The organism is Streptomyces sp. NPDC087844 (assembly GCF_044742785.1).
In the GTDB taxonomy this organism is placed as follows: domain Bacteria; phylum Actinomycetota; class Actinomycetes; order Streptomycetales; family Streptomycetaceae; genus Streptomyces.
Genome location: NZ_JBIUVD010000009.1, coordinates 1 through 57,671 on the forward strand (window position 1 = coordinate 1; position 57,671 = coordinate 57,671).

42 protein-coding genes and 1 pseudogene (1 of these 43 running past the window's edge) are annotated in these 57,671 nt (G+C 70.8%); 14 read left to right on the forward strand and 29 right to left on the reverse strand.

Annotation, left to right across the window (positions count from 1 at the left end):
* Positions 1-352: 352 nt before the first annotated feature.
* The 3 genes from ACIOKD_RS19030 to thyX all read right to left on the reverse strand — a co-directional run bounded on the left by ACIOKD_RS19030 (position 353) and on the right by thyX (position 4,036).
* A complete protein-coding gene (locus ACIOKD_RS19030; protein WP_402085068.1) occupies positions 353-2,038 on the reverse strand; it encodes a ribonuclease J in 1,686 nt (561 codons plus the stop codon).
* Positions 2,039-2,172: 134 nt separating this feature from the next.
* On the reverse strand, positions 2,173-3,072 hold the full coding sequence (dapA, locus tag ACIOKD_RS19035) for a 4-hydroxy-tetrahydrodipicolinate synthase (RefSeq protein WP_402085070.1): 900 nt from the start codon (positions 3,070-3,072) through the stop codon (positions 2,173-2,175).
* 223 nt (positions 3,073-3,295) lie between these two features.
* Positions 3,296-4,036: an FAD-dependent thymidylate synthase gene (gene thyX, locus ACIOKD_RS19040; protein WP_402085072.1), complete on the reverse strand. Its 741-nt coding sequence runs from the start codon at positions 4,034-4,036 to the stop codon at positions 3,296-3,298.
* Positions 4,037-4,236: 200 nt separating this feature from the next.
* On the opposite strand from thyX, the gene ACIOKD_RS19045 reads away from it, so the two are divergent.
* Together ACIOKD_RS19045 and ACIOKD_RS19050 are read left to right on the forward strand one after the other, a co-directional pair.
* Entirely contained in the window at positions 4,237-4,476 is a 240-nt protein-coding gene (locus ACIOKD_RS19045; protein WP_402085075.1) for a hypothetical protein, read from the forward strand.
* Positions 4,477-4,598: 122 nt separating this feature from the next.
* Positions 4,599-5,159: a hypothetical protein gene (locus ACIOKD_RS19050; protein ID WP_402085078.1), complete on the forward strand. Its 561-nt coding sequence runs from the start codon at positions 4,599-4,601 to the stop codon at positions 5,157-5,159.
* 77 nt (positions 5,160-5,236) lie between these two features.
* Here ACIOKD_RS19050 and ACIOKD_RS19055 read toward each other — a convergent pair whose 3' ends face one another.
* The 6 genes and pseudogenes from ACIOKD_RS19055 to ACIOKD_RS19080 form a co-directional block, all read right to left on the reverse strand.
* Positions 5,237-5,692, reverse strand: a complete 456-nt coding sequence (locus ACIOKD_RS19055; RefSeq protein WP_402085081.1) for a hypothetical protein — start codon at positions 5,690-5,692, stop codon at positions 5,237-5,239.
* A gap of 5 nt (positions 5,693-5,697) precedes the next feature.
* Positions 5,698-6,450, reverse strand: a complete 753-nt coding sequence (gene dapB, locus ACIOKD_RS19060; protein ID WP_402085084.1) for a 4-hydroxy-tetrahydrodipicolinate reductase — start codon at positions 6,448-6,450, stop codon at positions 5,698-5,700.
* 51 nt (positions 6,451-6,501) lie between these two features.
* Positions 6,502-7,881 carry a M16 family metallopeptidase gene (locus ACIOKD_RS19065; RefSeq protein WP_402085087.1) on the reverse strand — a complete coding sequence of 460 codons (1,380 nt, stop codon included), beginning with the start codon at positions 7,879-7,881 and terminating at the stop codon, positions 6,502-6,504.
* Positions 7,878-10,124 carry a polyribonucleotide nucleotidyltransferase gene (locus ACIOKD_RS19070; RefSeq protein ID WP_402085089.1) on the reverse strand — a complete coding sequence of 749 codons (2,247 nt, stop codon included), beginning with the start codon at positions 10,122-10,124 and terminating at the stop codon, positions 7,878-7,880. The genes ACIOKD_RS19065 and ACIOKD_RS19070 overlap by 4 nt, the downstream gene beginning before the upstream one ends.
* A gap of 379 nt (positions 10,125-10,503) precedes the next feature.
* A complete protein-coding gene (rpsO, locus tag ACIOKD_RS19075; protein ID WP_107021727.1) occupies positions 10,504-10,794 on the reverse strand; it encodes a 30S ribosomal protein S15 in 291 nt (96 codons plus the stop codon).
* Between the two features lie 286 nt (positions 10,795-11,080).
* Positions 11,081-11,164 (reverse strand): annotated as a pseudogene (locus ACIOKD_RS19080) (PT domain-containing protein); the annotation flags it as partial.
* On the opposite strand from ACIOKD_RS19080, the gene ACIOKD_RS19085 reads away from it, so the two are divergent.
* From ACIOKD_RS19085 to ACIOKD_RS19115, 7 genes are all read left to right on the forward strand, one after another.
* On the forward strand, positions 11,163-11,459 hold the full coding sequence (locus ACIOKD_RS19085; protein ID WP_210889345.1) for a DUF397 domain-containing protein: 297 nt from the start codon (positions 11,163-11,165) through the stop codon (positions 11,457-11,459). The pseudogene ACIOKD_RS19080 and the gene ACIOKD_RS19085 sit on opposite strands and share 2 nt — an antisense overlap.
* 397 nt (positions 11,460-11,856) lie before the next feature.
* A complete protein-coding gene (locus ACIOKD_RS19090) occupies positions 11,857-15,642 on the forward strand; it encodes an SCO5717 family growth-regulating ATPase (RefSeq protein WP_402085092.1) in 3,786 nt (1,261 codons plus the stop codon).
* A gap of 328 nt (positions 15,643-15,970) precedes the next feature.
* Positions 15,971-17,920 carry an ABC transporter substrate-binding protein gene (locus ACIOKD_RS19095; protein WP_402085094.1) on the forward strand — a complete coding sequence of 650 codons (1,950 nt, stop codon included), beginning with the start codon at positions 15,971-15,973 and terminating at the stop codon, positions 17,918-17,920.
* A gap of 50 nt (positions 17,921-17,970) precedes the next feature.
* Positions 17,971-19,038, forward strand: a complete 1,068-nt coding sequence (locus ACIOKD_RS19100) for an ABC transporter permease (protein ID WP_402085096.1) — start codon at positions 17,971-17,973, stop codon at positions 19,036-19,038.
* A 23-nt stretch (positions 19,039-19,061) separates the two neighbouring features.
* Complete coding sequence (locus ACIOKD_RS19105; RefSeq protein WP_402085693.1) at positions 19,062-20,000, forward strand: ABC transporter permease; 939 nt, start codon at positions 19,062-19,064, stop codon at positions 19,998-20,000.
* Complete coding sequence (locus ACIOKD_RS19110; RefSeq protein ID WP_402085099.1) at positions 19,997-21,031, forward strand: ABC transporter ATP-binding protein; 1,035 nt, start codon at positions 19,997-19,999, stop codon at positions 21,029-21,031. The genes ACIOKD_RS19105 and ACIOKD_RS19110 overlap by 4 nt, the downstream gene beginning before the upstream one ends.
* Positions 21,028-22,053, forward strand: a complete 1,026-nt coding sequence (locus tag ACIOKD_RS19115; protein ID WP_402085102.1) for an oligopeptide/dipeptide ABC transporter ATP-binding protein — start codon at positions 21,028-21,030, stop codon at positions 22,051-22,053. Before ACIOKD_RS19110 ends, ACIOKD_RS19115 begins: the two co-directional genes overlap by 4 nt.
* Positions 22,054-22,134: 81 nt before the next feature.
* Here ACIOKD_RS19115 and ACIOKD_RS19120 read toward each other — a convergent pair whose 3' ends face one another.
* From ACIOKD_RS19120 to rimP, 9 genes are all read right to left on the reverse strand, one after another.
* Positions 22,135-23,088, reverse strand: coding sequence for a bifunctional riboflavin kinase/FAD synthetase (locus ACIOKD_RS19120; RefSeq protein WP_402085105.1), 954 nt, complete (start codon positions 23,086-23,088; stop codon positions 22,135-22,137).
* Positions 23,089-23,227: 139 nt separating this feature from the next.
* The gene (locus ACIOKD_RS19125) at positions 23,228-26,827 is read right to left on the reverse strand and encodes a trypsin-like peptidase domain-containing protein (RefSeq protein ID WP_402085108.1); all 3,600 of its coding nucleotides are present in this window, start codon (positions 26,825-26,827) and stop codon (positions 23,228-23,230) included.
* Between the two features lie 272 nt (positions 26,828-27,099).
* Complete coding sequence (truB, locus tag ACIOKD_RS19130; protein ID WP_402085110.1) at positions 27,100-28,005, reverse strand: tRNA pseudouridine(55) synthase TruB; 906 nt, start codon at positions 28,003-28,005, stop codon at positions 27,100-27,102.
* Positions 28,002-28,499, reverse strand: coding sequence for a 30S ribosome-binding factor RbfA (rbfA, locus tag ACIOKD_RS19135; RefSeq protein WP_402085112.1), 498 nt, complete (start codon positions 28,497-28,499; stop codon positions 28,002-28,004). The genes truB and rbfA overlap by 4 nt, the downstream gene beginning before the upstream one ends.
* Positions 28,500-28,557: 58 nt before the next feature.
* Entirely contained in the window at positions 28,558-28,854 is a 297-nt protein-coding gene (locus ACIOKD_RS19140) for a DUF503 domain-containing protein (protein ID WP_388926804.1), read from the reverse strand.
* 305 nt (positions 28,855-29,159) lie between these two features.
* Positions 29,160-32,363 carry a translation initiation factor IF-2 gene (gene infB, locus ACIOKD_RS19145; RefSeq protein WP_402085116.1) on the reverse strand — a complete coding sequence of 1,068 codons (3,204 nt, stop codon included), beginning with the start codon at positions 32,361-32,363 and terminating at the stop codon, positions 29,160-29,162.
* Between the two features lie 147 nt (positions 32,364-32,510).
* Complete coding sequence (locus tag ACIOKD_RS19150) at positions 32,511-32,807, reverse strand: YlxR family protein (RefSeq protein WP_402085119.1); 297 nt, start codon at positions 32,805-32,807, stop codon at positions 32,511-32,513.
* Positions 32,808-32,931: 124 nt separating this feature from the next.
* Positions 32,932-34,026, reverse strand: a complete 1,095-nt coding sequence (nusA, locus tag ACIOKD_RS19155; protein ID WP_402085122.1) for a transcription termination factor NusA — start codon at positions 34,024-34,026, stop codon at positions 32,932-32,934.
* Between the two features lie 2 nt (positions 34,027-34,028).
* Complete coding sequence (gene rimP / locus ACIOKD_RS19160) at positions 34,029-34,553, reverse strand: ribosome maturation factor RimP (protein WP_402085124.1); 525 nt, start codon at positions 34,551-34,553, stop codon at positions 34,029-34,031.
* 207 nt (positions 34,554-34,760) lie between these two features.
* On the opposite strand from rimP, the gene ACIOKD_RS19165 reads away from it, so the two are divergent.
* Genes ACIOKD_RS19165 through ACIOKD_RS19175 form a run of 3 tightly spaced genes read left to right on the forward strand, consistent with a single transcriptional unit; the run spans position 34,761 to position 36,762 of the window.
* Positions 34,761-35,309, forward strand: a complete 549-nt coding sequence (locus tag ACIOKD_RS19165; protein WP_402085125.1) for a hypothetical protein — start codon at positions 34,761-34,763, stop codon at positions 35,307-35,309.
* Complete coding sequence (locus tag ACIOKD_RS19170; protein ID WP_402085128.1) at positions 35,306-35,812, forward strand: ferritin-like domain-containing protein; 507 nt, start codon at positions 35,306-35,308, stop codon at positions 35,810-35,812. The genes ACIOKD_RS19165 and ACIOKD_RS19170 overlap by 4 nt, the downstream gene beginning before the upstream one ends.
* 56 nt (positions 35,813-35,868) lie before the next feature.
* Positions 35,869-36,762, forward strand: coding sequence for an aminoglycoside phosphotransferase family protein (locus ACIOKD_RS19175; protein ID WP_402085130.1), 894 nt, complete (start codon positions 35,869-35,871; stop codon positions 36,760-36,762).
* A 43-nt stretch (positions 36,763-36,805) separates the two neighbouring features.
* Here ACIOKD_RS19175 and ACIOKD_RS19180 read toward each other — a convergent pair whose 3' ends face one another.
* The 8 genes from ACIOKD_RS19180 to ACIOKD_RS19215 all read right to left on the reverse strand — a co-directional run bounded on the left by ACIOKD_RS19180 (position 36,806) and on the right by ACIOKD_RS19215 (position 49,398).
* Complete coding sequence (locus ACIOKD_RS19180; protein WP_402085132.1) at positions 36,806-38,503, reverse strand: proline--tRNA ligase; 1,698 nt, start codon at positions 38,501-38,503, stop codon at positions 36,806-36,808.
* Between the two features lie 115 nt (positions 38,504-38,618).
* Entirely contained in the window at positions 38,619-39,197 is a 579-nt protein-coding gene (locus ACIOKD_RS19185) for a GNAT family N-acetyltransferase (protein ID WP_402085135.1), read from the reverse strand.
* Positions 39,198-39,275: 78 nt separating this feature from the next.
* Complete coding sequence (locus tag ACIOKD_RS19190; RefSeq protein WP_402085137.1) at positions 39,276-40,124, reverse strand: GNAT family N-acetyltransferase; 849 nt, start codon at positions 40,122-40,124, stop codon at positions 39,276-39,278.
* Positions 40,125-40,411: 287 nt separating this feature from the next.
* Positions 40,412-41,569, reverse strand: coding sequence for a flavodoxin-dependent (E)-4-hydroxy-3-methylbut-2-enyl-diphosphate synthase (ispG, locus tag ACIOKD_RS19195; RefSeq protein ID WP_402085140.1), 1,158 nt, complete (start codon positions 41,567-41,569; stop codon positions 40,412-40,414).
* Between the two features lie 167 nt (positions 41,570-41,736).
* The gene (locus ACIOKD_RS19200) at positions 41,737-43,041 is read right to left on the reverse strand and encodes a M50 family metallopeptidase (protein WP_402085142.1); all 1,305 of its coding nucleotides are present in this window, start codon (positions 43,039-43,041) and stop codon (positions 41,737-41,739) included.
* Positions 43,038-44,315, reverse strand: a complete 1,278-nt coding sequence (gene dxr / locus ACIOKD_RS19205) for a 1-deoxy-D-xylulose-5-phosphate reductoisomerase (RefSeq protein WP_402085145.1) — start codon at positions 44,313-44,315, stop codon at positions 43,038-43,040. The genes ACIOKD_RS19200 and dxr overlap by 4 nt, the downstream gene beginning before the upstream one ends.
* Before the next feature lie 116 nt (positions 44,316-44,431).
* Entirely contained in the window at positions 44,432-47,179 is a 2,748-nt protein-coding gene (secA, locus tag ACIOKD_RS19210; RefSeq protein WP_402085696.1) for a preprotein translocase subunit SecA, read from the reverse strand.
* 272 nt (positions 47,180-47,451) lie between these two features.
* The gene (locus ACIOKD_RS19215) at positions 47,452-49,398 is read right to left on the reverse strand and encodes an acyl-CoA dehydrogenase family protein (protein ID WP_402085148.1); all 1,947 of its coding nucleotides are present in this window, start codon (positions 49,396-49,398) and stop codon (positions 47,452-47,454) included.
* Positions 49,399-49,736: 338 nt separating this feature from the next.
* Here ACIOKD_RS19215 and ACIOKD_RS19220 point away from each other — a divergent pair, with 338 nt between their 5' ends.
* Together ACIOKD_RS19220 and ACIOKD_RS19225 are read left to right on the forward strand one after the other, a co-directional pair.
* Complete coding sequence (locus ACIOKD_RS19220) at positions 49,737-50,750, forward strand: LacI family DNA-binding transcriptional regulator (protein WP_402085150.1); 1,014 nt, start codon at positions 49,737-49,739, stop codon at positions 50,748-50,750.
* 87 nt (positions 50,751-50,837) lie between these two features.
* Positions 50,838-52,916, forward strand: a complete 2,079-nt coding sequence (locus ACIOKD_RS19225; protein ID WP_402085152.1) for a TIM-barrel domain-containing protein — start codon at positions 50,838-50,840, stop codon at positions 52,914-52,916.
* Between the two features lie 20 nt (positions 52,917-52,936).
* On the opposite strand, the gene ACIOKD_RS19230 is transcribed toward ACIOKD_RS19225, so the two are convergent.
* The 3 genes in view from ACIOKD_RS19230 to ACIOKD_RS19240 are tightly spaced (each overlapping or abutting the next) and all read right to left on the reverse strand, a layout consistent with a single transcriptional unit that may run on beyond the window.
* Positions 52,937-53,686, reverse strand: coding sequence for a hypothetical protein (locus tag ACIOKD_RS19230; RefSeq protein WP_402085155.1), 750 nt, complete (start codon positions 53,684-53,686; stop codon positions 52,937-52,939).
* Entirely contained in the window at positions 53,662-55,959 is a 2,298-nt protein-coding gene (locus ACIOKD_RS19235; RefSeq protein WP_402085158.1) for a glycosyl hydrolase family 95 catalytic domain-containing protein, read from the reverse strand. Before ACIOKD_RS19235 ends, ACIOKD_RS19230 begins: the two co-directional genes overlap by 25 nt.
* On the reverse strand, positions 55,956-57,671 hold the 3' portion of the coding sequence (locus tag ACIOKD_RS19240; protein WP_402085161.1) for a beta-galactosidase. Its footprint extends 291 nt past the window's final position; the window shows 1,716 of its 2,007 coding nt (coding positions 292-2,007); the start codon falls outside the window, past its right edge — the gene reads right to left on this strand; it ends in the stop codon at positions 55,956-55,958. The genes ACIOKD_RS19235 and ACIOKD_RS19240 overlap by 4 nt, the downstream gene beginning before the upstream one ends.

Consider the following 57,671-nt stretch of genomic DNA (forward strand, 5'->3'; position numbering starts at 1 on the left):
CTGGCGTTGATTTTTGGCACGCTGTTGAGTTCTCAAGGAACGGACGCTTCCTTTGTACTCACCCTCTCGGGCTTTCCTCCGGGCGCTTCCCTTCGATCTTGCGTTTCCGACTCTATCAGACCGTTTCCGGTTCCGATTTCCTCGGTGCTTTCCAGGTTTTCGCTTTCGCGTTTCCCTTTCCGGCGATTCCGACTTTATCAGAAGTTCTGAGTCGGAATTCCCGCTCTCCGGGAGGTCCCTGACACCAAGTTGTGTCGGGTTCCCCTTCAGGCGGAGCCGTAAACGTACTGGAGCGGAGCGCCCCGATGCAAATCGAGGTGCCCCGCTCCGGGTGTACGTGCTACGAGGTGGCTCAGACCTCGACCACGACCGGCAGGATCATCGGCCGGCGGCGGTAGGTGTCCGAGACCCATTTGCCCAGCGTGCGGCGGATGAGCTGCTGCATCTGGTGGGGTTCGACGACGCCGTCCTGGGCCGACCTCTCCAGGACTTCGACGACCTTCGGGAGGACGGCGCTGAAGGCAGAGTCCTCGATCCCCGAGCCGCGGGCCTGGATGTGCGGCCCTCCGGTGATCTTGCCCGTGCTGGTGTCCAGCACCACGAAGACCGAGATGATCCCCTCGTCACCGAGGATCTTGCGGTCCTTGAGGGTGGGCTCACCGACATCGCCGACCGAGAGGCCGTCGACGTACACGTAACCCGCCTGGACCTTGCCGGAGATTCTGGCCTTGCCCTCGATGAGGTCGACGACCACGCCGTCCTCGGCGATCACGATCCGGTCGTGCGGGACGCCGGTGAGGGCGCCCAGCTCGGCGTTGGCGCGCAGGTGGCGCCATTCGCCGTGGACCGGCATCAGGTTGCGTGGCTTGCAGATGTTGTAGAAGTACAGGAGCTCGCCGGCGGAGGCGTGGCCGGAGACGTGCACCTTGGCGTTGCCCTTGTGGATGACGTTGGCGCCCCAGCGGGTCAGGCCGTTGATGACGCGGTAGACCGCGTTCTCGTTGCCGGGGATGAGGGACGACGCCAGGATCACGGTGTCACCCTGGACGATCCGGATCTGGTGGTCCCTGTTGGCCATCCGTGACAGGGCCGCCATCGGCTCGCCCTGGGAGCCGGTGCAGACGAGGACGATCTGGTGGTCCGGGAGGTCGTCCAGTGTCTTGACGTCCACCACCAGGCCGGGCGGAACCTTCAGATAGCCGAGGTCTCGCGCGATACCCATGTTGCGGACCATCGAGCGGCCTACGAAGGCGACCCGGCGGCCGTACTCGTGGGCGGCGTCGAGGATCTGCTGGATGCGGTGTACATGGCTCGCGAAGCTGGCCACGATGATGCGCTTGCTGGCGTTCGCGAAGACCTGCCGCAGCACGTTCGAGATGTCGCGCTCGGGCGGGACGAAGCCCGGGACCTCGGCGTTCGTGGAGTCAGAGAGGAGGAGGTCGATACCTTCCTCGCTCAGCCGCGCGAAGGCGTGCAGGTCCGTGAGGCGGCCGTCCAGCGGGAGCTGGTCCATCTTGAAGTCGCCGGTGTGCACGACCATGCCCGCAGGGGTGCGGATGGCCACCGCAAGGGCGTCCGGGATGGAGTGGTTGACCGCCACGAACTCGCACTCGAAGGGGCCGATGCGCTCCCGGTGGCCCTCCGCGACCTCAAGCGTGTATGGGCGGATGCGGTGCTCCTGGAGCTTCGCCTCGATGAGAGCGAGGGTCAGCTTGGAGCCGATGAGCGGGATGTCCGGCTTCTCGCGGAGGAGAAAGGGGACACCGCCGATGTGGTCCTCGTGTCCGTGCGTGAGGACGATGCCCTCGATGTCGTCGAGGCGATCCCTGATCGAACTGAAGTCCGGAAGGATCAGGTCGATCCCGGGCTGCTCCTCCTCGGGGAAGAGCACGCCACAGTCGACGATCAGAAGGCGGCCGTCGTACTCGAAGACCGTCATGTTTCGGCCGATTTCACCGAGGCCACCGAGCGGGGTGACCCGGAGGCCTCCTTGGGGAAGCTTCGGCGGCAGGCGGAGTTCCGGATGCGGATGACTCAAAAGACTCTCCTCACCACACGCGCCACGTACCTGGCAGGGCACGTGGCGCGCATGACGTTCGTGCATTAGCAGTTGTCTGGTGGAGCAGGCGCTCGGCCTGCGTGGTCGTACGTATTCAGTTGTGAAGTCTGTGGTTAGAGCTGTACCCCGCCGGCGGCAAGATCGATCTTGAGTTGCGCGGTCTCCTCGGGCGACAGGCCGACCATGGGCAGTCGCAGCGGTCCGGCGGGCAGGCCCCGCAGGGCGAGTGCGGCCTTGCTGGTCATGACGCCCTGGGTCCGGAACATCCCGGTGAACACGGGGAGCAGCTTCTGGTGGATCTCGGTGGCCTTCTGGACGTCGCCGCTCGTGTACGCGTCGATCATGGCCCGCAGCTCGGGAGTGACCATGTGGCCGACCACGGAGACGAAGCCGACCGCGCCCACGGAGAGCAGCGGCAGGTTCAGCATGTCGTCGCCCGAGTACCAGGCGAGGTCGCAGCTGGCGATGGCCCAGCTGGCGCGGCCGAGGTCGCCCTTGGCGTCCTTGTTGGCGACGATACGCGGGTGCTCGGCGAGGCGCACCAGGGTCTCGGTGTTGATCGGGACACCGCTGCGGCCGGGGATGTCGTAGAGCATCACCGGCAGGCCGGTGGCGTCGGCGATCGTGGTGAAGTGCTGGTACAGGCCCTCCTGCGGGGGCTTGTTGTAGTACGGCGTCACGGTGAGCAGGCCGTGTGCGCCGGCCTTCTCGGCGTCTCGGGCCAGCTCGATGCTGTGGCGGGTGTCGTTCGTGCCGACGCCCGCGACGACGTGGGCGCGGTCGCCGACGGCCTCCACTACGGCTCGTACGAGATCCGCTTTCTCCGCGTTGCTGGTGGTCGGGGACTCGCCCGTGGTGCCGTTGACGATCAGGCCGTCGTTGCCTGCGTCCACCAGGTGGGTGGCGAGCCGCTGCGCGCCGTCGAGATCGAGTGCGCCGTCCGCCGCGAAGGGCGTGACCATGGCAGTGAGGACCCGCCCGAAGGGGGTCTGCGGAGTGGAGGTCGGAGCCATGGGTAACACGCTACTCGCTGCTCAACGTGTGGTCTGCCCTCGGGGGAGGCGACAAGTCAGGACAAAAGTAGAACCCGGCACTGCCTGCTCGGGGGTTCAAGCAGTGCCGGGTCCGTTTGATCAGGCTAGATGAACTTCTCGAAATGCCGCAATACGGACGGTTCGCCTGGCCGACCCGTACAGATGTGCCCGACCGAGGGCCCGACGGGGTGGTCGAGGTGCGTTACGGCGCGACGCGCCCGTTCGTGTTGAAGGCGGCGTACGTGAGGGGCATGAGCCGGGCCCACTCCGCCTCCATCTTCTCGCCGACCATCTCGATCTCCCGCTGCGGGAAGGACGGGACCCTGGCCAGCTCGTGCTGGGTGCGCAGGCCGAGGAAGTGCATCAGGGAGCGCGCGTTGCACGTCGCGTACATCGAGGAGAACAGGCCCACCGGGAGGACCGCACGGGCGACCTCGCGGGCCACACCGGCGGCGAGCATCTCCTGGTACGCCCCGTACGCCTGGCGGTACGAGTCCTCCATGACGCGGCCCGTCAGCTCCTGCTGGGCCTCGGTGCCGTCCACGAAGACGTACTTGCCGGGGCGGCCTTCCTGGACCAGCTTGCGGGACTCGCCCGGGACGTAGAAGACCGGCTCCAGCTCCCTGTACCGGCCCGATTCCTCGTTGTACGACCAGCCCACGCGGTGCCGCATGAACTCGCGGAAGACGAAGATCGGGGCGCTGATGAGGAACGTCATCGAGTTGTGCTCGAAGGGGCTGCCGTGCCGGTCCCGCATCAGGTAGTTGATCAGGCCCTTCGAACGCTCCGGGTCCTTCTGCAGCTCACCCAGGGACTGCTCCCCGAGGGTCGAGACCCGGGCGGCGAACAGCACGTCGGAGTCGGAAGCGGTGTGCTTGACCAGCTCGACGGTGACATCGCTGCGGAAGCTGGGCTTGAGATCGTCGGCGGGAGTGTCGGTCACGGTGGGGAGGGTCCTTCCATCACTGGCTCGGGCGGCGACCACTCTACGGCCCGGCACCGACAGCGGACGTTCGGCGCCGTGCCGCGGCACAGGTCGGCGAACTTCTGCGAATCCGGTGAAAGATGGCACCTTTTGGGGCACTCGCTCGTCTGTATCGATGACAACGATTCGTTCGAGTCTTCTGAGGAGAAGCGCACCCCATGTTCCGTCGGCGCGAGCCAGTACCGTTCGCCTTCATCGCCGAAGCCGACCAGTTCCGCAGCAATGTCACTCCCCCGCCGCGTCAGCGTGCCTCCGCCGGTGAGCTGGTCGGCCGATGGCTCATAGGTTTGACCGTGGTCGCGGGCCTCGTGGGCTCCCTGCTGATCGGGCTGCCCGCCCTTTCGGCCGACGTCTCGCCCGAGCACACGCAGCAGTCCGACGCGTCCTCGCGCCGCTGACCCTCCTCCACGGGCCCCGTGGCCGGGCAGCACCCTCATGGACCCCCGCGGGTGGTGGGCGGAGATCGGGCTAGGTAGCCTCACCGGGCATAGTCCATGCGTGGATTGAGTGAGGATCAGTCGTGCCCCTGCCCTTTCTGACCGCCGATCGCGCTTTCGACGAGGCCGGCGAGGATCTCGCGCTGCCGTTCGACGACCGCGACCAGTGGCGGCGTCCCTACCGGCCCGGCCCGTGGCGGGTCGGCGCGGCCGCGCTCGTGCTGCTGCTCGCCTCGTACGTGCTGTTCGCGGCGGTCATCATCGCCGCGGCCGGTAACGCGTCCGGGGGCGCGGTGTGCCTGGGCCTCGCCGCGGTGGTCATCGCGGGTGCCCTGCGTCTGCTGCGGATGGGCGCGTGGGTGAGCGCCGCCGGACTGCGCCGGGTGCGTTTCCTGCATACGAGTACGACACCGTGGGCGCATGTCATGGTCGTACGGACCGTGCAGCAGCCGGTGCGCTGGCTCGGACTCCCGCGGACCGTACAGGGGCAGGCGCTCGTCCTCGTCCGTGGCGGCCACTCAGGCAACGAGACGACCCCCCTGCTGACCTCGCACAACGCGGACTTCCTGGGGCGCCCCGAAGCCTTCGACCGCGCCGCGGACGGTGTCGAGGTCTGGGCGGACGAGTACCGGCAGCACGCCTGAGCGTCACGATCACTACGACCGTGACGACGAAGGGGCCGGCCCGCTGATGCGGGCCGGCCCCTTCGTCGTCACGCCGTTCAGGCCGTCCGTACGGGCTTGCCGTCGTGCAGGGCGATCGCGTGCTGCATCGCCTTGCGGGCCCGCGGGGTGTCGCGGGCGTCGTGGTAGGCGATCGCCAGGCGGAACCAGCTGCGCCAGTCGTCGGGGGCGTCCTCCGTCTCGGCCTTGCGCCGGGCGAAGACCTCGTCTGCGGAGTCGCGGTCGATACGGCCGGCCGGCGTGCGCACCAGCTCGTCGACGGGCAGCCCGCCCTCGGCGTCGAGCTCGGTGGCGAGCCGGTTGGCGCGCTTCACGAACTGGGTGTTCTTCCAGAGGAACCAGACGCCGATCACCGGCAGGATCAGGACGGCGACGCCGAAGGTGACGGTGAGCAGCGTGCCGTGCTGCAGGAGCATCACCCCGCGGCTGCCGACCAGGACGAAGTAGACGACCAGGACGGCGGCCGTGACGGCGTACGTGATTTTCGCGGCCATGGCGGTTACTTCAGATCCAGGAAGTGTTCCAGGCCGAAGGTGAGGCCCGGGGTGTCCACGACGCGGCGTACGCCGAGCAGGATGCCCGGCATGAAGCTGCTGTGGTGGAGGGAGTCGTGGCGGATCGTGAGGGTCTCGCCCTCGCCGCCGAGCAGCACCTCCTGGTGGGCCAGCAGGCCGCGCAGCCGGACCGCGTGCACGGGGACGCCGTCGACGTCCGCGCCGCGGGCGCCGTCCAGGCCCGTCGCCGTGGCGTCGGGCTGCGGGGCGCTGCCCGCCTTCCGCCGGGCGGCGGCGATGAGCTGGGCGGTGCGGGTGGCGGTGCCGCTGGGGGCGTCCACCTTGTTCGGGTGGTGCAGTTCGATGACCTCGACGGACTCGAAGTACGGCGCGGCCACCTCCGCGAACTTCATGGTGAGAACCGCGCCGATGGAGAAGTTCGGGGCGATGAGCACGCCCGTCCCCGGTGCGGCGGCCAGCGAGGTGGTCAGCTGTGCGAGGCGCTCGTCGGTCCAGCCCGTCGTACCGACCACGGCGTGGATGCCGTGGCGGACGCAGAAGTCGAGGTTGTCCATGACCGAGTCGGGCGTGGTCAGTTCGACGACGACCTGGGCACCCGTGTCGGTCAGGGTCTCCAGTGTGTCCCCGCGCCCGAGGGCGGCCACCAGCTCCAGGTCCCCGGCGGCCTCGACGGCCCGGACCGCCTCTGATCCGATACGCCCCTTGGCCCCGAGGACCGCCACGCGCAGCTTGCTCATCTTCTTGTTTCCTTAGTCGGGGACTTATCCCGGTCGAGGACTTGTGCCGCTCTACGCGACGGCTTCGTGCAGACGGGACGCCTGCTTGTCCTTCAGCGGGCCGATGACCGACAGCGAGGGCCGCTGTCCCAGGATCTCGGCGGCGACCTCCCGGACGTCGTCCGGGGTGACCGACGCGATCCGGGTCAGCATGTCGTCGACGGACATCTGCTCGCCCCAGCACAGCTCGCTCTTGCCGATACGGTTCATCAGCGCGCCCGTGTCCTCCAGGCCGAGGACCGTGGAGCCGCGGAGCTGGCCGATGGCCCGGCCGATCTCGTCGTCGGACAGGCCGTGCTCGGCGACCTGGTCGAGTTCGTCGCGGCAGAGCTTCAGCACGTCGTGGACCTGGCTCGGACGGCAGCCCGCGTACACGCCGAAGAGGCCGCAGTCGGCGAAGCCCGAGGTGTACGAGTACACGCTGTAGGCGAGGCCCCTCTTCTCCCTGACTTCCTGGAAAAGGCGGGAGGACATGCCGCCGCCCAGTGCGGTGTTCAGGACGCCGAGCGCCCAGCGGCGCTCGTCGGTGCGGGCCAGGCCCGGCATGCCGAGGACGATGTGGGCCTGCTCGGTCTTGCGGCCGAGGAGCTCGACGCGTCCGGCGGTACGGATGGTGCGGGAGCCGTCGCGCGGGGCGATCGGAGTGGCGGCCTGCTGCCCCAGTGCGCCCGCCTTCTCGAAGGCGGCACGGACCTGGCGTACGACCTTGTTGTGGTCGACGTTGCCGGCGGCGGCGACCACGAGGTGGGTCGGGTCGTAGTGCTTCTTGTAGAAGCGCCGGATGCGGTCCGCGGTGAGGGCGTTGACCGTGTCGACCGTGCCGAGGACCGGACGGCCGAGCGGGGTGTCGCCGAGCATGGTGTGCGCGAACAGGTCGTGCACGCAGTCGCCCGGGTCGTCCTCGGTCATCGCGATCTCTTCGAGGATCGCGCCGCGCTCGACGTTCACGTCGTCCTCGCGGATCAGCGAGCCGGTGAGCATGTCGCAGATCACGTCGATGGCGAGCGGCAGGTCGGTGTCGAGCACGCGTGCGTAGTAGCACGTGTACTCCTTCGCCGTGAAGGCGTTCATCTCGCCGCCGACCGCGTCGATCGCGGAGGAGATGTCCAGGGCGCTGCGCTTGTCCGTGCCCTTGAAGAGGAGGTGTTCGAGGTAGTGCGTGGCGCCGTTCAGAGCCGGCGTCTCGTCGCGCGAGCCGACGTGCGCCCAGATGCCGAAGGTGGCGGAGCGCACGGAGGGCAGGGTCTCGGTGACGACGCGCAGGCCCCCGGGAAGGGTGGTCTTGCGGACCGTACCGATGCCGTTCTCGCCCTTGATCAGGGTTTGGGTACGGGCGACGGCCCGCGCCTCCGAGGAGGTGCGGGCCGTCGCCGTGGAGCTACTCGACGTCACTTGTCGGTGTCGTCCTTCTTCTCGCCCGCGGCGGAGCCGCTGTCAGATGCAGTGCCGTCGCTCTCGCCCTCGATCACGGGGATGAGGGAGAGCTTGCCGCGGGAGTCGATCTCGGCGATCTCGACCTGGACCTTGGAGCCCACGCCGACGACGTCCTCGACGTTCTCCACGCGCTTGCCGCCGGCGAGCTTGCGGATCTGCGAGATGTGCAGCAGTCCGTCCTTGCCCGGCATCAGCGACACGAACGCACCGAAGGTCGTCGTCTTCACGACGGTGCCCAGGTAGCGCTCGCCGACCTCCGGCATGGTCGGGTTGGCGATCGCGTTGATCGTGGCGCGGGCGGCCTCGGCCTGCGAGCCCTGCTGGGCACCGATGTAGATGGTGCCGTCGTCCTCGATCGTGATGTCGGCGCCGGTGTCCTCCTGGATCTGGTTGATCATCTTGCCCTTCGGGCCGATGACCTCACCGATCTTGTCCACGGGGATCTTGACCGTGATGATCCGCGGGGCGTTCGGGGACATCTCGTCCGGCGTGTCGATCGCTTCCATCATCACGTCGAGGATGTGGAGGCGGGCGTCACGGGCCTGCTTGAGGGCCGCGGCCAGGACGGAGGCCGGGATGCCGTCCAGCTTGGTGTCCAGCTGGAGGGCGGTCACGAACTCCTTGGTGCCGGCGACCTTGAAGTCCATGTCGCCGAAGGCGTCCTCCGCACCGAGGATGTCGGTGAGGGCGACGTAGTGCGTCTCGCCGTTGATCTCCTGGGAGATCAGGCCCATGGCGATACCGGCGACGGGGGCCTTGAGGGGCACACCGGCGTTCAGCAGCGACATGGTGGAGGCGCAGACCGAGCCCATGGACGTCGAGCCGTTGGAGCCGAGGGCCTCGGACACCTGACGGATCGCGTAGGGGAACTCCTCGCGCGTCGGCAGGACCGGCACGATCGCGCGCTCGGCGAGCGCGCCGTGGCCGATCTCGCGGCGCTTGGGGGAGCCGACGCGGCCGGTCTCGTTCACCGAGTACGGCGGGAAGTTGTAGTTGTGCATGTACCGCTTGCGGGTCACCGGGGAAAGGGTGTCCAGCTGCTGCTCCATCCGGAGCATGTTGAGGGTGGTGACGCCCAGGATCTGGGTCTCGCCACGCTCGAACAGGGCGGAGCCGTGCACGCGCGGGATGGCCTCGACCTCGGCGGCGAGCGTACGGATGTCCGTGACGCCGCGGCCGTCGATGCGGACCTTGTCCTTGATGACGCGCTCACGGACCAGGGCCTTGGTGAGCGAGCGGTACGCGGCGGAGATCTCCTTCTCGCGGCCCTCGAACTGCGGGAGCAGCTTCTCGGCGGCGATCTCCTTGACGCGGTCCAGCTCGGCCTCGCGCTCCTGCTTGCCCGCGATGGTGAGCGCCTGGGAGAGCTCGCTCTTCACCGCGGCCGTCAGGGCCTCCAGGACGTCGTCCTGGTGGTCGAGGAAGACCGGGAACTCGCCGGTCGGCTTGGCGGCCTTCGCGGCGAGGTCCGACTGGGCCCTGCAGAGCACCTTGATGAAGGGCTTCGCGGCGTCCAGACCGGCGGCGACGACCTCCTCGGTGGGCGCCTCGGCGCCGCCCGCGATCAGCGTGATCGTCTTGTCGGTGGCCTCGGCCTCGACCATCATGATCGCGACGTCGCCGTCCTCCAGGACGCGACCGGCGACGACCATGTCGAAGACGGCGTCCTCAAGCTCGGTGTGCGTCGGGAACGCGACCCACTGGCCGTTGATCAGCGCGACGCGGACGCCGCCGATCGGGCCGGAGAAGGGCAGACCGGCCAGCTGCGTGGACGCGGAGGCGGCGTTGATCGCCACGACGTCGTACAGGTGGTCGGGGTTGAGCGCCATGATCGTGGCGACGACCTGGATCTCGTTGCGCAGGCCCTTCTTGAAGGACGGGCGCAGCGGGCGGTCGATGAGGCGGCAGGTGAGGATCGCGTCCTCGGAGGGCCGGCCCTCGCGGCGGAAGAAGCTGCCGGGGATCTTGCCGGCCGCGTACATCCGCTCCTCGACGTCCACCGTGAGGGGGAAGAAGTCGAGGTTGTCCTTGGGCTTCTTGGAAGCGGTGGTGGCCGACAGCACCATGGTGTCGTCGTCCAGGTACGCCACGGCGGAGCCGGCGGCCTGCTTGGCCAGGCGGCCCGTCTCGAAGCGGATGGTGCGGGTGCCGAAGGTTCCGTTGTCGATAACGGCCTCGGCGTAGTGGGTCTCGTTCTCCACTAGCGTTTTCTCCGATACTTTTCGTCTTTCGTCCCGGCCTGCCCGTGTGGCAGGGGGACGCTTCTGCGGAGAAGCGCGCCTTCTTGTGCGGGCCGGTCTTCGATCGAAGCTCCCGGGGCTCACATTCCCCCGGGGGCCACTACCGAGGACCGGCGGCGGCGAGGTGCGCTTCTCCTCGTGTGGTGCGTGTGGTGCTTCTCGTACGTGTGGTGCTTCTCGTGCGGCGTGGCGGCGGCTCATCGCTGTGCGCTGTCGCGGTGCCGCACTGTGTCCTGCGTATCGCGTTGTGCTACCACACTACAAAGGCGTGGTGACACTCCGCACGTACAGCAAAGGGAGCGGCCCCCTCTTGCGTGGGAACCGCCCCCTTCACGATGTCCTACTTGGCGCCGCCGGCCGCACCGCGGCGGATGCCCAGGCGGTCGACCAGCGCACGGAAGCGCTGGATGTCCTTCTTCGCCAGGTACTGCAGCAGGCGACGGCGCTGACCGACCAGGATCAGCAGACCACGACGGGAGTGGTGGTCGTGCTTGTGGGTCTTGAGGTGCTCGGTCAGGTCCGAGATACGGCGCGAGAGCATCGCGACCTGAACCTCGGGAGAGCCGGTGTCGCCCTCCTTCTGACCGAACTCCGTGATGAGCTGCTTCTTCGTAGCGGCATCGAGCGGCACGCGTACTCCTCGTAGTGTTCTGGTGGCCACCGAGTGCCCCTGGTCCACTTCTCAGGGGAGCTTCCGTAACTCGGGAGGCGGGGATCCGCTGAGCGCGTCCTCCAGGGCCCCTAGGGGGCGGTCCGGGGGTGCGTACACATACGGCCGTAACACAGCGTACCAGGGGGTGAGGGCCCTTCCGACCGGGGTTCCCGGAGTCCGGGGAGGCCAGGGCCGGTCCCAGTAGGGTGACGCGAAGTCGTTCGCAGGTCGGATTCGTTTGTCGGGTTCGTTTGTCGGGTTCGTCGAGCGGTTCGTTTGTCGGTTCGTTTGTCGGTTCGTTTGTCGGTTCGTTTGTCGGTTCGTTTGTCGGAAGGGGTCGCTTCGCCATGGCCGAGGCAGAGGACAAGGACGTCAAGGCGCGCAAGGAGCGGGAGAAGGACGAGCTCTACGCCCTCGACATCTCGGGGGTCGAATGGCAGAGCGCGCCCGGTACCGAGGAGCATGAGGAGCGGGTCGAGATCGCGTATCTCCCCGAGGGCGCGGTGGCCATGCGGTCGTCGCTCGATCCGGACACGGTCCTGCGGTACACGGAGGCCGAGTGGCGGGCCTTCGTGCTCGGTGCGCGTGACGGTGAGTTCGACCTGGAGCCGGCGCCTCAGGACGGCGGGGCCGCGGCCGAGTAGCACGGCGGCGGAGCCGCACAGCGGCGCACAGCCGCACAGCGGCGGAACGTCAGCAGCGGAGCGTCAGCGGCGGAGCGTCAGCAGCAGAAAAGAAGGGCCGGTGGCACGGATGCCGCCGGCCCTTCTCGCTTTAATGCCCTTTGTCCACTTTGCCTTCCGTACAAGGCCGTTCGTACGCCACTTCTGGGCAGGCTGTGACGTAGTGGGCGGGACCGGAGGGGTGGACGGGCCTGCCCTGGGGGTGGTTGTGGTGATTAGGCTGGGGTGGGCGCGGCAGTAGTACCCGTGGACGGGACCGCCGCTTCACAGGGGGATCCGGGGCGCATCGAAAGGCCCCTGACGACGAGAACGGTCGCCCCAGCTCGCATGAGGGTGCTCGACCACACCAGGAGGAATTGTGAACAGCGATCGGGACGGGATCCGCGGGGGCTGGGCCACACCCGGCGATGACCAGTCCGACGCGGAGTCCGCCGTCGAGACGACGGGCGAGTTCACCATCGACTACGCCCCTCCTGCCTGGTACACGCAGAACGCGTCAGGCAGTTCGGACGGAGCTTCTCCGGCCGCGCCGGCCGCGGACACGACGGACGAGCCGGACGCACCTGGTGAGTCGAACGTGTCGAAGCAGGCCGACGAAGAGAAGGCGGAGCGGGACGCGGGCGGCACGACCGGCACGGCGCCGGTGGCCCGGCAGGCTCCGGTCGCGCCTGCGTTCGGCCCTCGGCTCCCGGGCGTGCCTGCCTTCGCTTCCGGGACTCCCTACAGTCAGCCGGTCGCGCCTCCCATTGCTCCTGTTACTCCTGTTACTCCTGCCAGGGGTCCTGCCGGCGTTCCGAACCTGCCGAACTTCCAGGCGCCAGGGCAAGGAACAGGGCATGGACAAGGCCAGGGCCAGGGCCAGGGCCGGCAGTCTTGGTCTTCGTCGGGTGCGGCGGTTCCTCCGGTTGGCGCTCCTCAGGCCGCGCAGGCTCCCGACGACGCCGAGGGCGACGGTGGTGACATCGAGAGCGGCGCCACTCTGCGGATCTCCCCCGGCGCCGTGAAGCGGGAGGCCGCGGAGCGGGCCGCAGCCGGTTCCCAGGCCGAGGCCGGGCGCGTACCCGACGCCGAGACAGTTGCCGAGCCCGAGGCCGAGCCCGAATCCGCCGGCCCGGACGATGTGGACGTCCCGAAGAGTGCCGAAGGGGAGGTCGTTCAGGTCGCGTTCGGGAATCAGTCCGAGGACGACGACCTGGTGGACGAAGGGGCCGAGGAGGCACCTCCTACGGACGAGGACGAGGACGAGGTGCGGCAGGACGAGGCCTCAACTCCGGCCCCGGCCGCACAGACGTCCGCGGACGACGACGAGCCGCGACCGGTTGACGCCATCGCACAGAACTCCGGCGATTTCGATGATCCCGCGCCCGTGACGGACGCCGAGCAGGAGGACGCGCCGCCGACGGGTGGGGCCGAGCCCCTCGACGCCGAGCCCTTCGACGCCGAGCCTCAGGACGCCGTCGCGGAGCCGGCCCCGAACGCGGCCGACGTCGTCAAGGACACGCCTCCCTCGTGGACTCCGCCGCCGCTGCCGCAGGGCGGACTGCCTCCGCTGCCGCCGTCGTACCAGCCTGCCGCGCCCGCTCCCGCCGGGCAGTGGCCCACCTCGACGGAGAGTGAGGGTGGGCAGCCGCGGGCGGACGCTCCGGCCCAGCCGTCCGTTCCGCCCCAGGGACAGCCGTTCCAGCCGCAGGCGCCGCAGCCCTCCCCGTCGGCCTGGCCTGTCGCACCCGGTATGCCGGCTGCCCCCGGTACGCCCGCTGCCGCCAGTACGCCTGCCGCCAGTGGCCCGGCGTCCGCGGGTCAGCCCAGTGGGTACGGGTTCCCGCAGTTCAGCGCTCCGGGTACGACTCCGGGGGCGCAGGACAGCGTTCCCGGAGCGCCCCCGGCGGCCCAGGCAGCCCCTGACTTCCCGCAGCCGCAGCAACCTCAGCAGCCGCAGCCCGGGGTGTCGCCCGCGCCTCCGGCTCAGGCTCCTGTTCCGGGTCCCGCACCGGTCGCGGGTCCGGGACCGCAGGGCGGTTACGGCTTCCCCCAGCCCGGACCCGCCGCCGCGCAGTCCCCCGCAGCCCCCGCGCCTCAGGACGGCTACGGTCTCCAGCAGCCGGCGCAGCCCGCGCAGCCCGCGGACGACCTGCGCAGCGCCTTGGAGGAAGCACGCCGCGCGCGCCGGGTGGCCGCTCAGGCCCAGCCCGTCCAACCTGCTCAGCCCGTCCAGCCCGTCCAGCCCGATCCGGCTGTTTCGAACTCGCCCGCGCCGGCCCCCGGTTACGGCTTCCCGCAGCCGGGCGTCCCTCACTCGCCTGCCCAGCCGGGGGGTTACGGCTTCCCGCAGCCGCAGGCACCGCAAGCCCCACAGGCTCCGGCTCCCCAGCAGCCCATCGCGCAGCCGTTCCCTCAGCAGGGCCAGCCCTACCAGCAGCCCCAGCCACAGGCCCAGCCCCAACAGCCCGTACCGCCGCAGCCGAACGCCGATGCCGACAGGCAGAGCGCCCCCCAGCCTCAGCCCCAGACCCAGCCGCCCCAGGCCCAGGGCCAGCCCGAGCAGCAGCCCCCCATCGATCCCCGTACCGGTACCGCCTGGCCGCAGCCCGTGCAGCACGATCAGCGGCAGCGCACCAATCCGGGGGCGCCGCTCGGCTACACGGCGGCCGTGGAGCTGTCGTCCGACCGGCTGCTCAACAACAAGAAGCAGAAGGCGAAGAGCGGGCGGCCGACGGCCGGGCCCTCCCGTTTCAAGCTCGGCGGGAAGAAGGAGGAGGCCGAGCGTCAGCGCAAGCTCGACCTGATCCGTACGCCGGTCCTGTCGTGCTACCGCATCGCCGTCATCAGCCTCAAGGGCGGCGTGGGCAAGACGACCACGACGACCGCCCTCGGCGCCACACTCGCCACCGAGCGGCAGGACAAGATCCTCGCCATCGACGCCAACCCGGACGCCGGTACGCTCGGCCGCCGGGTGCGCCGGGAGACCGGGGCCACCATCCGTGACCTCGTCCAGGCGATCCCGTACCTCAACTCGTACATGGACATCAGGCGGTTCACCTCGCAGGCCCCGTCGGGTCTTGAGATCATCGCCAACGACGTCGACCCGGCCGTCTCCACGACGTTCAACGACGAGGACTACCGGCGCGCGATCGACGTGCTCGGCAGGCAGTACCCGATCATCCTCACGGACTCCGGTACGGGCCTGCTGTACAGCGCCATGCGTGGCGTGCTCGACCTCGCCGACCAGCTCATCATCATCTCCACGCCGTCCGTCGACGGTGCCAGCAGCGCCAGTACGACGCTGGACTGGCTCTCGGCACACGGGTACGCGGATCTGGTGTCTCGGTCCCTCACCGTCATCTCCGGGGTGCGCGAGACCGGCAAGATGATCAAGGTGGACGACATCGTCAGCCACTTCGAGACGCGCTGCCGGGGCGTGATCACCGTTCCGTTCGACGAGCACCTGGCGGCCGGCGCCGAGGTCAATCTCGACATGATGCGGCCGAAGGTGCGCGAGGCGTACTTCAACCTCTCGGCGCTGGTCGCGGAGGACATCGCGCGGCACCAGCAGTCACAGGGCCTGTGGACGTCGGACGGCAACCCGCCGCCGGTCGCCGCTCCGCCGTTCCCCGGCCAGCCCATGCCCGGCCAGCCCATGCCTGGGCAACCCGTACCCGGGCAGCCCGTACCCGGGCAGCAGTATCCGGGCCAGCCGGGGCCGGGCCAATATCCCGGGCAGTTCCCTCAGCAGGGCCAGCCCGCACAGCCGGCCCAGCCGTACCAGCAACCGCAGCCGCAGCCCCAGCCGGGGCAGCCGCACCCCGGCCAGCCCTACCCGCCGCACGGAGCCCCGCCGCAGCAGCCCGGTCAGCCGGGTTACCCCGCTCCGCAGAGCTGGCAACCCCAGCCCGGGCAGCAGCCGGGTCAGCCGGGCGCGCCCTTCCAGCAGCCTCCGGCCGCGCCGGCACCCGGCCAGCCCTTCAACCCGAACGCGCCCGCTCCCGCCCCGGGGCAGGAGTTCCAGCCGGGTGCGCCCTATCAGCCCCAGCCCCAGTCTCCGCCCCAACCCCAACCCCCGCAGGCAGCGCAAGGCGATCAGGACGCTCAGGGCCAGGGCCAGGGCCAACCCCAGACCCCGCCGCCCCCGCCGCCCCACCAGTAACCGCTCGCACAGCCCACCCGTACGGTCCAATACTCGGCCGTCGATCCAAGCTCAGGGCCCGCCCCGTAGACCCACGGCGCGGGCCCTCGGCGTGCCCGGGACGCCCCTCGCGCGGCGGTGCCACATCACCGCCGTACCAGCCCCGTTTCGCACCGCCAGCCTCCCACCAGGCACCCTTCACCGGTCTGGACCAATGACCGTGACATCCGGGTCAACTCGTTATTTCCGCAGGCCACACGGGGTTCACGGGCCGTTGACGCATGCCGACCAGCGCTGATAGACACTCACATCGACCCGGCCGCGAGTGACGACGTGAGGTCAGCGAGCCATGGACACACATGACCAGTTCGGCACGGAGTTCTCCGCCGTCTCCGCCGTCAGGCCGGTGCAGCAGCCGCAGGTGCGTCGTGGCTGGTCGCGCGCACGCGGCGGAGCCTCGAACGGCACAGCCCCGCGCCCCCTACGGGGCGCTGTCCTCCGGCTCTTCGCGGTCGCCGGGGCCGGCGCCCTCACTCTCACCGTCGGTCAGGTGACGCCGCTCGGACCGGTGACCCAGCAGGCCGAGGCGAAGGACGACAAACAGGTCCTCACGGTCGCGGTGGCGCAGAGCGTCGACTCGCTGAGCCCGTTCCTGGCGGCGCGGCTGGTCAGTACGAGCGTCCACCGGCTCATGTACGAGTACCTGACCAACTACGACCCGAAGGACAACCACGCCGTCCCGGGGCTCGCCACCAAGTGGGAGCCCTCGGCCGACAAGCTCACCTGGACCTACACGATCCGCGACAACTCCTCGTGGTCGGACGGGAAGCAGGCGACCGCCGAGGACGCGGCGTGGACGTTCAACACGATGATGACCGACGAGGGTGCGGCCACCGCGAACGGCAGTTTCGTCGCGAACTTCAGGAAGGTCACCGCGCCGAGCCCCACCGAACTGGTCATCGAACTGAAGAAGCCGCAGGCCACGATGGCCGCGCTGGACGTGCCGATCGTGCCGAAGCACGTGTGGGAGAAGGTCGACGACTTCTCCGAGTTCAACAACGACAAGAAGTTCCCCGTCGTCGGCAACGGCCCGTTCGTCCTCACGGCCTACAAGGCCGACAGCTACGTACGGCTGAAGCCCAACAAGTCGTACTGGCGCGGGGCTCCGAAGTTCGACGAGCTGGTCTTCAAGTACTACAAGGACGGGGACGCGGCGGTCGCGGCGCTGCAGAAGGGCGAGGTGTCCTTCGTCTCCGGGCTGACGCCCGCGCAGGCCGCGGCCCTGAAGAGCCAGCAGGACGTCACCGTCAACGACGCCCCGGGCCGCCGTTTCTACGCGCTCGCCACCAACCCGGGCGCACGTGCCAGGGACGGCAAGAAGTTCGGCGACGGCCATGAGTCACTGAAGAACCCGCGGGTCCGCCGGGCGCTGTTCACGGCGGTGGACCGCAAGACCGTCATCGACAAGGTCTTCCAGGGCCACGCGGTGGAGGGCGAGGGCTACATCCCGCCGCGCTTCTCCACGTACTTCTGGAAACCGGCGGACGGCCAGCAGATCTCGTACGACCCTGCCGAGGCCGCGCGGCTGCTCGACGAGGCGGGCTACGAGAAGAACGGTGACGGCAAGCGCGTCGGCAAGAACGGCGAGCCGATCACCTACCGCGTCCTCTGCCACGCCACGGATCCGCAGGACAAGGCGGTCGGGAAGTATCTGCAGGAGTGGTGGGGCAAGCTCGGCATCGGCGTCTCGCTCGACTGCCGGGACAACGTGAGCGATCCCTGGCTCGCGGGCGAGTACGACCTCGCCTTCGACGGCTGGTCCGTCAACCCCGACCCCGACTTCGTCCTCTCCATCCACACCTGTGCGGCGCTCCCGGCGACGCCCAAGGACATCGGCGCGACCGACAACTTCATCTGCGACAAGAAGTACGACGAGCTGTACGACCAGCAGCTCGCCGAGTACGACGCCACCAAGAGGGCGGAAATCGTCAAGCGGATGGAGTCGCGGCTGTACGACACCGGGTACATGAACGTCATGGCGTACCCGAACGCGGTCGAGGCCTATCGCACGGACCAGATCGCGTCGATCACCAAGATGCCCGAGGCCGCGGGCAACATCTACGGCCAGGACGGCTACTGGAGCTGGTGGTCGGCCACTCCGGCCGCCGCCAGCGAGTCCTCCGACGACTCCGACCAGACAGGCGTCATCATCGGCATCGTCGCGGGCGTCATGATCCTCGCGGGTCTCGGGGCGTTCTTCGCGATGCGCCGCCGCGCCACCGCCGAGGACCGCGAATAGCCCCCGTCGAGCCGGGACAACCGGGAGTGGCCCAACAGTGAAGGCCGTCCATGACCGCTGAAGCGACACCCTCGCCGGCCTGGAAGACCGGCGGTCCGGCCGAGGCCGGTCCGCCGGCGGCCCGCGGACCACGGGTACGCGGCACCGCCTATCCGCGGTACGTGGCCGGCAAGCTGGGCGGCGCGGCCGTCTCCCTGCTCGCCGTCCTCGTCACCAGCTTCTTCCTCTTCCGGCTGATCCCCGGCGACCCGGTGAAGTTCATGACGGGCGGGCGCCAGGTGTCGGCCGAGCAACTGGGCGCGTATCGACGGGAGTTCGGGCTCGATCTGCCGTTGTGGCAGCAGTTCACCGACTACTGCGGCAAGGCGCTGACCGGCGATCTCGGCACCTCGTACCAGTTCCGGGCGCCGGTCATGGACAAGATCAGCGAGGCCCTGCCGAACACGCTGCTGCTCACGGGAACGTCGTTCGTCCTCTACACGGCGATCGGCGTCCTCCTCGGCACCCGGGCCGCGTGGCGCAACGGCGGCCTCGGCGACCGCCTCAACACCGGGCTCGCGCTGATCCTCTACTCGATCCCGTCGTTCTGGCTGGGGCTGCTGCTGATCATCGTCTTCTCGGTCGGGATCGGGCCGATTCCGGGCCTCTTCCCGACGGGCGGCATGGAGTCCGGCCAGGAGGAGGGCTTCGGTTACGTCCTCGACGTCGCCCATCACCTCGTTCTCCCCGTGGTGACGCTGGTGGCGGTCGAGTACGGGCAGACGCTGCTGGTCACCCGCTCGGCGCTGCTCGACGAGATGGGCAGCGACTATCTGACGACCGCGCGGGCCAAGGGCCTGCGGGACGATTCCGTGCGCCGCCGCCACGCGGTGCCGAACGCGCTGCTGCCGACGATGACGCTGGTCTTCATCAACCTCGGCCGGACCGTCGCGGGTGTGATCCTCGTCGAGACGGTCTTCTCCTGGCCCGGCCTCGGCGGGCTCTTCTACCAGGCGCTGAGCGTGCCCGATCTGCCCCTGGTGCAGGGGCTGTTCTTCGTCTTCGCCGCCGCGGTGATCGTGATGAACACGCTCGCCGATCTGATCTATCCGCTGCTCGATCCCAGGGTGGGCCGATGACGACGACGGACCCGGACGAGCCGATGGCGGACCCGGGTGAACCGCTGGTCTCCCGGCCGGTCCCCGCGAAGGCCGGTCCCCGCGCCCTCGCCCGGCAGCGGCGGCGCGCTTCCGCCGTCCGCTTCTGGCAGCGGTACCGCACCCACCGCTCCGGTCTCCTCGGCCTGGCCGCGCTCGCGCTCTTCGCTCTGGTCGCGCTGACCGCACCGCTGACCGTCGGCTCCGACGTGCAGAGTGTGACGGGCGCGCCCGGGCGGCCCATGGAGAGCCCGAGCCTCGAATTCCCGCTCGGCACCGACCAGTTCGGGCGCAGCCTGCTCGGCCTGGTGGTGTGGGGCTCGCGGGTGTCACTGCTCGTGGGTCTGCTCGCGGCCGTCCTCTCGGTCGCCATCGGCGCGCTCATCGGTATCACCGCCGGTCACTTCCGCGGCTGGTTCGCGACGGTGGTGATGCGGATCACGGACTGGTTCCTGGTCATGCCGACGCTGGTGCTCGCGATCGCGCTCGCGACCGTGATGTCCCGCTCGCTCGGCACGATCATCCTGGCGATCGGTGTCACGACGTGGCCGACGACGGCCCGGCTGGTGCGTGCGCAGACCCTCGCCGTCGAGTCCAGGCCGTACATCGAACGCGCGAAGGCCCTGGGCGGCGGCCACTGGCACGTCATGTCCCGTCACGTACTGCCCAATGTCATGCCGCTGGTGCTGGCGCAGACGACCCTGATCATCTCCTCCGCGATCCTCGCCGAGGCGACGCTGGCCTTCCTCGGTCTCGGCGACCCGACGGTCGTCTCCTGGGGCGGTCTGCTCCAGGACGCGCGCGAGGCGGGTGCGGTGAGCGCCGGGAAGTGGTGGTACCTCGTACCGCCGGGCATCGCGATCGCCGTCGTGGCCCTCGCCTTCACCCTGTGCGGGCGCGCCGTGGAGTCCGTCCTCAATCCCAAGCTGGGGGTGGCCCGTTGAGCACGTCGACCACGCAACCCTTGTTGGACGTACGGAACCTGGAGGTGACGTACGCCGGCGGGGTGGCCGCCGTGCGCGGTGTGAACCTCACCGTGGACGCCGGGCAGAAGGTCGGCGTCGCGGGCGAGTCCGGCTGCGGCAAGTCCACGCTGGCGCTCGCGCTGCTGCGGCTGCTGCCGGCCGGGGCCCGGGTGAGCGGCGAGATCCTCCTCGACGGCGAGGACGTACTGACCATGAAGTGGGGTCGGGTACGGGCGGTCCGCTGGGCCGGGGCCTCGATCGTCTTCCAGGGCGCGATGCACTCGCTCAACGCCGTGCACCGCGTGGGGGACCAGATCGCCGAGCCGATCCTGCTGCACCGGAAGGCCGGCGCGGCGGGCGCGCGGAAGCGGACCGGCGAGCTGCTGGAGCAGGTGGGTCTCCCGGCGGCGCGGGCGTCCGCGTACCCGCACGAACTGTCCGGCGGTCAGCGGCAGCGCGTGATGATCGCCATGGCCCTGGCCTGCGATCCCCGGTTGGTCGTCGCCGACGAACCGACCACCGCGCTCGACGTGATGATCCAGGCGCAGATCCTGCGCCTCATCCAGCAACTCGTCTCCGAGCAGGAGCTGGGCCTCCTCATGATCAGCCACGACCTCGCGGTCCTGTCCGACACCTGCGACCGGCTCGCGGTGATGTACGCGGGCCGGGTGGTCGAGGAAGGGCCCGCCCGGCAGGTGTACGAGGACGCCCGGCACCCGTACGGGCAGGCGCTCTCGGCCGCCTTCCCGCGCATCGGGGACGCCGGGTCGCGGTTCGCGCCGCGCGGCCTGCCCGGGGACCCGCCCGATCCGTCCGCGCTGCCACCCGGCTGCGCGTTCCACCCCCGATGCGCGGTGGCACTGGACTCGTGCGCCGCGCAGGACCAGCTCCTGCGCCCTGCCGCGTCGGACCGCTGGGCGGCTTGCGTGCACGTGGGCACGGCGGGTCCTGCGGGGCCTGCGGGTTCCGCGGGGGCTGCCGTAGCGGAAGAGGCGAGGCACACCCCATGACGACGACGCCCCGGTCGGTCCCCGCCGCGGCCCCGGTCCCCTCCGCTTCCCTCCTGAGCGCCGAGGGGCTGCGGGTCAGCTTTCCGGCGCGGCGGGGCGACGCCGCTCGGGCCCATGCCGTCGACGGGGTGGATCTCGACATCCGTCCCGGTGAGATCGTCGCGCTGGTCGGCGAGTCGGGCTGCGGCAAGACGACGCTGGCTCGTTCGCTCCTCGGACTGGTCCCGCCGACAGCGGGCCGGGTCACCTTCGCGGGCCGGCCGCTCGACTACTCCTCGCGGGCCCTCAAGGCGTACCGCAAGCGGGTCCAACTGGTCCTCCAGGACCCGAGCGGCTCGCTCAACCCCCGGCACACGGTGTATGACGCGGTCGCGGAGGGGCTGCGCATCCACGCGTACCCGGGCGACGAGCGCGAGGCGGTCGCAAGAGCTCTCTCCCGGGCCGGACTTCGACCGCCCGACCGATTCTTCCTCCGCTACCCGCACGAGCTGTCGGGCGGCCAGCGCCAGCGTGTCGTCATCGCGGGCGCGCTCGTCCTGGAGCCCGAACTCATCGTCGCGGACGAGCCGGTGGCCTCCCTGGACGCGTCGGTACGCGGTGAGATCCTGGCCCTGCTGCTGCGACTGCGCGCCGAACTCGGCCTGTCCGCACTGGTGGTGACCCACGACCTCGGTCTCGCGTGGAACATCGCGGACCGGGTCGCGGTGATGTACCTGGGCCGGATCATCGAGACCGGAGCGGTGGAGGATGTGCTGAGGGCACCTCAGCACCCGTACACGCAGGCCTTGTTGTCCGTGCTGCCCGAGGCCCCCGGCGACCCGATCGTGCTGACCGGCGAGCCCCCGGACCCGTCCCGCATCCCCACCGGCTGCCGCTTCCACGCCCGCTGCCAGATCCTGGCGAACGGCGAGGCGGAGCGCGCGGGGGTGGCGACCGCATGCCGCACAAAGGACCTACCGCTGCTCAACGGCACCGCCACCTCCCAGGTGGCCTGCCACTGGGCGCGTGCCGCGTCCCCCTAGGGACGCGGGGCTGTGACATGTGCGGCCCCGCCGCGTGCGCGCGACCGGCCGCAGCGGACCGTCAGCCGGCCGGCGGACCGATCAAGCCCCGTCGTAGGCCTCGACAAGTACCCGAGACCGCTTCACGTCATCCGCGATCGCTTCCAGCAACCCCTCGATGGAATCGAACTTCGCCATCCCCCGCACGAAGGCCAGGAAGTCGACGGCGACATGCAGACCGTACAGATCGAGCCCCACGCGATCGATGGCGTACGCCTCGACCGTGCGCTCGGTCCCGTCGAACTGCGGATTCGTCCCGACGGAGATCGCCGCCGGCATCGCTTCGCCCTGCGCGTGCAGCCACCCCGCGTACACCCCGTCCGCGGGGATCGCGGTGTGCGGGAGCGTCTCCACGTTGGCGGTGGGGAAGCCCAGTTCACGGCCGCGCTGGGCGCCACGGACCACAACGCCCTCGACGCGGTGCGGGCGGCCCAGGATCTCGCGGGCCCCCTCGACCTCGCCCTCGGCGACCAGCCGCCGGGTGAGCGTCGAGGAGAACGGCTCACCACCGCCCGCTTCGCCGGTCACGTACAGATCCACCACGTCGACCTCGAAGTCGTACGTCTTGCCCTGCTCGGCGAGGAAGGCGACATTGCCGGCGGCTTTGTGGCCGAAGCGGAAGTTGGGGCCCTCGACAACGGCCTTCGCCTGCAGCTTGTCGACGAGGACCTTCACCACGAACTCGGCGGGCGACAGCTTCGAGAACTCGGTCGTGAAGGGCAGGATGAGCAACGCGTCCACACCCAGTTCTGCCATCAGCTCGGCGCGGCGGTGGTGCGGCGCGAGCAGGGGCGGGTGGCTGCCGGGACGGACGACCTCGCTCGGGTGCGGGTCGAACGTGACCACGACGGACGGAACGCCCAGTTCACGCGCCCGCTCGACGGTATGGCTGATGATCAGCTGGTGTCCGCGGTGGACCCCGTCGTACGAGCCGATGGTGACGATGCTGCGCCCCCAGTCCTGGGGGATGTCCTCCAAGCCACGCCAGCGCTGCACTGTGACCGCTCCTCGTCGAACCTGTGTCCGTGTCTGCCTCATACGCAGCTCTAAGGGTGCCATGCCGCGTCCTGTGGACCCGCATCGGCATGGGCCCTGTGACCGGTGGCACGTGACAGCGGCGGGGACGACCTGGGGGTCATACCGGGACCCGCACCCCCGCCAGGTCCTCGATCACGCGGCCCGTGCTCGGTCCCACCACGGTGGACCACTCCTCGGGCGCGGCGGCCAGCCAGCGGGTCATGAGCACGGCGAAGCCGGGGATCCGGCGGCCGAGATCGACGAGGGCGCGGTCGAAACGGGTGGCGCCGTCCGGGGTGCGTACGAGCAGGACGCCCACGGTGTGGACCAGGGCGCGGATGTGCTCCTCGTCGCTCCGGGCCGCTCCCTCCGCGGCGGCCCGTACCAGCGCGTCCAGCACCATCGGGTCGTCTTCGCGCGTCAACAGGAGGTCCAGGAACTCGCGCCGCAACGGGCGGGACGCGGGCGTGCCGGGCGCCGCGAACACCTCGGCGAGCGCCGCCCGCAGCAGTGGCCCGCCACCGTCGAGCAGGCCGGCGGCGAGGGGGTACAGCACCGCGCCGGGGTCGGGGCCCTGCTCCAGGCGCCGGTCGACGTACACGGCCACCTGCGCGGCCGTCTCCGGACGCCGCTCCACGACCTCGCGTACGAGGGCGGCGACGCGGCGGGCCAGCGACGGCGTCGTGACCTCGGCGAGCGTGCGCAGCGCCGTGCCGTCGTCCGGTTCGCGCAGGCGGTCATGGAACGCGGCGAGCACCGGATCGGGGTGCGTCGCCAGCGCGGCGACCAGCACGCTCGCGGGCAGCCGCGGGTCGCGGGCCCGGAAGCGGGCGAGGGCCTGCGGCAGATGGCGGGCCCTGGTGTGCGGATCGCGGACCAGCAGGGCCAGGGCGTCACCGTGCAGCGTGCAGTCGCCGGGGCGGGCCAGCAGCGCGAGAGCGGTCCGGCGCAGCAGCTCCCGGTCGGCCTCGGCGCGTACGTGCGCGGCGGTCCGCAGCGCGTAGGCCGCCGCCGCTGCCCGCCGGGCCGGGCGCGCATCGTGCACCCAGCGGTCGACCGCGCGGCAGAGCGCGGACGGCTCCTCCTCGGCGAGCACGTCCAGCAGTTCCTCCGCGCGCGCGTGCCCGCTGTCGACCAGGGCCTCGGTCAGGTCGTCCGGAGCGCGACGACGGTGGGTGTGCAGCAGGACCTGCGCGGCGGTCGCCACGGTGGCGTCGGGGGTCGCGGGCAGCGGACGGTCGTCGTCGAACCAGTGGGTGAGGTGCGGTTGCACCCCGGCCGGGTCGGCCACGAGGAGTTCGGACACGGCGTCCAGGTAACGCGGTTCGGTGGCGGGCGGCGCCCCGTCCGCCACGACGAGCCGCCTCAGCAGATCGAAGCGGTGCGCCCGCGGCAGGGGCAGCCTTCGCCAGAAGCCGGGGCCGAACTCCGCCGGCACGGACCGCCCTTCGGCCCGCCACCTGACCACGTGCTCGGCGAGGTGCCGCAGCACTCCGAGGTACGGGGTCGCGTCGGGCACCCGGAGCAGTACGCCACGGAGCAGCCGGGTGGGCCGCCAGGCATCGGCGTCCGCGTCGTCCACCGCGCCGTCGAGGGCACGGAGCAGTTCGCGCAGGCGGAGGGTGAGGTGATCGTCTCCCTGTTGACGCGGCACGAGAAGGAGGGCCTGGAGCACGGGGGCGAGGCGGTGGCGAGGGAGGTCGAGGGCCTCGGGCCCGCTCGGACCGCGCGCGGAGCCGCGGCGGGGCGCCAAAGCCCCGAACACGGCGTCCAGGTCGAGGTGCGTGCCCTGGATCCAGTCGGCGAACTCCTCGTGCGCGAAGCGGTAGCCGTCCCCGGCCGGCACGAGCAGGCCCTCGGTGAGCACGGCGGAGGCCCACCCGGTGCAGCCGCCGAGCCGCCGGTCGGGCACGGGACCCCACGGGAACAGGGTCTCGAACGCCGCCCGGTCCAGCTCCCCCTCCCCCGGGCCCAGACACCGCCGTGCCGCCACGTGCACCTGCCCGGAGACGCGGGCCGCGAGGCGCCGCACCGCTGTCCCGCGCAGCCCGTTGGCCGCCGCGAGCCGCACGGCCACCCGCAGACACATCAGATCGAGGTACGCGGCGAAGACCTCGTCCCGCTTCGCCTTCCCGGGCGGGCCTCCGGACAGCGCGGCCCGCACCTCCGACAGCAGCCGCAGCGTCAGCGGATGCCGTGCGTCTGCCCCGTCCAGTGCCCCCTCCGGGATCCCGTACCGCGCCCGGGCCTCGCGTGCCTCGTCCTCCTCCAGATCTCCGAGGCGTACGCAGGCGGGCAGTTCCGCGGATGCCTCGCCTCCGCTCCACCGGGCCCCGTACAGCAGCTCGGGCGGGAACCGGGTCCCCGCCCACTCCCAGTACTCGTCCCGGCAGGCCACCACGAGACGCACTCCGTGTTCCCGCAGCCAGTCAGCGGTACCGGTTGCCCACCGCGGCAACCGGTGGGCGAGGCCCGGGGGCATCTCCTCGGGGCTGTCGAGAAGGAGCAGAAGGGGCCGCCCGGCATCTGCGGCGAGGCGGGCCAGCCGCTCGGGCCGGATGTCTCCGAGCCCGCCTCGGCCGCCTGGCGCTCCGTCTCCCTTGTCGTCCCTGTCCGTGGGCTCCGGCCGGGGGCCGAGGGGCGAGGTCACGATCCGCCCCGCCCGCTCCAGCGTCCGCCGGGCCGCGTCGGCCACCGACACGTCGGTGTCCCGCAGATCGGCTCCGCGCAGCCACAGGGTCGGAGCCGGTTCCGCGCCCTGGTTGCGCCGGGCGGCCAGGCCCGCCAGCTCCGTCGTGCGACCGCTCCCCGGAGCACCGACCAGCGCGAGAACACCGTACGAGCCGGCGGACGGCTGCCAGGCGCCTTCGCTGAACGCCGTGAACTCCCGCACCACCGCCGCCCGTTCGACGGACAGGCCTCCGCCGGAGCCCGCCGGGGACTCGACGGTGGCCGTCAGTTCCAGGACGCCCGCCACGTTGAGGTCGTCCCCATGGGCGGGCACCGTCGCGGCGTTACGGGCCAGCAGGTCGGCGAGCGGGCCGCCCGAAGGCGTGCGGCCCGCGGACAGTGGTACCGCGAAGCCGCCGACCCGTCGGTCGGAGTGGAGCGCCGTGCCCAGGACGGCGACCACCGCACCGGTGGCCGCGTCGACCACCGGCCCTCCGGCCGCCCCGCCGCCGAGCCGCAGCGCGTCGCTGCCTGCCGTACCGATCGCCAGCTCCAGTGCGGAATCGAGGAGATGGGAGCGGTCGGTCGCCGTGTACGTCACGGCGGAAGAGCCCAGTACGCGGGCTTCCCGCCAGCCGCCCGCGGCGATACGGACGTACGTGCCGGTCTCCACGGAGCTGCGGACGGTGATCGGGAGGGGGGCGAGGCCGCCCAGTCCGTCGCAGTGGACGAGGGCGAGGCCGAGGGCCGGGAGCGCGGTGACCGAAGCGGCCGGGACCTGGCAGGTGCGGTCTCCGGCGGGCGCGTACAGGACGAGGCGGGGGAGGCCGTCCACCGCCTCGTGACTGGTGACGACCGTGCCGTGGTGGTCCGCGACGAAGCCGGTACCGCGCGGCCGGCCGGCCTGATCCAGGATTCGCACCAGGGACGGGTCCGCAGCTTCACCGGACCGGACAGCGGGCTGCCCTGTCCTGTCGGGCGCTGTGAGGGCGACGTCCCGGTGGATTCCGCCATCCGCCTCAGCCGTCACCGAGGTCTCCCGGGTCATGCTCGAACCTCCCCGCCGCGCGCGCCGTACCGTGCTTTCGACGCTTCGATTTCCGACGGTAGGCGCGCGATGATCGGCCGCGACAGATCCCGGGCCGAACAAGCCCCCTTCCGCTCCCCCGGTTCACTCCGAGCGCCTGGCCGGACGGGTGAATGGGCGGGGCTGGATGGATACACCCTGGGATGGGGGAACCGAGGGGGACAGTGGAGCGGCGCCCACAGGACACCCCGTGAACGCCGCTCCACGACGAAGACCGGTCAGACGAAGACCGGTCAGACGAAGACCGCGAGGCTCTTGGCCTTGCCCTTCTGCTCCTCCACCAGCGCCAGGAACCGTCCCTCGGGGTCGAACACCCCGACGGCCCCGGCCCCGGTGTACTCCTCGGGCATCTCCAGCCGCACACCGTTCGTCAACAGCTGCGCGCGCTTGGTGTCCACGTCCCAGCGGGGGAACGCGGTCGCGGCGGCCTCCGCCACCGGCATCACGGACAGCTCCTCCTGGAGCTGGTCGAGAGTCCGCGCCGTGTCGAGCTTGTACGGGCCCACGCGCGTGCGCCGCAGCGCCGTCAGATGACCGCCGACACCCAGGTCCGCGCCCAGGTCACGGGCGAGCGCACGGATGTACGTACCGGACGAGCACACCACCGAGACGATCAGGTCGAGGACAGGCGTGCCGTCCTCGGCCACGGAGCCCCGGACGTCGTACACGGCGAAGGACGAGATCCGCACCGGGCGGGCCGGGATCTCGAAGTCCTCGCCCTCGCGCGCCCGCTTGTACGAGCGCACGCCGTTGATCTTGATGGCGCTGACCTTGGACGGCACCTGCATGATGTCGCCGCTGAGCTTGGCGATCCCGGCGTCGATGGCGTCCCGGGTCACCTGGGATGTGTCGGCCGACGAGGTGAGGTCGCCCTCGGCGTCGTCGGTCAGCGTGTTCTGCCCGAGCCGAATGGTGCCGAGGTACTCCTTCTCGGTCAGCGCGAGGTGCCCGAGGAGCTTGGTCGCCTTCTCGACGCCGAGGACGAGCACACCCGTCGCCATGGGGTCGAGGGTGCCCGCGTGTCCGACGCGGCGGGTCCTGGCGATCCCGCGCATCTTGGCGACCACGTCGTGCGAAGTGAAGCCCGACGGCTTGTCCACGATGACAAGGCCGTCGGGCGTCTTCTGCTGCTGCGTCATTTGGCGGCGTCGCCGCCCGTCTCGTCGCCGTCGGACGCGTCGTCGGACGCGTCCTCGTCCTCGTCCTCGTCCTCGTCCGGCTTCTTGTACGGGTCGGCGTCACCGGCGAAGGTGGCGCCGGCCGAGACCTCGCGCACCTCCGCGTCCTTGGCCCGTGCCTTGTCGAGGAGGTCCTCGATGGTCTTGGCGGTGTCCGGCAGGGCGTCCGCGACGAAGGTGAGCGTCGGCGTGAACTTCACACCCGCCGCCGCGCCGACCGCCGAGCGGAGCACGCCCTTGGCGCTCTCCAGGCCCGCGGCGGCTTCCGCGCGCTGCTGGTCGTCCCCGTACACCGTGTAGAAGACGGTCGCCTCGCGGAGGTCCCCGGTGACCCTGGTGTCCGTGATGGTCACATGCGTACCGAGCCGCGGGTCCTTGATCCCACGCTGGAGCTTCTTGGCAACCACCTCTCGGATGAGGTCCGCCAGCCTCTTCGCCCGCGCGTTGTCGGCCACTGGTACGTCTCCCTCTTATCTGCTGATCCGTGTACGGGCGATCCTTGTCGCCGCACGCTCATTCGTCGTCTTCGCCGTGCAGCCGCCGTCGCACCGACAGCAGCTCCACCTCGGGGCGCCCGGCGACCAGGCGCTCGCACCGGTCGAGTACGTCGGTCAGGTGACCGGTGTCCCCGGAGACCACCGCGAGTCCGATGACGGCCCTGCGGTGGAGGTCCATGTGCTCCACCTCCGCCGCGCTCACCGCGTACTTGCGGATGAGTTCGGCCACGATCGGGCGGACGACGGAGCGTTTCTCCTTCAGCGACCGTACGTCGCCGAGGAGGAGATCGAAGGACAGAGTCCCCACGTACATGTGTGTCCGGATGTCCCGCCGGGTCGGGGTAGGTGGCCCGGCCAAGCTTCTTGCCGGGGCACTTGAACGGTACCCCGAACCTCCGGTGCCGCTCGACGGGGTTTTCGCCCCCTCATCGCGCTGCGCGCTCGTCCTCAAACGCCGGACGGGCTGGAGATCCAGCCCGTCCGGCGTTTGAGGACCGGGGGTTCGGATGCCGCGCCCCCGAGTACGTGACGGGACGGGGCGGAAAACCCCGTGGGGGTCAGCCCACAGGAACGAGTTCCCGTGAACCGACCCCACACGGTCAAGCCAAGCCGCAGACGCTACGCGCGCGGCTTCTCCCGCATCTCGTACGTCGCGATGACGTCGTCGATCTTGATGTCGTTGAAGTTGCCGAGGTTGATACCGCCCTCGAACCCTTCGCGGATCTCGGTGACATCGTCCTTGAAGCGACGCAGACCGGAGATGTTGAGGCTCTCCGCGATGACCTTGCCATCGCGCAGCAACCGCGCCTTGGTGTTGCGCTTGACCTCGCCGGAGCGAACAAGCACACCGGCGATGTTGCCCAGCTTGGACGAGCGGAAGACCTCGCGGATCTCCGCCGTACCGAGCTCGACCTCTTCGTACTCCGGCTTGAGCATGCCCTTGAGGGCCGCTTCGATCTCCTCGATGGCCTGGTAGATCACCGAGTAGTAGCGGACGTCGACGCCCTCGCGCTCCGCCATCTGTGCCGCGCGGCCCGCGGCGCGGACGTTGAAGCCGATGACGATGGCGTCGGATCCGGTCGCCAGGTCGATGTCCGACTCGGTGACCGCACCCACACCGCGGTGCAGGACACGGATGTCGACCTCTTCACCGACGTCGAGCTGGAGCAGCGAGGACTCAAGAGCCTCCACCGAACCGGACGCGTCGCCCTTGATGATGAGGTTGAGTTCCTGCACCAGACCGGCCTTGAGCGCCTCGTCCAGGTTCTCCAGGGAGAACCGGACTCCGCGCCGGGCGAAGTTGGCGTTGCGCTCACGCGCCGCGCGCTTCTCGGCGATCTGGCGGGCCGTGCGGTCCTCGTCGACGACGAGGAAGTTGTCGCCGGCGCCCGGGACGTTGGTGAGACCGAGGACGAGGACCGGAGTCGAGGGACCCGCCTCTTCCAGGTTCTCGCCCTTGTCGTCGAGCATCGCGCGGACACGGCCGTACGCGTCGCCGACCACCATGGTGTCGCCGACCCGCAGGGTGCCTCGCTGGACCAGGACGGTCGCGACGGCGCCGCGGCCCTTGTCCAGGTGGGACTCGATCGCAATACCCTGCGCGTCCTGCTCCGGGTTGGCCCGCAGGTCGAGCGAGGCGTCCGCGGTGAGGACCACGGCCTCCAGCAGGCTCTCGATGTTGAGGCCCTGCTTGGCGGAGATGTCGACGAACATCGTGTCGCCGCCGTACTCCTCGGCCACCAGCCCGAACTCGGTGAGCTGACCGCGCACCTTGGTCGGGTCCGCGCCCTCGACGTCGATCTTGTTGACCGCGACCACGATCGGCACACCGGCCGCCTTGGCGTGGTTCAGCGCCTCGATCGTCTGGGGCATCACACCGTCGTTGGCCGCCACCACGAGGATCGCGATGTCGGTCGACTTCGCACCACGCGCACGCATGGCGGTGAACGCCTCGTGACCCGGGGTGTCGATGAAGGTGATGCGACGCTCTTCTTCGTTGACGACGGTCGCGACCTGGTAGGCACCGATGTGCTGGGTGATGCCACCGGCCTCGCCCGCGACGACGTTCGTCTTGCGGATGGTGTCGAGAAGGCGGGTCTTACCGTGGTCGACGTGACCCATGACGGTCACGACCGGCGGACGCGCGACGAGGAACTCCTCGCCACCCTCGTCCTCACCGAACTCGATGTCGAAGGACTCAAGAAGCTCCCGGTCCTCCTCCTCGGGGCTGACGATCTCAAGGACGAAGTTCATCTCGTCCGCGAGGAGCTTCAGCGTCTCGTCGGAGACGGACTGCGTGGCAGTGACCATCTCGCCGAGGTTCATCATCACGCCGACGAGCGACGCCGGGTTGGCGCCGATCTTCTCGGCGAAGTCGGTGAGCGAGGCACCGCGCGACAGGCGGACGGACTGTCCGTTGCCGCGAGGCAGCATGACGCCGCCGACCGACGGGGCCTGCATGGCCTCGTACTCCTGGCGCCTCTGCCGCTTCGACTTGCGACCGCGACGCGCGGGACCACCGGGACGACCGAAGGCGCCCTGTGTGCCACCACGGGCACCCGGACCACCGGGACGACCGCCGAAGCCGGGACGGCCACCGCCGCCACCACCGGGACCACCCGGGCGGCCGGCGAAACCGCCGCCACCGCCACCGGGACCACCGGGACGGCCGGCGAAACCGCCACCGCCGCCACCGGGACCGGCCGGACGGCCGGCGAAGCCGCCGCCACCGGGACGACCGCCGCCGCCACCGCCACCGGGACGGCCACCGCCGGCGCCGGGACCGCGGCCACCGGGGCCACCGCCGCCGGGACGCGGGCCGGCAGCCGGACGCTGCGGCATCATGCCGGGGTTGGGACGGTTTCCGCCGGGACCGCCACCGGGACGCGGAGCGCCACCGGGACCGCCCTGCGGACGAGGCATGCCGCCCGGGGTCGGACGGGCACCGCCGGGACCGCCACCGGGACGCGGAGCGCCGCCGGGACCGCCCTGCGGACGGGGACCACGGTCCTGGCCCGCGCCCTGGGGACGCGGAGCGCCGCCCGGAGCACCGGAACCACCGGGTCCGCCGGGGCCGGGACGTGCGCCGCCCGGACGGGGCGTCTGCGGACGTGCCATGCCGGTGGAGCCACCGGAGGTGAACGGGTTGTTGCCGGGACGCGGGCCGGCGGGACGGCCGCCGGGACGCGTGCCCTGGCCGCCGGGACGCGGGGCGCCCTGACGGTCACCGCGGTCACCGCGGTCGGAACGGTCGGAACGCTCGCCACGGCCCTGACCGGGACCACTCTGGCCGCCCTGGCCGCCCTGTGCGGGGCCTGCCGGACGGACACCGGGCTTCGGGGCGCCGGGACGTGCACCGCTCGGACGCGGGTTCGCGGCCGGAGCGGAGGCGGGGGCGGGAGTCACCGGAGCCGCGGGCGGCGCCGTGAACTCGGGGGCGGCCGGAGCCGGGGACACCGGGACGGCCTTCGGCGCGGGCTTGGGGCCCGGCGTCGGACGCGTACCGGAGGCCGGGGCGGCGGGAGCCGCCGGGGCCGTGGTGTCCGCGGGCTTCTCCGCGGCGGCCGGCTTCGGGGCCGGCGGACGCGGGGCGGCCGGCCCCGGACGGGCGGCCTGCGCCGGTGAGGGCGCGGCCTTGCGCGGGGCGGGCTTGCCGCCGCCGTTGCCCTGCTGGAGGGCGTCGGTCAGTTTGCGTACTACGGGCGCCTCGATCGTCGAGGACGCCGAACGGACGAATTCACCGAGTTCTTGGAGCTTGGCCATGACGACCTTGCTCTCCACCCCGAACTCCTTGGCGAGTTCGTATACCCGGACCTTAGCCACTTCGCTCCTTTTAGGTCCGGGTTGCGTCCGGACCGTCGCTACTTCATGGGCGTACTCATCGCGTGCTCATCGAGTGCTCATCGCAATCTCGACCTACTTCCAACTCGCGGGGTACCAGGGCCGCACGGGGATCCGTACGGCTCTTCCTTACGGTGTTGCCTGCTCAGCAACTGTCTGCCGCTCGACGTGCAGGCGCAACGCCTTTGTGTCGAGCTGACCCGGGGCACGCAGCGCCCGTGGGAACGCCCGGCGGCGGACCGCCAGGTCCAGACAGACCAGGGCGGGGTGTACATACGCACCCCGGCCGGGCAGCGTACCGCGAGGATCGGGGACGCATTCGCCCTCGGCCGCCACAGCACGCAGCAGATCGGTCTTGGCCGCTCGCTCCCGGCACCCCACACAGGTGCGTTCAGGGCATGCTCGGGCTTGCGTCCGGCCAGACATTGTCAAGTCTACCTCCCTGCACCGACCTCACCCCTTTGGGGCAAGTATCGAACAGTTGCCGCGCGTAAATCTGTCGTGAAACCGCTGTGATCCAAACCACCCGCGGCTTGGACCTATTCCCGGGTCATTCCCCGGACCGGCCGTCCCGCCGGTCGTCACGCCGGTCGTCGCGGCGATCGTCGCGGCGATCGTCACGCCGGTATTCGCGCCGGTCGTCGGGCCGGTCACCGCCTTCTTCACCGGTCTGCTCGGTGTCCGGGCGGATGTCGATGCGCCAGCCGGTCAGCCGGGCGGCGAGGCGGGCGTTCTGGCCCTCCTTGCCGATCGCCAGCGACAGCTGGTAGTCGGGCACGGTCACCCGCGCGGACCGGGCCGCGAGGTCGACGACCTCGACCTTGGAGACCCGGGCCGGGGAGAGCGCGTTGCCCACCATGTCCGCGGGGTCGTCCGACCAGTCGACGATGTCGATCTTCTCGCCGTTCAGCTCGGCCATCACGTTGCGCACCCGGCCGCCCATGGGGCCGATACAGGCGCCCTTGGCATTCAGCCCCGACCGGGTGGACCGGACGGCGATCTTCGTGCGGTGGCCAGCCTCGCGGGCGATGGCGGCGATCTCGACGGACCCGTCGGCGATCTCCGGCACCTCAAGCGCGAAGAGCTTCTTGACCAGGTTCGGGTGCGTGCGGGAGAGCGTCACGGACGGGCCGCGGACACCCTTCGCCACCCGTACGACGTACGACCGCAGCCGCATGCCGTGCTGGTACGCCTCACCGGGGACCTGCTCCTGCACCGGCAGGATGGCCTCCAGCTTGCCGATGTCGACGAGCACGTTCTTCGGGTCGCGGCCCTGCTGGACGACACCGGTGACGATGTCGCCCTCGCGGCCCGCGTACTCGCCGAGCGTCGCGTCGTCCTCCGCGTCCCGCAGACGCTGCAGGATGACCTGCTTGGCGGTGGTGGCGGCGATCCGGCCGAAGTCCGACGGGGTGTCGTCGAACTCGCGGGCCTCCTGCCCCTCCTCCAGGTCGTCCGGGTCCTCTTTCGCCCACACGGTCACATGGCCGGTCTCCCGGTCGAGCTTCACGCGCGCGTGACGGCGGCTTCCCTCGGTGCGGTGGTAGGCGATGAGGAGGGCCGACTCGATCGCTTCGACCAGCAGGTCGAAGGAGATCTCCTTCTCCCGCACCAGGCCCCGCAGGGCACTCATGTCGATGTCCACGGCTACGCCTCCTCCTCTTCCATATCCTGCTCGTCCTTCTCGTCCTTCTTGTCCTTGCGGTTGAACTCGACCTGGACGCGCGCCTTGGCGATGTCCTCGAAGGCGAGCCTCCTGGCGGTGGGCTTGCGCCCCTTCACGCCGGGCACCTCCGCGTCCACGCCCTCCTCGTCGACCGTGATGATCCGGGCGACCAGCTCGTCGCCGTCCTTCAACTGGAACTTCGCGAGTCGGCCGGTGGCACGTACGTAGTGACGGTGTTCCCTCAGCTCGCGCTCGGCGCCGGGGGTTCCCACCTCAAGGGTGTACTCGCCCTGGCCCATGGCGTCGGTCTCGTCGAGCTTCGCCGAGAGCACGCGGCTCACATCGGCGATCGCGTCGAGGTCGGCTCCTTCGTCCGAGTCGACGACGACACGCAATACACGCTTACGGCCCACCGAGTCCACTTCGATCTCTTCGAGGTCGAGTCCCTGGGAGCTGACGAGCGGTTCCAGGAGCTCTCGCAGCCTCTCGCTCTGGGTGGTGCTCATCCGGGTGACTCCTCGGCCGCGTGTGCTGTTGTGGGTAGGTCGCGTGTCAGGTCAAAGGGTATCCGGTCCCAAGGGGTGTTGCCGTCCACCGTGTCCCGCCCGGCGGGAGGGCGGCGCCGCTGGTGGGCCCGGGGGCGGTACGCGGGTACCGTGATCAAGGGCCTGCCGCCCATTTCGTTCGTACGAGCCCTGACGAGGACGTCTGCCGTGCCGTTCACCCTGCCGTCGCGCACCTCCCCGGGGCCGCGCCGAAGGAGCCTGCTCGCCGGGGCCGCCGGAGCGGGCGCCGTGCTGCTCGCCGGCTGCTCCGACTCCGACTCCGCTACCGGGACCACCAGCGGGAGCTCGTCCGCCGCCGCGCGGGCACGCGCGCGTGCGGCCCGCGACAGCGAACAACTCGCGCGGCGGTACGAGGCCGTGCTCGCCGCGCATCCCACGCTGAGCGCCCGGCTGTCACCGCTGCTGGCGGAGGTCGTACGGCACGCCGAGGCGTTCGAGGGCGGCAAGCGGGCGAAACCTTCCGCCGACGCTTCCGTGAGCGCTTCACCCACCCCTTCCAGCGCCGCCTCCCCCTCCCCCGCGGTGCCGGCGACCGAGAAGGGCGCCCGCGGCGAACTCGCCGCGGCCGAGCGCGCGTTGGCGGACCGGCGGATGAAGGCCCTGGCGGAGGTGCCGGGAGAGCTGGCCCGGCTGCTCGCCTCGGTGGCGGCGGCCGGTGCGGGGCACGCGTTCTTGCTGACGGAGGACAAGAAGTGAGCGGTTCCGGCAGGACTGGAGCTACCGGAGCACGGGCGAAGGCAGCCGCGAAGGCGTCGGAGCTGACGGCCGCGCAGGCCGCGCTCGCCGCCGAGCACGCCGCCGTGTACGGCTACGGAGTCGTGGGCGCCCGCCTCGGTGAGGAACGGCGGACCGAGGCGCGGGCCGCCTACGACGCGCACCGGGCTCGCCGGGACGAGCTGGCCCGCGCGGTGCGCGACCTGGGCGGCAAGCCCGGACCGGCGGCAGCGGCCTACGCGCTGCCCTTCGCGGTCGCGGACGCGGAGTCCGCTCTGCGGCTCGCCGCCGAACTGGAGGACCGGGTGGCCGGGGTGTACTCCGACCTCGTCCGGGCCGCCGAGGGCGACCGCCGGCAGGCCGCGGCGCAGGCCCTGCGGGACGCAGCGGTGCGGGCGGTGCGCTGGCGCGGCGAGAGCGTAGCCTTCCCTGGTCTCGCCGAGCGGTCGGCCACCGCCACCGCGTCGGCGACACCGACCTCGTAACGCACAGCGGGACAGCCTCAGAAGGACCCCCGTACCGGGAAGGGAACTACTCGCGCATGGCTTTCGAACCGCCGGGGCGTCTGGTCAAGGCGCTCGGCGAGGCGGCACCGGGTGGTGACGGCTGGCTGGCGAAGCTGCCCGAGGCGGCCGAGCGGGCGGTCGCGCTACGCGGGGCGACCGTGGAGCGTGTACAGGTTCCCGGCGGGCGCGGCAGTCTGGTGATCCTGGTGCGGCTTGAGGACGGCACCCCCGCTGTCCTCAAACTGGCGCCGGACCGGGCCCGCCCGGAGAGCGAGCGGGCCGCGCTGGCGCACTGGGACGGCCTGGGCGCGGTACGCCTCCTGGAGCCGGCCGGCACCGAGGGCGTACTGCTCCTCGAACGGCTGCATCCCGATGTGTCGGTGCGGTCGCTGCCGGAGGCCAGGTCGATGCTGGAGGCGGCCGGGACGCTGCGCCGGCTGTGGGTCGAGCCGCCCTCGGACCATGTCTTCGAGACGGTGGCCGAGCGGACGGGACGGCAGGCCGTGGCGATGCGGGCGGGCGCCGGCCCGGAGGCGGCGGAGCTGGTCGACGCGGCCCTCGCGGCCCGTGAGGAACTGCTGGCGTCGCCGCCGCGGGCGCACCTGCTGCACGGCACCTTCCGCCAGAGCAAGGTCCTGGCCGGCGAACGCAGTCCCTGGCTGGCCGTCGGCCCCGATCCCGTGGTCGGCGAGTGCGCCTTCGACCTGGCCCGGCTGGTCCGTGACCGGGTCGAGGACCTGATCGCCTCGCCGTCCGGCGGCTCCACCACCCGTCGGCGGATCAAGCGGCTCGCGGAGTCCCTGGACGTGGACCAGGAACGGCTGCGCGGCTGGACCCTGTTCCGCGCCGTGGAGTCGGGCGTACGGGCCCGGCGGGTGGGCCGGCCGCGGGACGCCGAGCTGCTGCTGGAGTTCGCGGCCTGGTTGTAGGCCCAGGGGGGCCGCCCGTTCGGGGACGGCCCCGCCGTGCGGACTACTTCGCCGTGAGGCGGGCGATCGCCTCGTCCACGGTCAGCTCCTCGCGCTCGCCGGTGCGGCGGTCCTTCAGCTCCAGGACGCCCTCGGCCGAACGCCGGCCGGCCACCAGGATCTTCGGTACGCCGATGAGTTCGGCGTCCGTGAACTTCACACCGGGCGACACGCCCGCGCGGTCGTCCACGAGCACCCGTACGCCCGCCGCGCCCAGCTTCTCGGAGACGTCGAGCGCCAGCTCGGTCTGGAGGGCCTTGCCCGCCGCGACGACATGGACGTCGGCCGGGGCGATCTCGGCGGGCCAGACCAGGCCCTGCTCGTCGGCGTGCTGCTCGGCAAGTGCCGCGACGGCGCGCGAGACACCGATGCCGTACGAGCCCATGGTCACGCGGACCGGCTTGCCCTGCTTGCCGAGCACGTCGAGCTGGAGGGCGTCGGCGTACTTGCGGCCGAGCTGGAAGATGTGGCCGATCTCGATGGCGCGGTCCAGCGTGAGGCCGGTGCCGCAGGCGGGGCAGGGGTCGCCCTCGCGCACGACCACCACGTCCACGTACTCGTCGACCTCGAAGTCACGGCCCGCGACGACGTTCTTCGCGTGCACGCCGTCCTGGTTGGCGCCGGTGATCCAGGCGGTGCCGGGGGCGACGCGCGGGTCGGCGAGGTAGCGGACCTTCTCCAGGCCCTGCGGGCCGACGTACCCGCGTACGAGGTCGTCGCGGCCCGTGAAGTCCTCGGCCGTGACCAGTTCGACGGGGGCGGGGGCGAAGTGCGCCTCCACCTTGTCCAGGTCGACCTCGCGGTCGCCGGGCACGCCGAAGGCCACGATCTCGCCGGCCACCTTGACCAGCAGGTTCTTCAGCGTGGCGGAGGCGGGGACCTCCAGGTACGCGGCGAGCGTCTCGATGGTCGGGGTGTCGGGGGTGGGGATCTCCTCCAGGGCGGGGACCCCGGCGGCGTCGACGGGCCGCAGCGCGTAGGTGACCGCCTCGGTGTTGGCGGCGTAGTCGCAGTTCGGGCAGTCGGCGAAGGTGTCCTCGCCGGCCGCGGCCGGGGCGAGGAACTCCTCGGACTTGGAACCGCCCATGGCGCCCGCGGTGGCCGCGCAGATGCGGTAGTCCAGACCGAGGCGCGCGAAGATCTTCTGGTACGCCGCGCGGTGCAGGGCGTACGACTCGGCGAGGCCCTCGTCCTCCGTGTCGAAGGAGTACGAGTCCTTCATCAGGAACTCGCGGCCGCGCAGGATGCCGGCGCGGGGGCGGGCCTCGTCGCGGTACTTGTTCTGGATCTGGTAGAGGATCACGGGCAGGTCCTTGTAGGACGAGCACTGGTCCTTGACCAGGAGGGTGAAGATCTCCTCGTGGGTCGGGCCGAGGAGGTATTCGCCGCCCCTGCGGTCCTTCAGGCGGAACAGCTCGGGGCCGTACTCCTCCCAGCGGCCGGTCGCCTCGTAGGGCTCCTTCGGCAGCAGGGCGGGCAGGGTGACCTCCTGGGCGCCGATGGCGTCCATCTCCTCGCGGACGACCCGCTCCACGTTGGCCAGCACCTTCTTGCCCAGCGGCAGCCAGGACCACAGGCCGGCGGCGGTCCGGCGTACGTAGCCGGCGCGCACCAGGAGCTTGTGGCTGAGCACCTCGGCGTCCGCCGGGTCGTCACGCAGTGTCTTGACCATCAAACGGGACATGCGCTGGACCTGGGCCATGGTTCTCGACTCCTGCTGCGTAAGGGTGGTGCTTGGAGGTTAGCCGGGTGCCCGCCGTCGCCGGAAATCCGTTTCGGCTGCAGCGGGGGCGGGGACGCGACGGGCGCGGGGTCCGTCAGCGGCGTCTGAGGGGCAGCGGGGCGCCCATCACCACGTACGGCTTGGGCGCGCTGGGGAACAGGACCCGTACGACCAGGTCCTCGTAGCCGAGCGAGCGGTACAGCCCGCGGGCCGGGCTCTCCGTGTCGATGGCGGAGAGGATCGAGCGCGGTTCGGCGGCGCTGTCCGTGATCGTGGTGATCAGGGCGCGGCCGACCCCGCGGTTCTGGAAGTCCGGGTGGACGTGCAGTTCGGTGATCACGAAGGAGTCGTCCAGCCAGCCGTCGTGTCCCCGCCCGCGCAGATAGGGCTCGACGACGGTGGACCACCAGTGCGCGCGGTCGTTGGGCATGCCGTAGACGAAGCCGGCGAGCCGTCCGTCGGCGGTGGTCGCGCCGAGTGCGCGGGCGCCGGGGAAGGTGAGGTGCCGGAGCACGATCTGGCGTCGTACGGCGATCTCGTCCGCGCCGAGCCCGAAGGCCACGGCCTGGACGTTCAGCGCCTCGTCGATGCGGGTTGCCAGGTCCAGGGGGCCGATGACGATGTCGTCGGGTGTGAGGGGGCCCTGACCGGGCTGACCGGGGAAGCGCAGCATGTGCGGAGACTACCTGGGGCGTCTCCACCGCGTGGGCCGGGCGGGGGCTGCCTGTCGGGTGGCGGCCGGACGGCCGTCTCAGAACAGGACGCTCATGAACGCGCCTATCTCCTGGAAACCGGTTCTGCGGTAGGTGGCTCGGGCCGCTGTGTTGTAGTCGTTGACGTAGAGGCTGACCAGGGGGGCCACGTCCGCGAGGGCGTAGCGCAGAACCGCCGCCATGCCGGGGGCCGCGTAGCCCTGGCCGCGGTACTCGGGGGCGACCCAGACACCCTGGATCTGGCAGGCCCGGGTGGTCGCCGCGCCGATCTCCGCCTTGAAGACGACCCGGCCGTCGCGGTCGACGCGGGCGAACGAGCGCCCGGAGCCGACGAGTTCGGCGACCCGCGCCTGGTAGAGCAGGCCTCCGTCGCCCGCGAGCGGGGAGACGCCGACCTCCTCCGTGAACATCGCCACGCACGCCGGCATGATCGTCTCCATCTCGTCCTTGCGGATGCGACGGACGTACGGGTCCGGGGGGATGTCGGCGGGGAGCCGGTCGGCGACCATCAGGGGCTGGTGCGGCCTGACCTCGCGGGCGGGACCCCAGTTCGGTTCGAGGAGGCGCCAGAGCTGGCCCGTGGCCTCGGAGGGGCCGACGATGGAGGAGCAACGGCGGCCCGCTCTGCGGGCGCGGTCCGCGAAGGCGCGTACGGCGCGGGGGGTGGCGCAGATCGGGACGAGGTTGGCGCCCGCGTAGCAGAGGGACGTGAGCATGCCGTCCTCGTACCAGCCCCACATCTCGCCGCCCAGGCGCCAGGGGTCGAGGCCGGCGACCTGTACGCGGGAGGTCACGAAGGCGTTCGCCACCGGCTCGCGGTCGAGGACGGCGAGCGCGGCGTCCAGGTCACTCGGTTCGAGGACCCTGGTGGTCGTCTGCGTCAACACGTGCGGGGCCTTCACCATCAGGTCTGCTGGTCTCCGCACTGTACCTGGCGAATATGTGGCGTGCCGCCCGGTGGGGGTGGGTGGGGTTCTCTTCGCCCCCGCCGCCCTTACCCTCCCCGTCCCTGAGGGCTCCGCCCCCGGACCCCCCGCGATCGCGCTCCGCGCTCGTCCTCAGACGCCGGACGGGCTGAAAAGACTGCGCAGTTCCCCGCGCCCCTTGCAGGGGCGCGGGGAACTGCGCAACGGGGGTCCGGGGGCGGAGCCCTCAGGGACGGGACAGGACGACGTCAGCCCGCCACCGACACCGACGGCTCCCCGGAGGGGATCCCGTCGGCCTCCATCTGCTCGGCGATCTTCATCGCCTCTTCGATGAGCGTCTCCACGATCTTCGACTCCGGGACCGTCTTGATGACCTCGCCCTTGACGAAGATCTGCCCCTTGCCGTTGCCGGAGGCGACGCCGAGGTCCGCTTCGCGGGCCTCGCCGGGGCCGTTCACGACGCAGCCCATGACGGCGACACGGAGCGGGACCTCCATGCCCTCAAGGCCCGCCGTGACCTCCTCCGCCAGCTTGTAGACGTCGACCTGCGCGCGCCCGCAGGACGGGCAGGAGACGATCTCCAGGCGGCGCTGCTTGAGGTTCAGCGACTCCAGGATCTGCATCCCGACCTTGATCTCCTCGACCGGCGGGGCCGAGAGGGAGACCCGGATGGTGTCACCGATGCCCTCGCTGAGCAGCGCCCCGAAGGCGACCGCCGACTTGATCGTGCCCTGGAAGGCGGGGCCCGCCTCGGTCACACCGAGGTGCAGCGGGTAGTCGCAGGCGGCGGCGAGCTGGCGGTAGGCGTTGACCATGACCACCGGGTCGTTGTGCTTGACCGAGATCTTGATGTCCCGGAAGTCGTGCTCCTCGAAGAGCGACGCCTCCCAGAGCGCGGACTCGACCAGCGCCTCGGGCGTCGCCTTGCCGTACTTCTTGAGCAGGCGGCTGTCGAGGGAGCCGGCGTTGACGCCGATGCGGATCGGGGTGCCGCGGTCCTTCGCGGCCCGCGCGATCTCCTTGACCTGGTCGTCGAACTGCTTGATGTTCCCGGGGTTCACCCGCACCGCCGCGCAGCCGGCGTCGATCGCCGCGAAGACGTACTTCGGCTGGAAGTGGATGTCGGCGATGACCGGGATCTGCGACTTGCTCGCGATGGTGGCGAGCGCGTCGGCGTCGTCCTGGGTGGGGCACGCCACCCGCACGATCTGGCAGCCGGACGCGGTCAGTTCGGCGATCTGCTGAAGCGTGGCGCCGATGTCCGACGTGCGCGTGGTCGTCATCGACTGGACCGAGACGGGTGCGTCTCCACCCACCGCCACGGTTCCGACCTGGATCTTCCGGCTCTTGCGGCGCTCGGCGAGCCTGGTCGGAACGTCCGGCATGCCGAGTGAAATCGCGGTCATCTGCTGTGCAACCCCAAGGTAAGGATTCGGTCGGTCCCGAAAGCTGACGGGCTCCAGTCATCGAGATTACGGCACCCCCGAAGGCGGAAGCACATTCCCTGAGCGGGACCACCCGATGGAGGGCGGCCGGACACACAGCGTGTCCGGCCGCCGCGAACTCCGGGTGGCTAGGAGATTCTGACCGGGTTGACCACGTCCGCGATCAGTACCAGGAGCGTGAAGCAGATGAAGATGCCGGCCACCACGTACGCGACGGGCATCAGCTTCGCCACGTCGAAGGGGCCGGGGTCCGGGCGGCGCAGCACCTTCGCCGCGTTGCGCCGCAGCGACTCCCACAGGGCGCCCGCGATGTGCCCGCCGTCGAGCGGCAGCAGCGGGAGCATGTTGAAGAGGAACAGGGAGAGGTTGAAGCCCGCGACGAGGAACAGCATCATCGCGATCTGGTTCTCCGCCGGGATGTCCAGCGTGAAGACCTCGCCGCCGACGCGGGCCGCGCCGATCACGCCCATCGGTGAGTCCGCCTCGCGCGGGCCGTCGCCGAAGGCCGCGTCCCACAGGGCGGGCACCTTGGACGGCAGGTTGATCAGCGACTCGACGCCGTTCTGCATCATGTCGCCCATGCGGTGCACGGACTGTCCGAAGGACTGCTGGACGATGCCGGAGGCGGGCGTGAAACCGAGGAAGCCTGCGTACACGTACTTGCCCTCGACGTAGCCGCCCTGGCCGTCGCTCTTGCTGACCTGGTTGCGGATGAGGTGGGCGGAGAGGTCGAGCTGCTTGCCGTCCCGCTCGACGGTCAGGGTGACGTCCTTGCCGGGGTTGGCGCGGATGTTGGACTCAAGGGCGGACCAGTCGGTGATCTTCTCGCCGTCGAACGCGAGGATCTTGTCACCGCCCTTGAGCCCGGCGGCCCTGGCGGGCGCGGCCGTGTCGCTCTTCTGGCACTCGGAGCGGGACTCGCTCTGCTCGATGACGCAGTCGGAGACCTTGCCGACCGTGGTGGTCTGGGTCTGGATGCCGAAGGTCATCATCACGCCGAGGAAGATCGCGACGGCCAGGATCAGGTTCATGAAGGGGCCGGCGAACATCACGATCACGCGCTTCCACGGCTTGCGCGTGTAGAAGAGGCGGTTCTCGTCGCCCGGCTGGAGTTCCTCGAAGGACTGCGCCCTGGCGTCCTCGATCATGCCGCGCCACGGGGAGGTCGAGCGGGCCTCGATACGGCCGTCGGGGCCGGGCGGGAACATCCCGATCATGCGGATGTAGCCGCCGAGCGGGATCGCCTTGATCCCGTACTCCGTGTCGCCCTTCTTGCGCGAGAAGATCGTCGGGCCGAAGCCGACCATGTACTGCGGCACGCGGATGCCGAACAGCTTGGCCGTGGAGAGATGCCCCAGCTCGTGCCAGGCGATCGAGAAGAGCAGGCCGACCGCGAAGACGACTATGCCGAGGATCATCATCAGGGTCGTCATGCACGAGCCTCCGCCGTTGTCTTGGCTGTCGTCCGAGCTGCTGTCTTTGCTGTCAGTTCGCGGGCCCGGGCGCGGGCCCAGGTCTCCGCTTCGAGGACGTCCGCGACGGTGAGCGAGGTTCCCGTACGGGGGGTGCCGTGCTCGGCGACGACCTCCGTGACGGTCTCCATGATGCCGTTGAACGGCAGTGTGCCGTTCAGGAACGCGTCCACGCATTCTTCGTTGGCCGCATTGAACACCGCGGGGGCCGTGCCCGCGAGCTCCCCGACGTGCCGGGCGAGCCCCACCGACGGAAACGCGTCGTTGTCGAGCGGGAAGAACTCCCAGCTCGACGCCTTCGACCAGTCGAAGGCGGGCGCGGCGTCGGGGACGCGCTGCGGCCAGCCCAGACCGATGGCGATCGGCCCGCGCATGTCGGGGGGCGTCGCCTGCGCCATCGTCGAACCGTCCGTGAACTCCACCATCGAGTGGACATACGACTGCGGGTGCACGACGACCTCAATGCGGTCGAAGGGAATGTCGTAGAGGAGGTGCGCCTCGATGACTTCGAGGCCCTTGTTGACGAGGGTCGCGGAGTTGACGGTGATGACCGGGCCCATGGCCCAGGTGGGGTGCGCGAGGGCGTCCTCGGGCCCCACGTCGGCCAGCTCGGCCTTCGTACGTCCTCTGAAGGGGCCGCCCGAGGCGGTGACGACGAGCTTGCGTACGTCGGCCCTGGTTCCTGAGGCGAGCGCCTGGAACAGGGCGGCGTGCTCGGAGTCGACGGGGATGATCTGGCCCGGCGCGGCCAGCGCCTTCACCAGGGGGCCGCCGACGATGAGCGACTCCTTGTTGGCGAGCGCGAGGGTGCGACCCGCCTCCAGGGCGGCGAGGGTGGGGGCGAGGCCGATCGAGCCGGTGATGCCGTTCAGGACGGTGTGGCCCGCGGAGGCGGCGAGGTGGGTGGCGGCGTCCGCTCCGGCGAGCAGTTCGGGAAGGGGCTCCCCGGGCCCGTACCGTGCGGAAAGGGCCTCACGCAGGGCCGGTACGGCGTCCTCGCGGGCCACGGCGACGGCCTTGACGCGGAGCCGGTGCGCCTGCTCCGCCAGCAGCTCCACCCTCCCGCCCGCCGCGGAGAGCCCGGTCACCCGGAACCGGTCGGGGTTGCGCAGCACCAGGTCGATGGCCTGGGTGCCGATCGATCCGGTGGAGCCGAGGATGACGACGTCGCGGCTCCCGTCCACGGGATCGAAGACGACATGCGGGTCGGCGAGGGGGGCTGGACTGTCGCTCATCCCTCCATTGTTGCCGCAACGCCGGGGGGCGGGGACAGCGGAGCCCCGATAGGGGCGCGCGGAACCGCGCGACAAGCCACCACCGGGCCGCACCCGCCGACGATCCCGCAGATCCCCTACCTCTTGCGCTTCCGCCGCGGACGCGACTTCGCAGCCCGCTGGGCACGCGGCTTCGCGTCGGCCACGCCCCCCGCCGGAGGGACCGGCACTGCGTCAACGGGGACGAAGTCCCCTTCGACAACCCCCTCCGCCGTATCCAGCGTGGGCGCGCTGAAGTGCAGCCCGTCAGTACGCCGCCCGGCATCCAGTGCCTCCTGGCCCGCGGACCTGCCGGACGCGTCCAGATTGAAGACGTACCCGACGGACTCCTCCTTGATGGCGTCGTTCATCGCGACGAACATGTCGTAGCCCTCGCGCTCGTACTCGATGATCGGCTCCCGGCCGAGGGTCCAGCGCAGTCCTATCCCGTCCCGCAGGTAGTCCATCTCGTACAGGTGCTCGCGCCATTTCCGGTCCAGGACCGACAGCACCACGAGGCGTTCCAGGTCGCGCAGGGCGTCCGCGCCCAGTTCGGCCTCGCGCTCCTCGTAGCGGGCGTGGATGTCCTCGATGACGGCGTCGGCGATCGAGTCCGCGGTGAGGTCGGAGCGGTCGCCCGCGGCCTCCTCCAGGCCGTCGACGGTGACCCCGACCGGGTACAGCTGTTCGAAGGCGACCCAGAGCCGGTCCAGGTCCCACTCCTCGGGGAAGCCGTCGGCGGTCTCGACGGCGACGTACGCGCGGATGGTGTCGTCCATGAAGTGGAGGATCTGTTCCCGCAGGTCCTCACCGGCCAGCACCCGGCGGCGTTCCGCGTAGATGAGGGTCCGCTGGCGGTTGAGGACCTCGTCGAACTTGAGCACGTCCTTGCGGGACTCGAAGTGCTGCTGCTCCAGCTGGGACTGGGCGGAGGCGATGGCGCGCGTGACCATCTTGTTCTCGATGGGGACGTCGTCGGGGACGTTCGCCATGGACATCACGCGCTCGACGACCTGGGCCCGGAACAGCCGCATCAGGTCGTCCTCCAGGGAGAGGTAGAAGCGGGAGGCGCCGGGGTCGCCCTGGCGGCCGGAGCGTCCGCGCAGCTGGTTGTCGATGCGGCGCGACTCGTGGCGCTCGGTGCCCAGCACGTACAGCCCGCCGAGGTCCTTCACCTCGTCGTGCTCGGCGGCGACCGACTCCCTGATCCGCTCCAGGGTCCTGCGGTGTTCGTCCCGGTACTCGTCGGGGCTCTCCTCGGGGCTGAGGCCGCGCCGGTCCAGTTCCGCGAGTGCCATGGCCTCCGGGTTGCCGCCGAGCATGATGTCGGTGCCGCGGCCGGCCATGTTGGTGGCCACGGTGACCGCGCCCCTGCGGCCGGCCTGGGCCACGATCTGTGCCTCGCGGAGGTGGTTCTTCGCGTTGAGCACCTCGTGCCGTATGCCGCGCCTCCTGAGCCGGGCGGCGAGGATCTCGGACTTCTCGACGGAGGTGGTGCCGACGAGGACCGGCTGGCCCTTGTCGTGCTTGTCGGCGATGTCGTCGAGGATCGCCGTGTACTTGGCGTCGACGGTCCGGTAGATCTGGTCGGCGTCGTCGGCGCGGGCCGTCGGCCGGTTGGTGGGGATCGGCACCACGTGGAGCTTGTAGATCTGGTGGAACTCGGCGGCCTCGGTCATCGCGGTGCCGGTCATTCCGCCGAGCTTGTCGTACAGCCGGAAGAAGTTCTGCAGGGTGATCGTGGCGAGGGTCTGGTTCTCGTCCTTGACCGTCACCCCCTCCTTGGCCTCGATGGCCTGGTGCAGGCCCTCGTTGTAGCGGCGGCCGGCGAGGATGCGGCCGGTGTGCTCGTCGACGATGAGGACCTCGCCGTCCACGACGACGTAGTCCTTGTCGCGCTTGAAGTGTTCCTTCGCCTTGAGGGCGTTGTTCAGATGGCCGATGAGGGACGTGTGGTCGGACTCGTAGAGGCTCTCGATGCCGAGCTGGTCCTGGAGGAAGTCCACTCCGCGGTCGAGGATCGCCACGGTGCGTTTCTTCGGGTCGTACTCGTAGTCGTGGGTGGCGCGCAGCCCGGCGAGGCGGTCCTTGTCGGCCGGCGTGGTGAAGTTCTCGTCCTGGACGGCGACTCCGCGCATCCGGGTGACCATCTTGGCGAACGCCTCGTACCAGTGCGTGGGCCGGTCGGCCGGGCCGGAGATGATCAGTGGGGTCCTGGCCTCGTCGATGAGGATCGAGTCGGCCTCGTCGACGATGGCGAAGTGGTGGCCGCGCTGCACGAGTTCGTCCCTCGACCAGGCCATGTTGTCGCGCAGGTAGTCGAAGCCGAACTCGGTGTTGGTGCCGTAGGTGATGTCGCAGGCGTACTGCGCGCGCCGCTCGGCCGGGGTCGACCGGGTCCTGATGACACCGACGGTCAGCCCGAGGAAGCGGTAGGCGCGGCCCATCCAGTCGGCGTCGCGCTGGGCGAGGTAGTCGTTGACGGTGACGAGGTGGACGCCCTTGCCGGTCAGGGCGTTCAGATAGACGGGCAGGGTGGCGGCCAGGGTCTTGCCCTCGCCGGTCTGCATCTCGGCGATGTTGCCGAGGTGGAGGGCCGCGCCGCCCATGAGTTGTACGTCGAAGTGGCGCATGCCGAGTGTGCGGCGGGCGGCCTCGCGCATGGTGGCGAACGCCTCCGGGAGGAGGTCGTCGAGGCTCTCGCCTGCCTCGTGGCGTTCTCTGAACTCGGGGGTGAGGGCTTGCAGCTCCTCGTCGGTGAGCTGCTCGAAGTCCTGCTCCAGGGAGCCCACTTGTTCTGCGACGCGCTGGAGTCTGCGGAGGATCCTGCCTTCGCCGGCGCGCATTATCCTGCCGGTGATGTTGTCGAGACCTCGTACCGGCACTGGGATCACTCCCTGATACGGAATCACTGATCCGGATCTGCCGGCTCCCCGGGTGCCGGCCGGTGGGGGCTGATCGCGCCCACGCGGCGGAGCCGCGCATGTCACACCCCGCGCCCCTGAGGGGCGGCGCATGTCCTGCCCCCTTCGCCATCCCACTCATTGTCGACGCACGACTTCCGTGCGGCAAGCAGCAGGACGGCGGCGGGGACAGCGGTGCGTTCCTGGGGAAAAGGTCAGCGGATGGGGCGGTGGACGTTCTCCTTACCGGACGCTCCGGGGGTCGCGTCGGCGATCCAGGGGCCGTCACCGGACGGGTCGACGATCCCGTCCTCCAGCCAGGTGTAGGCGCCGCCGAGGACGCCCTTGACGACCTTGCCGTCGACGTCGTCGGTGTTGGACCACAGCCGGCCGAAGAGTTCCTCCACCCGGATACGGGACTGGCCGCAGAAGGCGTCCGCGAGCTGGTACGCCTCGCGGCCGTGGGCCTCGGTGGTGCGCAGGAGTTCGGCGCGGACGCAGACGGCGCTCATCGCGAACAGTTCGGCGCCGATGTCGACGATCCGGGCGAGGAAGCCCTGCTTGGTCTCCATCCGGCCCTGCCAGCGGGACATGGCGTAGAAGGTGGAGCGGGCGAGCTTGCGGGCCGAGCGCTCCACGTACCGCAGGTGGCCGGAGAGGTCGACGTGTCCGGCCGGGTGGAAGTCCCCGTACGAGCGCGGGAGTTGTCCGGGCCCCGTCACCAGTTTGGGGAACCACTTGGCGTAGAAGACCCCGGCGTTCGCGCCCGCCTTCGCCTTGTCCGCCAGGGACTTGTCGGGGTCGATGAGGTCACCGGCGACGGAGAGGTGGGCGTCGACCGCCTCCCGCGCGATCAGCAGGTGCATGATCTCCGTCGAGCCCTCGAAGATGCGGTTGATGCGCAGATCGCGCAGCACCTGCTCGGCGGGGACGGCCCGTTCGCCGCGGGCGGCGAGCGAGTCGGCGGTCTCGAAGCCGCGGCCGCCGCGGATCTGGACCAGCTCGTCGGCCATCAGCCAGGCCATCTCGGAGCCGAACAGCTTGGCCAGGGCGGCCTCGATCCGGATGTCGTTGCGGTCCTCGTCGGCCATCTGGGACGACAGGTCCAGGACGGCCTCAAGGGCGAACGTGGTCGCCGCGATGAAGGAGATCTTCGCGCCCACGGCCTCGTGGTGGGCCACCGGCTTGCCCCACTGCTCCCGCACGGACGACCACTCGCGGGCGATCTTCAGACACCACTTGCCGGCGCCGACGCACATCGCGGGCAGCGAGAGCCGTCCGGTGTTGAGGGTGGTCAGGGCGATCTTGAGCCCGGCCCCCTCCGCGCCGATGCGGTTCGCGGCGGGCACCCGGACCTGGTGGAAGCGCGTGACGCCGTTCTCCAGGCCGCGCAGCCCCATGAACGCGTTGCGGTTCTCGACGGTGACACCCTCGGAGGCGGCCTCCACGACGAAGGCGGTGATGCCGCCCTTGTGACCCTCTGACTTCGGCACCCGCGCCATCACGACCAGCAGGTCCGCGACCACGCCGTTGGTCGTCCAGAGCTTCACCCCGTCCAGGACGTAGTCCTCGCCGTCCGGTACGGCGCTGGTGGCCAGCCGCGCCGGGTCGGAGCCCACGTCCGGCTCGGTGAGCAGGAAGGCGGAGATGTCGGTACGGGCCAGCCTGGGCAGGAAGGCGTCCTTCTGCTCCTGGGTGCCGAAGATCTTCAGCGGCTGCGGTACGCCGATCGACTGATGCGCGGAGAGCAGCGCGCCGAGTGCCGGGTTCGCCGAGCCGACCAGGGCGAGCGCCTTGTTGTAGTAGACCTGCGTCAGGCCGAGGCCGCCGTACTTCGTGTCGATCTTCATGCCGAGGGCGCCGAGCTGCTTGAGCCCGTTGATCACCTCGTCGGGGATGCGTGCCTCCCGCTCGATGAGCGCGGAGTCGACCCTGGTCTCGCAGAAGTCGCGCAGCTTGGCGAGGAACTGCTCACCGCGCTGGGCGTCCTCGTCCGGAGGCATCGGGTGGGGATGGATCAGGTCGAGCCGGAAGCGGCCGAGGAACAGCTCCTTGGCGAAGCTGGGTTTGCGCCAGTCCTGCTCCCGCGCGGCCTCGGCGACCTGACGGGCCTCGCGTTCGGAGACAGCGGGCTGGTGGGGTGTTGCGGACAAGAGGCTCACCTCGCCGCGAATAGGGATCTTGGTCCGGTACGTTACTCATCGGTGCTACTCGATCGTATGTACCTGATAACAACCCCACCCACCAGTCCTCGCGCACCATTGGGCGCAAAGGGCCGCCCTCCGGGGGTGCGGGGAACTGCGCGCCCGGCCCCCACCGGCCGGCACCCGCCGACACGTCCCCGTCCGCCAACCCGGTGGGCACCGCCCGCCCCGACCGAGTCCGGAGTCGAAGCGCTTCGACAACCTATGGACACCCATCCGCCATCAAGCTACTGTCATCCCACCCACACCGACCCCGCGCACCGTCGAAGCGCTTCACACAGAACCTGGAGACCTGGATGGTCACCCTCGCCGAGGTCGCCCAGCACGCCGGAGTCTCGGCGAGCACGGTGAGCTACGTCCTCAGCGGCAAGCGGTCCATCTCCGCGGGCACCCGCCGGCGGGTCGAGGAGAGCATCCAGGTGCTCGGCTACCACCCCAACGCGGGAGCCCGGGCGCTGGCAAGCAGCCGGTCCAACATCATCGCGCTGATGATCCCGCTCCGCACGGACATGTACGTACCCGTGATGATGGAGATCGCCATCGCGGTGACGACCTCGGCGCGCTCCCACGGGTACGACGTGCTGCTCCTCACCGGCGAGGAGGGCCCCGACGCCGTGCGCCGGATCACCGGGAGCGGGCTCGCCGACGCGATGATCCTGATGGACGTCGAGCTGGACGACGAGCGACTGCCGCTGCTGCGGGGCACCGAGCAGCCGTCCGTCCTCATCGGGCTCCCCGCCGACACCAGTGGTCTGACCTGCGTGGACCTCGACTTCGGTGCGACGGGTGCGCTGTGCGCCGAACATCTCGCGAAGCTCGGACACCGTGACATCGCTGTCATCGGTGAGGCGCCCGCGGTGTACGAACGGCACACGGGCTTCGCCGAGCGCACGCTCGACGGACTCAGGTCCCGCTCGCGCGAGCTGGGCCTGCGGGTGCTGCACCGCCCGTGCGAGGGCGGTTTCGACGCCATGTCCCTGACCCTGGCCCGGGTCTTCGACGAACGCCCCGGCACCACGGGCTTCGTCGTGCAGAACGAGTCCGCGGTCGAGCCGCTGCTCGCGCTGCTGCGCCGGCAGGGCCGGGCCGTGCCCGAGGACGTCTCGGTGATCGCGATCTGCCCGGACCAGGTCGCCGTCCAGGCCTCGGTACGGCTGACCTCGGTCGCCATCCCCGCGCAGGAGATGGGCCGTAACGCGGTGGAGCATCTGATCGCCAAGCTGGAGGGGCACGGCAAGGACGAAGTCGTGCTCATCGCACCCGAGTTGACCGTCCGGGCGAGCACGGGTCCGGCCCCGGCCGCCGCCTGACCCGACCCACCCCCACCCAACCGACCTGGCCCTCCGGAGCCGCGTCACCGGGTCTCGTCGCCACTCCTCCCTTCAGGAGCATCCCGCATGAATCAGCATGCCGTGAACCCGCCGGGACACGACGGACAGCCGGAACGGTCCGGCTCGGGGTCCGCGAGTCTCGCCCAGTCCTCGCCCACCGTCGGCACGTTCCGTGAACGCGACGGCGCGCTGGAGTGGAGCGGCCGGCAGGAGACCGTACGCATCGAGCCGTGGGGCCCCGACGCCGTACGGGTACGGGCCAGGCTCGGCGGTCCCGTCCTGGAGGGCCTGCCCGCCGCCGTGCTCGACGAGCCGCCCGCGGCGGAGGCCACCGTCAAGATCGAGGGCGGCCGGGGCCTGCTGACCGTCGGCGCGCTGACCGTCGAGGTAGACGCCGAGGGTCTGATCCGCTTCGTCCGCACCGGCGACGGAGCCGAGCTCCTCACCGAGGAACGCGCCCACTTCTGGTGGCCGGGACCGCGCCTCTACACGCCCGTCGGCAACGGCTACCACCGCCTGGAGCAGCGCTTCGCCGCCTACGAGGGCGAGAAGCTGTACGGCCTGGGGCAGCACCAGCACGGTCTCCTGGACCAGAAGGGCGCCGTCCTCGACCTGGTCCAGCGCAACGCCGAGGTGACCATCCCGGTCCTCACGTCCAACCGCGGCTACACCCTGCTGTGGAACAGCCCGGCGATCGGCCGGGTCGAGCTGGCGGGCAACGGCACGCGCTGGGTGGCGGACTCGGCCCGGCAGATCGACTACTGGATCACCGCGGGCCATCCGGCGGACGCGCAGCGCCGCTACAGCGCGGTGACCGGCCGTACGCCGATGCTGCCCGAGTGGGCGGCGGGCTTCTGGCAGTGCAAGCTGCGCTACCGCACCCAGGACGAACTCCTCGGTGTGGCCCGGGAGTACAAGCGCCGCGGCCTGCCCATCGACGTCATCGTCTGCGACTTCTTCCACTGGACGCATCTGGGCGACTGGAAGTTCGACCCGGCCGAGTGGCCCGACCCGGCGGGGATGCAGCGGGAGCTGGCGGAGCTGGGCATCAAGCTCGTCGTGTCCGTCTGGCCGTCCGTCTCACCGCTCTCGGAGAACCACCAGCTCATGGAGCAGCGCGGCTGGTTCGTCGGCACCCAGTACGGGCCCATGGCGCACGCGGACTGGCCGGACAAGGGGGTCGCCTCCACGGTCCAGGTCGCCTTCTACGACGCGACGAACCCCGAGGCGCGCGCGTTCCTGTGGTCGAAGATCAAGGACAACTACCTGGAGCCGTACGGGATCACGTCCTTCTGGCTGGACGCCTGCGAGCCGGAGCTGAAGCCGGGCTTCCAGGAGAACCTGCGCTACTGGGCGGGCCCCGGCCTCGAAGTGGGCAACATGTATCCCCGCGAGAACGCCCGCGCCTTCCACGAGGGCATGCTGGCGGCCGGCGAGAGCGAGGTCGTCACCCTCAACCGCTCGGCGTGGGCGGGCAGTCAGCGGTACGGGGCGGCCCTGTGGTCCGGCGACATCGGCACGGACTTCGCGACCCTGCGCCGCCAGATAGCGGCGGGCCTCAACACCTCGCTGTCGGGCATTCCCTGGTGGAACACCGACATCGGCGGCTTCCACGGCGGCGACCCGGACGACCCGGCGTACCGCGAGGTGATGATCCGCTGGTTCCAGTTCGGCGCGCTGTCCCCGCTGATGCGCCTGCACGGCTTCCGCGACCCGGGGACCCCGCTCGGCCCGGAGATGACCGGCGGCCCGAACGAGGTGTGGTCGTACGGCGAGGAGGCCAGGCCGATCCTGGAGAAGTACCTCCATCTGCGCGAGCGCCTGAAGCCGTACGTCCTTGAGGTCATGCGGGAGGCCCACGAGGAGGGGCTGCCGGTGATGCGCCCGCTGTTCCTGGAGTTTCCCGAGGACCAGGCGGCCTGGTCGGTGGACGACTCGTACCTCTTCGGCCGGGACCTGCTGGTCGCGCCGGTGCTCACGGCGGGCGCGACGGTCCGTACGGCGTACCTTCCGGCGGGCGCGCGCTGGACGGACGCGTGGACCGGCGAGGAGTACCCGGGCGGCGCGGCCGTGACCGTCGACGCCCCGCTGGACCGCATCCCGCTGTTCCTGCGGGACGACGCGCGGCTGCCCGTGACGCGGTAGCCGCGCGTCGTCCGTGACGGTCAGCCGCTGCTGACCGTCAGGTTGTTCGTGACGAAGTCCAGGCCGCCGGACGAGGACGTGACCTCGAAGCCGAACTGGACGTCACCGATGGTCTCGTCACCCATCCAGCCCTTGGTGTCCTTGATCCACTTGAGGATCGGCAGCATGTTGACGCTGCCCGCGTTCGAGTCCGAGGTGCGCAGGAACGAGAAGACCTCGTTGGCGCCGTTGTTGCCCTTGTAGACGGACCAGGTGTGGCCGCCGAGGGTGACATTGCCCTGCGAGGTGCCGAGCGGGCCGACGGCTCCGTTGTAGTTGACCCAGAGCATGATCTCGTAGTCGTAGTCGGTGTCCCAGATGTCGTACGAGGTGTTGTACGCCCCGGCCGACGGGACCGTGACGTTGTAGCTGCTGGAGAGCGAGCCGAGCGAGGTGATCGTCTTGTTGACCACCTTCTTCGAGTTGGGGTACGACTTGATGCCACCGGTGTTGGGGTGGTTGGCCCAGACTCCCCAGTTGGTGCCGGAGTTGGCCCAGATGCACTGGCTGCCCGCGCCGGAGCCCCAGATGTTGTTGTAGAGCGTGTAGCCGTTCAGGCTGGTGTTGCCCCACTGGTCGCAGGAGTTCCAGACCGCGGCGGAGGCGGGGGCGGAGGCGAGCCCGACGGTCACTCCGAGAGCGAGCGCGGGCGCCAGCAGCGCCTTGGTGATCCGGTTCCTGGTCCTGTTCCTGGTCCTGCTCGTCTTCATGTCCGGCGTGCGTGTTGCCATGGTGTCCCTTCCATGGGTGGGGGGATGTGGGGGATGGCTGCGCTGTACGTCCGCCGCGGCCCCAGGGTGAGGACGCGGTCCTCTCCGGCGCGCAGGGAGAGCTGTCGCGCTCCGGAGGGAGTTCTGAGGTCGATGCGGTGGTCGCGGGTGGGCCGCAGCACCGCCCGGACTTCCCGCGGACTCCAGCCGAGGTCGATCTCGGCGCCGAACCTTGTCCGTACGCCCCGGAGTTCGCCCGCCGGGAAGGCGGCGGGCAGTGCGGGGAGGAGGACCAGCCGGTCGGGGGTCGACTGGATCAGCGTCTCGATGATCAGAGCGGGCAGGGCATGGGCGGCGTCCGCGTTGTAGACGTCACGGTGGGGGTAGTGCGCGCTCATGAGGGAGGCGTGGAAGAAGTCGCCCTCCAGTACCCGGCCGAGCGCGTGCGCGACCCGCTCGCCGTCCCGCAGCCGGGCCGCGACGAGGGCGTGGTGCAGATGGCCGTGCGCCGAGTCGTTCTCGGCGCCCCGGAGTACGAGCGCGCGATGCGCGGCCGCCGCCAGTTCCGGGGTGTCGTAGGGATTGATCTCGTCGAGCGGCCAGACACCGTACAGATGGCTGAGATGCCGGTGGTCGTACGTGTCGTCGAGGCCGGGCCACGCCCATTCGGCGAGGGCGCCGTCGTCGTTGACGCGGTGCGGGGGCAGCCGCCCGGCGAGGGCTCGCCAACGGTCGGCTTCGGGGCCCGGGTGGTACGCGGCTGCCGTGAGCAGGGCGTGGCGGGCCGCGGAGAGGTCCATGGCGGCGTTGAGCGCGCCCCAGCTCGCGTTCGCGTTCGCCGGACGGTTCTCTGGCGAGTAGGAGGGGACGACGACGAGGTGCCCGTACGCGTCGGTGCGGGTGAGGAAGTCCTCGTAGAAGAGGGCGGCTTCGGCGAGGGCGGCGGCCAACCGCGGGTCCCGTTCCCCGCGGGCCTCGTCGTGGTCCACGAGTGGCTTGAGCAGCCAGTCGGCGCCCGCCGTCCACAGGTGGAGGGGGTACGCGCGGCTGAAGTGGTAGGTGTGCCCGGACTCGCCGTCCGTGTGGGGCGGGGCGACGACGCCTCGGGTGCCGAAGACGGCGCGGGCGTTGTCCCGCCAGTGCGGCAACTGCCCGTGGACGAGTGCGGCGTGCGCCTCGACGACCTCGGGGAGGGCGCCCGCGACGGCCGAGGCGGTCTGCAGGTTGAGGTTGGCGTCCGTGGTGAAGGCGCCGGACCAGGCCGTGTCCCAGTCGCCGGTCCACAGCCCGGTGAGCCTCGGTGGCAGCATCCCGCTCGCGGACAGCAGGTGGTAGCGGCCGGCCGCGAAGAGCCGTTCGAGGAGGGCCGGGCTCCCGGGCCGCTTGAGCAGCTCGGAGCCGGGAAGGGCACGTTCGGTGTCGTCGGCTTCGAGGACGAGCGAGACGCGGGTGCAGGCGGTGCGGTGGAGGCGCAGAGGACGCTCCAGGAGGTGGCGGTAGGGCTCGTCGCCGTCCAGCAGCAGCGCGCGCAGCGCCTGTGTCCGCGCCACCGTGTCCAGCTCTCCGGTGTGCCGCCCCACGCGGGTCAGCAGCAGGACCGACTCGGCGTGCGCCACGCGCATGCCGGGCGCGGTCAGCGTCGTACGACCGCCGGTGACCACGGCCAGTGTCACGCCGGTGTACGCGCGGTCGCTGCCGGGGTAGCGGGCGCTCAGGGTGAGCACGGCGCCCTCGGGGGTGAGGACCGCTCCGTCGCTGACGCCCAGCCCGTCGGGAGCCCCGGGGAGCCGGTGGTCCAGTGTGATGTCCAGGGCGGGCCCCGGAGAGGTCACGTGCTGGACGACCACGTCGTCGGCGCGGGAGACGAAGACGCGGCTGCGCCATCCCGCGCAGGACGATTCGGCGACGCCCGTGGTGAAGTCGAGCGAGCGGCGGTAGTCGCGCTCCTCGTCGGACGGCCGCCGCAGCCGCACCTGGAAGGCCGGATGGAAGGGCTGCACCCACTGCAGTGGGCGACCGTCCGTGAACTCCTCGGCCGCCCTCAGGTCTCCAGCGAGCAACCGGTCCTGGAGCGCGGGCAGTTCGGACGCCAGTTCCGGGGGCCGGGCGTGTTCGCCGCCGTTGGGCCGGACGAGGGTGTGATGGGTGACGATCACCCGGTCGTCGTTCGGATCACCGAACACAAGGGTGCCGTGGCGGCCGTTGCCGCTCAGGAAGGCGTCCTCCCAGCGGTCGGCGGGGGTGGGCTCCCAGGTGCCGTGCGACGAAGGCGTGTTCTCCGTACCGGCGCTCATGGTCGCAGCACCGCCACTCCGTACCGGCCCAGTTCGAGGGAGCCCGTGACCCGTCGCTCGCCGAGCAGGTCCCGGTACTCGCCCGGCACCGCCACCGTGACCGGGTCCCGCCCGTGGTTGAGGACGAAGAGCAGGTCCCCCCGGCGTACGGCCTCCACCTGGGCGGGCAGTCCTTCCAGCACCGGCCGCACGCCCGCGCCGGCGGCCACGGCCGCCAGCAGCTCGCGCAGCGCGGCGGGTTCGGGCAGCGTGGAGACGTACCAGGCGCGGCCCCTGCGGAGCACGGCGGGCAGTCCGTCGAGTTCGCCGCCCTGGTAGCGGGAGTGCGCCACGACATCCTCGGCCTCCTCGGTCCGGGGCTCGATCTCCTCGGACCACAGCGTGCCCCGGAAGCCGTCGCACTCGGCGTACTCGCCGGGGTCCAGTGGCCACCACTCGTGGAGGGTGCGGATGCCGAAGAGGTCCCGCAGCCGCTCGTCCATCCCGCCGGTCCGCACCCGGTCGTCCTCGTCCGCGATCCCGGTCAGGAAGCCGCAGACGAGGGTGCCCCCTTGTCGTACGTACGCGACGAGGTTGTCGACCGCCCTGTCGGTGAGGAGGTAGAGCTGCGGCACGACGACGAGCCGGTACGCCGACAGGTCGTGCTCGGGATGCGCGAAGTCCGTGGTGACGTGGGCCTCCCACAGGGCGCGGTGCCAGGCCCGCACGACCTGCGGATGGTCGACCTCGCGCGAGGGCCGGCCGTCCTGCGCCCCGGCCCACCAGGCGTTCCACTCGTGGAGGATCGCGACCTCGGAGGCGGCGTGCTGTCCCGCCACCTCCGCGCCCATCCGCAGCAGCTCGGCGCCGAGCCGCTTGACCTCCTGGTAGGTGCGGCCCCGCTCCCCCGCGTGGCCGACCATGCCCGAGTGGAACTTCTCCGCGCCCTGGCGGGACTGCCGCCACTGGAAGTAGCAGACGGCGTCGGCGCCCCGGGCGACCGCCTGGAGGGACCAGAGCCGGTTGAGGCCGGGCGGTTTGGGGTGGTTGACGCCCCGCCAGTTCACCGCGCCCGCCGCCTGCTCCATCAGCATCCACGGCCCGCGGGCCTGGGAACGCGTCATGTCCTGGACGAGCGCGCCCTCCTGCGCGCCGAGGGGGTCGCGTGGATCCGGATAGAGGTCGACGGAGACGACGTCCTCCTCCTGGGCCCATCTCCAGGCGTCCTGCCCCGCCCACATCGGCATGAAGTTGGTGGTCACCGGCAGGTCCGGGGAGTACCGGCGGACGATGTCACGTTCGGCGACGTAACACTCCAGGAGCATGTCGGACGTGTAGCGCTTGAAGTCGAGCACCTGGGTGGGGTTGTTCAGGTAGTGGGCGTGGCGCGGTGGCAGGATCTCCTGCCAGTCGCCGTATCCCTGGCTCCAGAAGGCGGTTCCCCAGGCCGTGTTGAGCGCGTCGAGCGTGCCGTACCTGTCCCGGAGCCAGCGGCGGAAGGTGACGGCCGCCTCGTCGCCCCAGTCGTAGGTGCAGTACTCGTTGTTGATGTGCCACATCGTGAGGGCGGGGTGGCTGCCGTAGCGGGCGGCCAGGTCCTCGGTGACGGCGGCGGCGTAGCGGCGGTAGGTGGCGCTGGAGTGCGAGAAGTGCTGCCGGCCGCCCCACCACTCGGTGCGGCCGTCCGCGTCGCGGGGCAGGGTGTCCGGGTGGAGGCGGCCCAGCCAGGGCGG

Bases quoted from the DNA above. Each gene is read 5' to 3' on its own strand.
- dapA (WP_402085070.1), bottom strand. From the start codon at position 3,072: ATGGCTCCGACCTCCACTCCGCAGACCCCCTTCGGGCGGGTCCTCACT.
- ACIOKD_RS19045 (WP_402085075.1), top strand. From the start codon at position 4,237: ATGTTCCGTCGGCGCGAGCCAGTACCGTTCGCCTTCATCGCCGAAGCC.
- ACIOKD_RS19055 (WP_402085081.1), bottom strand. From the start codon at position 5,692: ATGGCCGCGAAAATCACGTACGCCGTCACGGCCGCCGTCCTGGTCGTC.
- dapB (WP_402085084.1), bottom strand. From the start codon at position 6,450: ATGAGCAAGCTGCGCGTGGCGGTCCTCGGGGCCAAGGGGCGTATCGGA.
- ACIOKD_RS19085 (WP_210889345.1), top strand. From the start codon at position 11,163: ATGGCCGAGGCAGAGGACAAGGACGTCAAGGCGCGCAAGGAGCGGGAG.
- ACIOKD_RS19095 (WP_402085094.1), top strand. From the start codon at position 15,971: ATGGACACACATGACCAGTTCGGCACGGAGTTCTCCGCCGTCTCCGCC.
- ACIOKD_RS19100 (WP_402085096.1), top strand. From the start codon at position 17,971: ATGACCGCTGAAGCGACACCCTCGCCGGCCTGGAAGACCGGCGGTCCG.
- ACIOKD_RS19105 (WP_402085693.1), top strand. From the start codon at position 19,062: ATGGCGGACCCGGGTGAACCGCTGGTCTCCCGGCCGGTCCCCGCGAAG.
- ACIOKD_RS19115 (WP_402085102.1), top strand. From the start codon at position 21,028: ATGACGACGACGCCCCGGTCGGTCCCCGCCGCGGCCCCGGTCCCCTCC.
- ACIOKD_RS19125 (WP_402085108.1), bottom strand. From the start codon at position 26,827: ATGACCCGGGAGACCTCGGTGACGGCTGAGGCGGATGGCGGAATCCAC.
- truB (WP_402085110.1), bottom strand. From the start codon at position 28,005: ATGACGCAGCAGCAGAAGACGCCCGACGGCCTTGTCATCGTGGACAAG.
- ACIOKD_RS19140 (WP_388926804.1), bottom strand. From the start codon at position 28,854: ATGTACGTGGGGACTCTGTCCTTCGATCTCCTCCTCGGCGACGTACGG.
- ACIOKD_RS19150 (WP_402085119.1), bottom strand. From the start codon at position 32,807: ATGTCTGGCCGGACGCAAGCCCGAGCATGCCCTGAACGCACCTGTGTG.
- rimP (WP_402085124.1), bottom strand. From the start codon at position 34,553: ATGAGCACCACCCAGAGCGAGAGGCTGCGAGAGCTCCTGGAACCGCTC.
- ACIOKD_RS19175 (WP_402085130.1), top strand. From the start codon at position 35,869: ATGGCTTTCGAACCGCCGGGGCGTCTGGTCAAGGCGCTCGGCGAGGCG.
- ACIOKD_RS19180 (WP_402085132.1), bottom strand. From the start codon at position 38,503: ATGGCCCAGGTCCAGCGCATGTCCCGTTTGATGGTCAAGACACTGCGT.
- ACIOKD_RS19185 (WP_402085135.1), bottom strand. From the start codon at position 39,197: ATGCTGCGCTTCCCCGGTCAGCCCGGTCAGGGCCCCCTCACACCCGAC.
- ispG (WP_402085140.1), bottom strand. From the start codon at position 41,569: ATGACCGCGATTTCACTCGGCATGCCGGACGTTCCGACCAGGCTCGCC.
- ACIOKD_RS19200 (WP_402085142.1), bottom strand. From the start codon at position 43,041: ATGACGACCCTGATGATGATCCTCGGCATAGTCGTCTTCGCGGTCGGC.
- dxr (WP_402085145.1), bottom strand. From the start codon at position 44,315: ATGAGCGACAGTCCAGCCCCCCTCGCCGACCCGCATGTCGTCTTCGAT.
- secA (WP_402085696.1), bottom strand. From the start codon at position 47,179: ATGCGCGCCGGCGAAGGCAGGATCCTCCGCAGACTCCAGCGCGTCGCA.
- ACIOKD_RS19220 (WP_402085150.1), top strand. From the start codon at position 49,737: ATGGTCACCCTCGCCGAGGTCGCCCAGCACGCCGGAGTCTCGGCGAGC.
- ACIOKD_RS19225 (WP_402085152.1), top strand. From the start codon at position 50,838: ATGAATCAGCATGCCGTGAACCCGCCGGGACACGACGGACAGCCGGAA.
- ACIOKD_RS19230 (WP_402085155.1), bottom strand. From the start codon at position 53,686: ATGGCAACACGCACGCCGGACATGAAGACGAGCAGGACCAGGAACAGG.
- ACIOKD_RS19235 (WP_402085158.1), bottom strand. From the start codon at position 55,959: ATGAGCGCCGGTACGGAGAACACGCCTTCGTCGCACGGCACCTGGGAG.